This is a genomic window from Pseudomonas sp. RL_5y_Pfl2_69 (assembly GCF_963970465.1).
Taxonomy (GTDB): Bacteria; Pseudomonadota; Gammaproteobacteria; order Pseudomonadales; family Pseudomonadaceae; genus Aquipseudomonas.
This window is the reverse complement of record NZ_CAXAOU010000017.1, coordinates 1-57,671: the sequence shown is the minus strand read 5'-3', so window position 1 is coordinate 57,671 and position 57,671 is coordinate 1. Positions and strand designations below refer to the sequence as shown.

The 57,671-nt window shown below is 60.3% G+C and carries 51 protein-coding genes (1 of these 51 running past the window's edge); 29 read left to right on the top strand and 22 right to left on the bottom strand.

The window, feature by feature from the left end; all coding sequences use genetic code 11:
* From AACY07_RS23030 to AACY07_RS22990, 9 genes are all read left to right on the top strand, one after another.
* On the top strand, nucleotides 1-303 hold the 3' end of the coding sequence (locus tag AACY07_RS23030) for a flavin monoamine oxidase family protein (protein WP_133075290.1). 1,380 nt of this gene lie to the left of the window's left edge; the window shows 303 of its 1,683 coding nt (coding positions 1,381-1,683); the start codon falls outside the window, past its left edge; the stop codon is at nucleotides 301-303.
* A 211-nt stretch (nucleotides 304-514) separates the two neighbouring features.
* Nucleotides 515-1,309: a carbon-nitrogen hydrolase family protein gene (locus tag AACY07_RS23025; protein ID WP_339477961.1), complete on the top strand. Its 795-nt coding sequence runs from the start codon at nucleotides 515-517 to the stop codon at nucleotides 1,307-1,309.
* Between the two features lie 39 nt (nucleotides 1,310-1,348).
* A complete protein-coding gene (gene pqqF, locus AACY07_RS23020; RefSeq protein ID WP_339477958.1) occupies nucleotides 1,349-3,796 on the top strand; it encodes a pyrroloquinoline quinone biosynthesis protein PqqF in 2,448 nt (815 codons plus the stop codon).
* Between the two features lie 153 nt (nucleotides 3,797-3,949).
* Nucleotides 3,950-4,024: a pyrroloquinoline quinone precursor peptide PqqA gene (gene pqqA, locus AACY07_RS23015; RefSeq protein WP_003444522.1), complete on the top strand. Its 75-nt coding sequence runs from the start codon at nucleotides 3,950-3,952 to the stop codon at nucleotides 4,022-4,024.
* Nucleotides 4,025-4,120: 96 nt separating this feature from the next.
* Nucleotides 4,121-5,032 carry a pyrroloquinoline quinone biosynthesis protein PqqB gene (pqqB, locus tag AACY07_RS23010; RefSeq protein ID WP_133075287.1) on the top strand — a complete coding sequence of 304 codons (912 nt, stop codon included), beginning with the start codon at nucleotides 4,121-4,123 and terminating at the stop codon, nucleotides 5,030-5,032.
* Nucleotides 5,033-5,151: 119 nt separating this feature from the next.
* Complete coding sequence (gene pqqC, locus AACY07_RS23005) at nucleotides 5,152-5,904, top strand: pyrroloquinoline-quinone synthase PqqC (protein WP_133075286.1); 753 nt, start codon at nucleotides 5,152-5,154, stop codon at nucleotides 5,902-5,904.
* Nucleotides 5,901-6,176: a pyrroloquinoline quinone biosynthesis peptide chaperone PqqD gene (gene pqqD / locus AACY07_RS23000; RefSeq protein ID WP_133075285.1), complete on the top strand. Its 276-nt coding sequence runs from the start codon at nucleotides 5,901-5,903 to the stop codon at nucleotides 6,174-6,176. Before pqqC ends, pqqD begins: the two co-directional genes overlap by 4 nt.
* A gap of 7 nt (nucleotides 6,177-6,183) precedes the next feature.
* Nucleotides 6,184-7,320, top strand: a complete 1,137-nt coding sequence (pqqE, locus tag AACY07_RS22995; RefSeq protein WP_339478042.1) for a pyrroloquinoline quinone biosynthesis protein PqqE — start codon at nucleotides 6,184-6,186, stop codon at nucleotides 7,318-7,320.
* A complete protein-coding gene (locus tag AACY07_RS22990; RefSeq protein WP_339477954.1) occupies nucleotides 7,286-9,112 on the top strand; it encodes a S9 family peptidase in 1,827 nt (608 codons plus the stop codon). Before pqqE ends, AACY07_RS22990 begins: the two co-directional genes overlap by 35 nt.
* 106 nt (nucleotides 9,113-9,218) lie before the next feature.
* On the opposite strand, the gene AACY07_RS22985 is transcribed toward AACY07_RS22990, so the two are convergent.
* Nucleotides 9,219-9,377, bottom strand: a complete 159-nt coding sequence (locus tag AACY07_RS22985; protein ID WP_004419451.1) for a YqaE/Pmp3 family membrane protein — start codon at nucleotides 9,375-9,377, stop codon at nucleotides 9,219-9,221.
* Nucleotides 9,378-9,562: 185 nt separating this feature from the next.
* Entirely contained in the window at nucleotides 9,563-10,846 is a 1,284-nt protein-coding gene (locus AACY07_RS22980; protein WP_339477951.1) for an aspartate aminotransferase family protein, read from the bottom strand.
* Nucleotides 10,847-11,063: 217 nt separating this feature from the next.
* Here AACY07_RS22980 and AACY07_RS22975 point away from each other — a divergent pair, with 217 nt between their 5' ends.
* The gene (locus AACY07_RS22975) at nucleotides 11,064-11,963 is read left to right on the top strand and encodes a LysR family transcriptional regulator (RefSeq protein WP_133075281.1); all 900 of its coding nucleotides are present in this window, start codon (nucleotides 11,064-11,066) and stop codon (nucleotides 11,961-11,963) included.
* A gap of 269 nt (nucleotides 11,964-12,232) precedes the next feature.
* On the opposite strand, the gene AACY07_RS22970 is transcribed toward AACY07_RS22975, so the two are convergent.
* The 7 genes from AACY07_RS22970 to bioB form a co-directional block, all read right to left on the bottom strand.
* On the bottom strand, nucleotides 12,233-14,011 hold the full coding sequence (locus tag AACY07_RS22970; protein WP_339477949.1) for an acyl-CoA dehydrogenase C-terminal domain-containing protein: 1,779 nt from the start codon (nucleotides 14,009-14,011) through the stop codon (nucleotides 12,233-12,235).
* A gap of 273 nt (nucleotides 14,012-14,284) precedes the next feature.
* Nucleotides 14,285-16,090, bottom strand: a complete 1,806-nt coding sequence (locus AACY07_RS22965; RefSeq protein ID WP_339477947.1) for a phenylacyl-CoA dehydrogenase — start codon at nucleotides 16,088-16,090, stop codon at nucleotides 14,285-14,287.
* 175 nt (nucleotides 16,091-16,265) lie between these two features.
* Entirely contained in the window at nucleotides 16,266-16,946 is a 681-nt protein-coding gene (gene bioD / locus AACY07_RS22960; RefSeq protein ID WP_339477945.1) for a dethiobiotin synthase, read from the bottom strand.
* Nucleotides 16,943-17,755, bottom strand: a complete 813-nt coding sequence (bioC, locus tag AACY07_RS22955; RefSeq protein ID WP_339477944.1) for a malonyl-ACP O-methyltransferase BioC — start codon at nucleotides 17,753-17,755, stop codon at nucleotides 16,943-16,945. Before bioC ends, bioD begins: the two co-directional genes overlap by 4 nt.
* Nucleotides 17,748-18,479, bottom strand: coding sequence for an alpha/beta fold hydrolase (locus AACY07_RS22950; RefSeq protein ID WP_339477943.1), 732 nt, complete (start codon nucleotides 18,477-18,479; stop codon nucleotides 17,748-17,750). The genes bioC and AACY07_RS22950 overlap by 8 nt, the downstream gene beginning before the upstream one ends.
* On the bottom strand, nucleotides 18,472-19,644 hold the full coding sequence (gene bioF / locus AACY07_RS22945; protein WP_339477942.1) for an 8-amino-7-oxononanoate synthase: 1,173 nt from the start codon (nucleotides 19,642-19,644) through the stop codon (nucleotides 18,472-18,474). The genes AACY07_RS22950 and bioF overlap by 8 nt, the downstream gene beginning before the upstream one ends.
* Before the next feature lie 168 nt (nucleotides 19,645-19,812).
* Complete coding sequence (bioB, locus tag AACY07_RS22940; protein WP_219262859.1) at nucleotides 19,813-20,868, bottom strand: biotin synthase BioB; 1,056 nt, start codon at nucleotides 20,866-20,868, stop codon at nucleotides 19,813-19,815.
* A gap of 89 nt (nucleotides 20,869-20,957) precedes the next feature.
* On the opposite strand from bioB, the gene AACY07_RS22935 reads away from it, so the two are divergent.
* From AACY07_RS22935 to rarD, 5 genes are all read left to right on the top strand, one after another.
* Nucleotides 20,958-21,698 (top strand): ComF family protein, encoded by a 741-nt coding sequence (locus tag AACY07_RS22935; protein WP_339477941.1) that lies wholly within the window; start codon nucleotides 20,958-20,960, stop codon nucleotides 21,696-21,698.
* 57 nt (nucleotides 21,699-21,755) lie between these two features.
* Entirely contained in the window at nucleotides 21,756-22,520 is a 765-nt protein-coding gene (locus AACY07_RS22930; RefSeq protein WP_133075271.1) for a TOBE domain-containing protein, read from the top strand.
* Nucleotides 22,521-22,615: 95 nt separating this feature from the next.
* The gene (locus AACY07_RS22925) at nucleotides 22,616-24,517 is read left to right on the top strand and encodes a PhoX family protein (RefSeq protein ID WP_339477939.1); all 1,902 of its coding nucleotides are present in this window, start codon (nucleotides 22,616-22,618) and stop codon (nucleotides 24,515-24,517) included.
* 192 nt (nucleotides 24,518-24,709) lie between these two features.
* Nucleotides 24,710-25,684 (top strand): serine/threonine protein kinase, encoded by a 975-nt coding sequence (locus AACY07_RS22920; RefSeq protein ID WP_048352320.1) that lies wholly within the window; start codon nucleotides 24,710-24,712, stop codon nucleotides 25,682-25,684.
* A gap of 213 nt (nucleotides 25,685-25,897) precedes the next feature.
* Nucleotides 25,898-26,785, top strand: a complete 888-nt coding sequence (rarD, locus tag AACY07_RS22915; RefSeq protein ID WP_339477936.1) for an EamA family transporter RarD — start codon at nucleotides 25,898-25,900, stop codon at nucleotides 26,783-26,785.
* A gap of 10 nt (nucleotides 26,786-26,795) precedes the next feature.
* Here the strand turns inward: rarD and AACY07_RS22910 are convergent, their stop codons facing one another.
* A complete protein-coding gene (locus AACY07_RS22910; RefSeq protein ID WP_019823006.1) occupies nucleotides 26,796-27,314 on the bottom strand; it encodes a glycine cleavage system protein R in 519 nt (172 codons plus the stop codon).
* Nucleotides 27,315-27,665: 351 nt separating this feature from the next.
* Between AACY07_RS22910 and AACY07_RS22905 the strand changes: the two genes are divergently transcribed.
* The gene (locus AACY07_RS22905; RefSeq protein WP_339477933.1) at nucleotides 27,666-29,843 is read left to right on the top strand and encodes a malate synthase G; all 2,178 of its coding nucleotides are present in this window, start codon (nucleotides 27,666-27,668) and stop codon (nucleotides 29,841-29,843) included.
* Between the two features lie 73 nt (nucleotides 29,844-29,916).
* Here AACY07_RS22905 and AACY07_RS22900 read toward each other — a convergent pair whose 3' ends face one another.
* Entirely contained in the window at nucleotides 29,917-30,357 is a 441-nt protein-coding gene (locus tag AACY07_RS22900) for a response regulator (protein ID WP_133075267.1), read from the bottom strand.
* 294 nt (nucleotides 30,358-30,651) lie between these two features.
* On the opposite strand from AACY07_RS22900, the gene AACY07_RS22895 reads away from it, so the two are divergent.
* From AACY07_RS22895 to AACY07_RS22865, 7 genes are all read left to right on the top strand, one after another.
* Complete coding sequence (locus AACY07_RS22895; protein WP_339477930.1) at nucleotides 30,652-32,586, top strand: putative nucleotidyltransferase substrate binding domain-containing protein; 1,935 nt, start codon at nucleotides 30,652-30,654, stop codon at nucleotides 32,584-32,586.
* A complete protein-coding gene (locus tag AACY07_RS22890) occupies nucleotides 32,583-33,293 on the top strand; it encodes a 3'-5' exonuclease (RefSeq protein WP_339477927.1) in 711 nt (236 codons plus the stop codon). The genes AACY07_RS22895 and AACY07_RS22890 overlap by 4 nt, the downstream gene beginning before the upstream one ends.
* 202 nt (nucleotides 33,294-33,495) lie before the next feature.
* The gene (locus tag AACY07_RS22885; protein ID WP_326398592.1) at nucleotides 33,496-34,020 is read left to right on the top strand and encodes an RNA polymerase sigma factor; all 525 of its coding nucleotides are present in this window, start codon (nucleotides 33,496-33,498) and stop codon (nucleotides 34,018-34,020) included.
* Nucleotides 34,017-34,994, top strand: a complete 978-nt coding sequence (locus AACY07_RS22880; protein WP_339477924.1) for a FecR family protein — start codon at nucleotides 34,017-34,019, stop codon at nucleotides 34,992-34,994. Before AACY07_RS22885 ends, AACY07_RS22880 begins: the two co-directional genes overlap by 4 nt.
* Nucleotides 34,995-35,083: 89 nt before the next feature.
* Entirely contained in the window at nucleotides 35,084-37,519 is a 2,436-nt protein-coding gene (locus AACY07_RS22875; protein WP_339477921.1) for a TonB-dependent siderophore receptor, read from the top strand.
* 76 nt (nucleotides 37,520-37,595) lie between these two features.
* Complete coding sequence (locus AACY07_RS22870; RefSeq protein WP_133075260.1) at nucleotides 37,596-38,708, top strand: PepSY domain-containing protein; 1,113 nt, start codon at nucleotides 37,596-37,598, stop codon at nucleotides 38,706-38,708.
* A complete protein-coding gene (locus AACY07_RS22865; RefSeq protein WP_219262847.1) occupies nucleotides 38,705-38,881 on the top strand; it encodes a hypothetical protein in 177 nt (58 codons plus the stop codon). The genes AACY07_RS22870 and AACY07_RS22865 overlap by 4 nt, the downstream gene beginning before the upstream one ends.
* A gap of 94 nt (nucleotides 38,882-38,975) precedes the next feature.
* On the opposite strand, the gene rloA2 is transcribed toward AACY07_RS22865, so the two are convergent.
* Both rloA2 and AACY07_RS22855 read right to left on the bottom strand, forming a co-directional pair.
* Complete coding sequence (gene rloA2 / locus AACY07_RS22860) at nucleotides 38,976-39,476, bottom strand: retropepsin-like aspartic peptidase RloA2 (protein ID WP_133075259.1); 501 nt, start codon at nucleotides 39,474-39,476, stop codon at nucleotides 38,976-38,978.
* Between the two features lie 46 nt (nucleotides 39,477-39,522).
* Complete coding sequence (locus AACY07_RS22855) at nucleotides 39,523-40,080, bottom strand: DUF2780 domain-containing protein (protein WP_133075258.1); 558 nt, start codon at nucleotides 40,078-40,080, stop codon at nucleotides 39,523-39,525.
* Nucleotides 40,081-40,261: 181 nt separating this feature from the next.
* Between AACY07_RS22855 and AACY07_RS22850 the strand changes: the two genes are divergently transcribed.
* Complete coding sequence (locus AACY07_RS22850; protein WP_339477916.1) at nucleotides 40,262-40,894, top strand: sigma-70 family RNA polymerase sigma factor; 633 nt, start codon at nucleotides 40,262-40,264, stop codon at nucleotides 40,892-40,894.
* A complete protein-coding gene (locus AACY07_RS22845) occupies nucleotides 40,891-41,565 on the top strand; it encodes an anti-sigma factor (protein ID WP_339477913.1) in 675 nt (224 codons plus the stop codon). Before AACY07_RS22850 ends, AACY07_RS22845 begins: the two co-directional genes overlap by 4 nt.
* 114 nt (nucleotides 41,566-41,679) lie before the next feature.
* On the opposite strand, the gene fdhA is transcribed toward AACY07_RS22845, so the two are convergent.
* The 7 genes from fdhA to glyA form a co-directional block, all read right to left on the bottom strand.
* Nucleotides 41,680-42,879 (bottom strand): formaldehyde dehydrogenase, glutathione-independent, encoded by a 1,200-nt coding sequence (gene fdhA, locus AACY07_RS22840; protein ID WP_133075255.1) that lies wholly within the window; start codon nucleotides 42,877-42,879, stop codon nucleotides 41,680-41,682.
* 65 nt (nucleotides 42,880-42,944) lie between these two features.
* Nucleotides 42,945-43,802 carry a formyltetrahydrofolate deformylase gene (gene purU, locus AACY07_RS22835; protein ID WP_339477909.1) on the bottom strand — a complete coding sequence of 286 codons (858 nt, stop codon included), beginning with the start codon at nucleotides 43,800-43,802 and terminating at the stop codon, nucleotides 42,945-42,947.
* Nucleotides 43,803-43,949: 147 nt separating this feature from the next.
* Nucleotides 43,950-44,582 (bottom strand): sarcosine oxidase subunit gamma, encoded by a 633-nt coding sequence (locus AACY07_RS22830; RefSeq protein ID WP_133075252.1) that lies wholly within the window; start codon nucleotides 44,580-44,582, stop codon nucleotides 43,950-43,952.
* 71 nt (nucleotides 44,583-44,653) lie between these two features.
* Nucleotides 44,654-47,671, bottom strand: a complete 3,018-nt coding sequence (locus tag AACY07_RS22825) for a sarcosine oxidase subunit alpha (RefSeq protein WP_339477905.1) — start codon at nucleotides 47,669-47,671, stop codon at nucleotides 44,654-44,656.
* Nucleotides 47,668-48,000: a sarcosine oxidase subunit delta gene (locus AACY07_RS22820; RefSeq protein WP_339477902.1), complete on the bottom strand. Its 333-nt coding sequence runs from the start codon at nucleotides 47,998-48,000 to the stop codon at nucleotides 47,668-47,670. The genes AACY07_RS22825 and AACY07_RS22820 overlap by 4 nt, the downstream gene beginning before the upstream one ends.
* Before the next feature lie 14 nt (nucleotides 48,001-48,014).
* Nucleotides 48,015-49,265: a sarcosine oxidase subunit beta gene (locus tag AACY07_RS22815; RefSeq protein ID WP_133075249.1), complete on the bottom strand. Its 1,251-nt coding sequence runs from the start codon at nucleotides 49,263-49,265 to the stop codon at nucleotides 48,015-48,017.
* Nucleotides 49,266-49,287: 22 nt separating this feature from the next.
* Nucleotides 49,288-50,541 (bottom strand): serine hydroxymethyltransferase, encoded by a 1,254-nt coding sequence (gene glyA / locus AACY07_RS22810; protein WP_219262842.1) that lies wholly within the window; start codon nucleotides 50,539-50,541, stop codon nucleotides 49,288-49,290.
* A 349-nt stretch (nucleotides 50,542-50,890) separates the two neighbouring features.
* On the opposite strand from glyA, the gene AACY07_RS22805 reads away from it, so the two are divergent.
* Nucleotides 50,891-51,931, top strand: coding sequence for a threonine aldolase family protein (locus AACY07_RS22805; RefSeq protein ID WP_133075247.1), 1,041 nt, complete (start codon nucleotides 50,891-50,893; stop codon nucleotides 51,929-51,931).
* Between the two features lie 121 nt (nucleotides 51,932-52,052).
* On the opposite strand, the gene AACY07_RS22800 is transcribed toward AACY07_RS22805, so the two are convergent.
* Entirely contained in the window at nucleotides 52,053-52,355 is a 303-nt protein-coding gene (locus AACY07_RS22800; RefSeq protein ID WP_133075246.1) for a cell division protein ZapA, read from the bottom strand.
* Nucleotides 52,352-52,576: a hypothetical protein gene (locus AACY07_RS22795; protein ID WP_133075245.1), complete on the bottom strand. Its 225-nt coding sequence runs from the start codon at nucleotides 52,574-52,576 to the stop codon at nucleotides 52,352-52,354. Before AACY07_RS22795 ends, AACY07_RS22800 begins: the two co-directional genes overlap by 4 nt.
* A 553-nt stretch (nucleotides 52,577-53,129) precedes the next feature.
* Between AACY07_RS22795 and tssI the strand changes: the two genes are divergently transcribed.
* From tssI to AACY07_RS22780, 3 genes are all read left to right on the top strand, one after another.
* On the top strand, nucleotides 53,130-55,199 hold the full coding sequence (tssI, locus tag AACY07_RS22790) for a type VI secretion system Vgr family protein (RefSeq protein ID WP_339477899.1): 2,070 nt from the start codon (nucleotides 53,130-53,132) through the stop codon (nucleotides 55,197-55,199).
* Nucleotides 55,196-56,029 carry a DUF4123 domain-containing protein gene (locus tag AACY07_RS22785; protein ID WP_339477896.1) on the top strand — a complete coding sequence of 278 codons (834 nt, stop codon included), beginning with the start codon at nucleotides 55,196-55,198 and terminating at the stop codon, nucleotides 56,027-56,029. Before tssI ends, AACY07_RS22785 begins: the two co-directional genes overlap by 4 nt.
* Nucleotides 56,026-57,671, top strand: a 1,646-nt coding sequence (locus tag AACY07_RS22780) for a toxin VasX (RefSeq protein ID WP_339477894.1), incomplete at its 3' end; no start/stop codon positions are given. The genes AACY07_RS22785 and AACY07_RS22780, both read left to right, overlap by 4 nt.

Genomic DNA, 57,671 nt, shown 5'->3' with positions numbered 1-57,671 from the left:
GTGTCGTGGGAAGCCGACCCGCACTTTCTGGGCGCCTTCAAGGGCGCACTGCCGGGGCATTACCGTTACAACCAGCGCATGTACGCACACTTCATGCAGCAGGACATGCCCGGCGAACAGCGGGGGATCTTTATCGCTGGCGACGACGTGTCGTGGACCCCGGCCTGGGTGGAAGGTGCGGTACAGACTTCATTGAACGCGGTGTGGGGCATCATGACCCACTTTGGCGGCAGCACCCACGCGGCCAACCCCGGGCCGGGCGATGTGTTCCACGAAATCGGCCCGATTGCATTGCCGGATTGATCCCTGTGGGAGACCTCAAACCGCTTTCGTAGCCGTTGCCGAAGGCTACGTCCGATTGCGTAGCAATCGTAAAATCCAAGTCCCAGATCCATCTGTCACACCGCAGTACCTGGATTTACGACGACTGCGTCGCCGGACGCAGCCTTCGGCAGCTGCTACGAAATTTGTCAGCGGCAGTTTCAACGGGAAATTTGACCACCAGGAGAACCCCATGCGCGTCGCCCTTTACCAATGCACGCCTCTGCCCCTGGATGTCGCGGGCAATCTGCAGCGCTTGAATGACATTGCACGGCAAGCCGAAAACATCGACCTGCTGGTTGTGCCCGAAATGTTCCTCACGGGCTACAACATCGGCGCCCAGGCCGTGGCCAGACTCGCGCAAACCCACGACGGCGACGCAGCCAGACAGATTGGCGAACTGGCAAAAGCCACTGGCATGGCCATTGCCTACGGCTACCCCGAACGCGGTGCTGACGGGCAGATCTACAACAGCGTGCAGTTGATCGACGCCCACGGCAAAAGCCTGTGCAACTACCGTAAAACCCACCTGTTCGGCGAACTCGATCACTCGATGTTCAGCAAAGGCCCCGATTCATTCCCGGTCATCGAACTCAATGGCTGGAAGCTTGGCCTGCTGATTTGCTATGACCTTGAATTCCCGGAGAACACCCGCCGCCTGGCGCTGGCCGGTGCCGAGTTGATTGTGGTACCCACCGCCAATATGGCGCCCTACGACTTCATCGCCGATGTCACGGTGCGGTGCCGCGCCTTCGAGAACCAGTGCTATGTGGCCTACGCCAACTATTGCGGGCATGAAGGCGAGATCCATTACTGCGGCCAAAGCAGTATCGCCGCGCCCGACGGCAAGCAAATAGCGCTGGCCGGGCATGAGCAAAGCTTGCTGATTGCGACCCTGCAACGTCAGCAACTGGCGGATGCCAAAACCGGGAATTTTTACCTGGCGGACCGTCGCCCCGAACTTTATCGCGAGCTGAGCAAGCGCTAAATCCGCTAGCATGAGCGCATCTCTGTTCCGGAAGTGCCCATGCCTGCGCTGAATCACCCTCACCCCCAACGTCTGACACTTGAAAACGGTCTGACCCTCTGCGTGCGCCATGAGCCGCGCCTCAAGCGCTGTGCGGCCGTTGTACGGGTTGCCGCAGGCAGCCACGATGTGCCCGCCGCGTGGCCCGGCCTCGCGCATTTCCTGGAGCACTTGCTGTTTCTGGGCACAGTGCGCTTCCCGGCGGCAGACAACCTGATGGCTTACGTGCAGCGCCACGGCGGCCAGGTCAATGCCAAAACCTGCGAGCGACATACCGACTTCTTTTTCGAGCTACCACCGGCCGCCTTTGACGGCGGGCTTGAGCGCTTGTGCGACATGCTCGCCCATCCGCGCATGGCTCTGGATGACCAGCTTCGCGAACGTGAAGTGCTGCACGCCGAATTTATCGCCTGGGCCCGCGAAACGTCTGCGCAGCGGGAGATGAAGTTGTTTCAGCCACTGAACCCGGCTCATCCGCTGCGGGCATTCCACGCAGGCAACCGTTACAGCCTGCCCGTGCCGCGCGCAAACTTTCAGCAAGCCCTGGAAGACTTTTACCAAGGGTTCTATCAGACCGGGCAAATGACCTTGAGCCTGAGCGGTCCGCAATCAACCCAAGACTTGATCGTCCTGGCTGAACGTTGCAGCGCCGTGTTGCGCCCAGGCGATACCCTGCTGCAGGCTTGCCCACCAGCGCTGCTGACCGGCGTTGAACCCCAGTATCAACACATGGACGGCCCGTCCCTGAGCCTGATGTTCGCCTTGGAACAGTTGCCGCCAGAGTCCGCCCAGGCCCTGGATTTTCTGTGCCACTGGATCAACGCAGAAAAGCCCGGCGGCCTGCTCGCACAATTACGCGAACAGGGCTTGATCGACACCCTGAAAGCCACACCGCTCTATCACTTCAAGAGCCAGGCCCTGCTGCAGATCGAGTTCAAAGCCACCACCGATATTGCCCCGCAGGCCATGCAGATTCGCGACACGTTCCATGACTGGCTGGCGTTTTTCAGCGCGCAGCAGGACTGGCCCACGCTGCGTGAGGAGTTCCGCCTTCTGCAGCAGCGTCAGCAAGACGTCAGTGGCGCGCTGGAGCTGGCCCGCCGTGATTGCGAGCAACCTACCCCCGGCCTGTCGGATCAGGGCGTAATAACCCTCAAGGCTGTGCTCGAACAGATACAACCTGTACCCATACCGTCATCGCAACAGGCCTGGCATTTGCCTGCACCCAATCCGTATCTGCACGCGGCGAAAGAGCCGGTCAGCGCCGGCCTGATTCGTGGGCAAACCAGTGCTCACCGTGGCTTGCGCACCTTTGCCCAGGACCGCTTGCGCACTCGCCGCGACGTGTCTGCCATGAGTTTCAGCACCGCAGTGCCCAGTCACAGCGGCGAAGCGGCGATTTACCTGCGCTGGCGTCTGCCCGCAAAGCCAGCTGACGATCTGCCGGCGTCACTGGAAAACAGCCTGCGCTCGCTGATACTCGATGCCAGACAGGCTGGGGTTGAAGTGTCGCTCAATGGGTCAGGCAATGACTGGCTGCTGAAAATGTCCGGTTTCCACGAGCCAATGCCCGCCATTCTCGAGCACGCGCTGCGCGTGCTAAGCGCACCACCGGCCAAGCCGCCGGGCAACCTGTCCCCTGGCGCCACCTTGATGCCGATTCGCCAACTGATCAAACGCCTGCCCGAGCTGTGCCAGCCAGCCAGCGAGTCTGCACTCAACGATCTGCAACACGACTGGTCCAAGGCGCACTGGGACGGCTTGGCTGTCGGCCTGCCCGCCGCCACGCAGGCCTTGATCACACCTGTGCTGCACAAGGTTCCCGGCAGCCCGGATGCGCATCTGGCGCAGCATGGCGAGCAGCCAGCCCAACGCCATTGGCACACCGAAGCCTGTGATTCCAGCGAACACGCGCTCATCCTGTTTTGCCCGACCCCCGAGGCAACGCTGGCTGACGAAGCCGCCTGGCGCATGCTCGCCCATGTGATGCAAACCCCGTTTTATCAACGCCTGCGGGTCGAGTTGCAATTGGGTTATGCCGTGTTCAGCGGCCTGCGCCAAATCAATGGTCAAACCGGGCTGCTGTTCGGGGTGCAATCGCCTCACGCCTCAACGACGCAGATCTTTGAGCACATCCAGCACTTCCTCGTGGATTTGCCGAAATTGATCACGACGCTGGATGAAATATCTTTCACCCAAGCCCGAACTGCCTTGGCACAACAATTCTCGACCGAGGCCCTGGGCGTGTTCCAGGCCGGTGAATTGTTATGGCAAGCCAAACTGGCGGGCCACCCGTCGGATTACCTGACAGCCCTCTACACAGCACTTATGAGGCTGGATCAAGGCACTACACTGAAGGCGGCCGAGCACATTAACTCGCCGCAAAGCCGTTGGTTATGCTTGGCTACAAGCCCGGAGACTGAAACGTTTTATCAAGGGAGAAGCTGATCGTTACCAACCACGTAACGGGCTTTCTTCGACATTGAGCGTTCAAAAACCGTCAAATTTAGTAACATAGTCACCTAAGCGTTTGAACAACTCCCTCGGGAGCTGGACTAATCAAGAGACACCCATTCACCCACTCACTGAAGGAGTCACCTCATGGCTTGGACTAAACCTGCTTACACCGATCTGCGCATTGGCTTTGAAGTCACCATGTACTTCGCAAGCCGTTGATCTGCCCGGCCTCTTGAGTAAAAGAGCCCAGCAGAGCAGCCCAACGCCTCGGTTCGCCGGGGCGTTTTTATTTTCAGCATCGCAAGAGAACACGCCATGTTCGTCCAGATTCTAGGCTCCGCCGCTGGCGGTGGATTCCCGCAGTGGAACTGCAACTGCGTCAACTGCGCGGGTTTTCGTGATGGCACCCTGCGTGCCACCGCCCGCACTCAGTCCTCCATTGCGATTTCCGATGACGGTGTGAACTGGGTACTGTGCAACACCTCGCCCGATATTCGTGCGCAACTGCAAAGCTTCGCCCCGATGCAGCCGGGCCGCGCCCTGCGTGATACCGGGATCAGCGCGATCATCCTGATGGACAGCCAGATCGATCACACCACCGGCCTGCTCAGCCTGCGCGAAGGTTGCCCCCATGATGTGTGGTGCACCGACATGGTCCACGAGGACCTGAGCACAGGCTTCCCGCTGTTCACCATGCTCAAGCACTGGAACGGTGGCCTGAACTGGAACCGTATCGAGCTTGAAGGCTCGTTCACCATCCCGGCCTGCCCCAACCTGCGTTTCAGCCCGCTGCCGTTACGCAGTGCGGCGCCGCCGTATTCGCCACACCGTTTCGACCCGCACCCGGGCGACAACATTGGCCTGATCGTCGAAGACCTGCGCACCGGCGGTAAACTGTTCTACGCCCCGGGGCTGGGCAAGGTCGATGCACCGTTGCTGGACATCATGGCGGGCAGCGATTGCCTGCTGGTGGACGGCACGATGTGGGACGACGACGAGATGCAGCGTCGTGGCGTCGGTACCCGCACCGGCCGCGAGATGGGCCACCTGGCGCAAAATGGCCCCGGCGGCATGCTCGAAGTGCTGGAGCAACTGCCCGGCCAACGCAAAGTCCTTATCCACATCAACAACACCAATCCGATCCTCGACGAAGACTCCGCCGAGCGTGCCGAACTGGCCCGCCGGGGCGTTGAAGTCGCCTTTGATGGCATGAGTATCGAGTTGTAATAATTCACCCATCCCCTGTGGGAGCGGACTTGCTCGCGATACAAACGAAGCGGTGTGACTGACAAACCGCAGTGATGCCATCGCGAGTAAACCCGCTCCCACATGACTGGAGAACACACGTGACCCAAGCCCCACTCTCCACCGCCGAATTCGAGGCCGCGCTGCGTGCCAAAGGCGCTTATTACCACATCTACCACCCCTATCAGGTGGCGATGTACGAAGGCCGCGCGACCCGCGAGCAGATTCAGGGCTGGGTCGCCAACCGCTTCTACTATCAGGTCAATATTCCGCTCAAGGACGCCGCCATCCTGGCCAACTGCCCGGACCGCGAAGTGCGCCGCGAGTGGATTCAGCGCCTGCTCGACCACGACGGAGCCCCCGGCGAAGACGGCGGCATCGAGGCCTGGCTGCGTTTGGGCCAGGCCGTCGGCCTGGACCCGGACCAACTGCGATCCCAGGAACTGGTACTGCCCGGCGTGCGCTTCGCGGTGGACGCCTACGTCAACTTCGCCCGCCGCGCCAGTTGGGAGGAAGCCGCCAGCAGCTCGCTGACCGAGATGTTCGCGCCGCAGATCCATCAGTCGCGCCTGGACAGTTGGCCCCAGCACTATCCGTGGATCGACCCGGCCGGCTACGAGTACTTCCGCACCCGCCTGGGCCAGGCTCGGCGCGACGTGGAGCACGGGCTGGCGATTACCCTGCAGCACTACACCACCTACGAAGGCCAGCAGCGCATGCTGGAAATTCTGCAGTTCAAACTCGACATTCTTTGGAGCATGCTCGATGCCATGACCATGGCCTACGAGCTTGACCGCCCGCCGTACCACAGCGTGACCCGCGAACGTGTCTGGCATAAAGGAATCACCCTATGAGCTTTGATCGCAGCAAAGTCCCGACCTGGCGCACCGGCTACCGTTTTCAGTACGAACCGGCGCAAAAAGGCCATGTACTGCTGTACCCCGAAGGCATGATCAAACTCAATGACAGTGCCGCACTGATTGGCGGCCTGATCGACGGCCAGCGTGATGTCGCGGCCATCATTGGCGAACTGGACAAACAGTTCCCCGGCGTACCCGAGCTCGGTGCAGACATCGAGCAATTTATGGAGGTCGCTCGTGCAGAGCACTGGATCGAACTCGCCTGACAGCCCGATGGCGTTGCCACCCAAGCCCGAAGTGGGCTTGCCGCTGTGGTTGCTGGCCGAACTGACCTATCGCTGCCCGCTGCAATGCCCGTACTGCTCCAACCCGCTGGACTTTGCCCAGCAAGGCAAAGAGCTGAGCACCGAGCAGTGGATCAAGGTTTTTCGTGAGGCACGGGAGATGGGGGCTGCCCAACTGGGCTTCTCCGGGGGCGAGCCACTGGTACGTCAGGACCTGGTCGAGCTGATCGGCGAAGCCCGCAAGCTGGGTTTCTACACCAACCTGATCACCTCGGGCATTGGCTTGACCGAGCAAAAGATCAGCGACTTCAAAAAAGCCGGGCTGGACCACATCCAGATCAGTTTCCAGGCCAGTGACGAGCAAGTGAACAACCTGCTGGCCGGCTCGAAAAAAGCCTTCGCGCAAAAGCTCGAAATGGCCCGCGCCGTGAAGGCACACGGCTATCCGATGGTGCTGAACTTCGTCACCCATCGGCACAATATCGACAAAATCGACCGCATCATCGAGCTGTGCATCGCCCTTGAGGCCGACTTTGTTGAGCTTGCCACCTGTCAGTTTTACGGCTGGGCCCAGCTCAACCGCGTCGGCTTGCTGCCGACCAAAGAGCAGCTTGTACGTGCTGAGCGCATCACCAATGAGTACCGGGCCAAACTTGAAGCCCAGGGCCACCCCTGCAAGCTGATTTTCGTCACCCCGGATTATTACGAAGAACGCCCAAAAGCCTGCATGAACGGCTGGGGCAGCATCTTTTTGACCGTGACGCCTGACGGCACGGCCCTACCGTGTCATGGTGCACGGCAAATGCCGGTCGAGTTTCCCAATGTGCGCGACCACACCATGCAGCACATCTGGTACGACTCGTTTGGCTTCAACCGTTTTCGCGGTTATGACTGGATGCCCGAGCCTTGCCGCTCGTGCGACGAGAAAGAAAAGGACTTCGGCGGCTGCCGTTGCCAGGCCTTTATGCTCACCGGGGACGCCAGTAACGCCGACCCGGTCTGCAGTAAATCGCCCCAACACGACCTGATTCTCAAGGCGCGCGAAGAAGCAGAGCACGCCACCCAGACCATTGAACAATTGGCCTTCCGAAATGAACGAAACTCACGTCTCATCGCTAAAGGCTGAACCGTTCAGCGCCGCGCTCGCTGTGGCCGCCGGGGTCGATTTCGCAGAATTGCGCGTCGGCCTACAGGGCCTGTTCTGGAACGAATACCGACCACAGGATGCTGCCTGTCGCATCTGGCATTGGCGCGACGGCGAGGCCCGCTGCCTGACGCCCGACGGTTTCAGCGTACGCAGCCGGGTCTACGAGTACGGCGGCGGCGCGTTTTGCCTGAGTGATGACGCCGTGGTGTTCGTCAACGAGGCCGACCAGCAGCTGTACCGGCAACCTCTGGACGGCACTGCACCGCAGCCCCTGACCCAGGGCGCCTGCCGTTATGGCGACGTGCAGTTTGCTGCGGGCCAGGTGCTGGCTGTCGAAGAACACCTCGATCAACATCGACTGGTCAGCATCGACCTGAGCACCCTGGAGCGCCAGGTTCTGGCCGAAGGTGCCGACTTCTACGCAGCGCCCACACCGAGCCCCGACGGCCAGCGCCTGGCCTGGATCGAATGGAGTCGTCCCCATCAGCCGTGGACCTCGACCCGCTTGATGCTGGCTGAAGGCCAAACCGCTGGGCGCTGGAACCCCGCGCATTGCCTGGCGGGCGATCTCGCAGAAGAATCGCTGCAACAACCGCGCTTCGACGAACACAATCGCCTGCATTGCCTGACCGACCGCGCGGGGTTCTGGCAGCCGTGGGCCGAGTCGGGTGAGGGCCTGATGCCTGCACCCAGCGCCCACGCCGATCATGCACCTGCACCTTGGCAATTGGGCGCCTGCACCTGGCTGCCGATGGGCGAGCAGGCCTACCTCGCCAGTTGGACCGAGGCTGGTTTCGGGCATTTGGGTATCCGCGCGGCTGACGGCACCATTGACGACTTCACCGGCGAATACAGTCGCTTTCGCAGCCTGGCACTGGATGATGAGTTCATCTATTGCATTGCCGCGTCGCCTGTCTACCCATCGGCAGTGGTGCGCATCAGTCGCACCGACCACCGCGTCGACGTGCTGGCCGGTGGCGTTGCGCCGCTGCCTCCCGAGCACATCAGCCGTCCGCAGACCCTGTGCTATCCCTCAGGCGGGGGCCAGGCACACGGTTTTTTCTACCCCTCGATGCAGGGCGAAATCAAACCGCCCGTGGTGGTGTTTATCCACGGCGGCCCGACGTCTGCCTGCTACCCGATGCTCGACCCGCGTATCCAATACTGGACCCAGCGCGGCTTTGCCGTGGCCGACCTCAACTATCGCGGCAGCAGCGGCTATGGCCGTGCCTATCGGCAAGCCCTGCATCTGAAATGGGGAGAGGTGGATGTGGAAGACGCCTGCGCGGTGGTCAGCTATCTCGCCGAACAAGGACTGATTGACCCCGGCAAGGCATTTATTCGCGGTGGCAGTGCAGGTGGCTACACCACGCTGTGCGCGTTGGCGTTCAACAACGTATTTCGGGCAGGTGCCAGCCTGTATGGCGTCAGCGACCCGATTGCCCTGGCCCGTGCCACACACAAGTTTGAAGGTGATTACCTGGACTGGCTGATCGGCGATCCGGAGCGCGATGCCCAGCGCTACGCGGCTCGCACCCCACTGTTACACGCCAGCCAGATCAGGGTGCCGGTGATTTTCTTCCAGGGTGAACTGGACGCTGTCGTGGTGCCGCAACAAACCCGGGACATGCTCCTGGCCTTGCAAGCCAACGGCATCCCGGCCAAGGCCCATTACTACCCCGACGAGCGCCACGGTTTTCGCAAGGCCAGCAACCAGGCCCACGCACTGGAACAGGAATGGTTGTTTTATAGCCAATTATTGACGCACTGATCCCGTGGCAGCGGGCTTGCTCGCGATAGCATCAACTCAACCTGCCTGATGGACCGAGTTGCCTGAATCGCGAGCAAGCCCGCTCCCACGCGAATCAGTTGCCGCACTAGCGCTTGGCGATAATCCACACCGCGTGCACGATCCCCGGAATGTAACCGCACAACGTCAGCAGAATATTCAGCCAAAATGCCCCTGCAAAACCCACTTGCATAAATACGCCCAACGGCGGAAGCAGGATGGCGAAGATGATTTTGATAAGGTCCATATTCACAGCTCCCAATGATTGGCGGGCTCAATCAAGCCCTACCGACAATCGACTGCGAGCTCAGGCCAAAGGTTCAGTCAGCACTTATCCACAGACAAAAAAAACGCCCCGTGCCGAAGAAATCAGGCACAGGGCGACGCGTTATACCGCGAGACGGTTCTTTAAATTCTGTGTGGCCGATGCAGTCAGACCGCAACACCGCGACGGCACTGCAACTGAGCCGTGCGAACACGGGCAAAGGCCCGGGCCAGACGCAGCAGCATTTCATCTATGTTGCCCTTGCTGACGCACAGTGCCGGGGTAAACCGCAGGCAATCAGGTTGCGGCGCGCTGATCAGCAGCCCCTCGTACAGCGCCGCCTTGACCACCGCCTGGGCCGAGTCGTCCGATAAGGTCAGCCCCCACAGCAGACCCTGCCCACGCAATTCACCCTGTGCATAACTATTGGCCAAACGACCCAGGCCTTCGCGCAAGTGCTGCCCCGCGTCACGGACCTGCTGCAAAAAGCCCTTCTCCAGCATCGTGTCGAGCACTGCCAAGCCTGCTGCGGTCATCAAGGCATTGCCATGATGGGTGCCGCCCAGTTCGCCTGGCGCCAGGCAGCACGCCTTGCCGCGAGCCAGCAGCGCAGCCAGTGGCACTCCCCCGCCCAGGCCCTTGCCCAGGGTGATGATGTCGGCGCGAATGCCGTAATTCTGCTCCGCCAGCAACGTTCCGCAACGGCCCATGCCGGTCTGGACTTCATCCAGAATCAGCAAAATCCCCAACTCGCGGCACAAACGCTCCACACCCTTGAGGTAATGCTCGGTTGCCGGGATCACGCCGGCTTCGCTTTGCACCGGTTCCAGCATGATGGCCACGGTCTGTGCATCGACGGCCGCATGCAACGCGGGCAAGTCGTTGAACGGCACATTGATAAAGCCCGGCAGTTGCGGCTCGAAACGGTTATCCAGCGTCGCGCTGCCCGAGGCCGACATCGCACCAAAACTGCGGCCATGACAACTGCGGCTGGCCGTGATGATCCGGTGTGCGCCCCCGCGATGCAGTTGCCCCCATTTGCGCGCCAGCTTGATCGCACCCTCGTTGGCCTCAGCGCCGGTATTGAGCAAATGCACTTGATCGCTGCCAGTGCTTTCACACAAGCGATGCGCCAAATCCAGCATCCCCCGGTTTAAAAAACCCGCACCTGGGTTCATCAAGGATTGCGCTTGGTCGGCCATCGCCTTGACCAGCACCGCCGGGCTGTGGCCCAGGCTGTTGGCCGCCCCGCCCTGGGTAAAATCCAGGTACGCACGGCTGTCGCTGTCCCACATCCACGAACCTTGTCCGCGCACAAACACATGGGCTTCGCGCTCAACGCAAGGCATAAGGTACTCACGGGAAGGGTGGTTGCCAGATATCGAGGGTGCCGAATGCGCAGCCATCTCTTCAAGACTGGGGGAATGGCGACGCAGGTTAAACAGGTTCATGCACGCGGACCTTGTGACCATAAACAGATTCGATTTGCAACCTGCGGCTTTTCATATAGAAGGTAAACCTCTCGATGGGTTTATTGCCCTGCCTATGTAAAACGCCGCTGCACATCAGCCTCTCTGGCTCGATGAGCCTTGTGGAATGGGCGTAGACTAGGCGCCTCAAGGCCAATGGGCCATTTCGTTTTTTAAGCATTTTCGATAAGTATTACTTATGGATTTCAAGCAACTGCGTTATTTCGTCGCGGTCTATGAAGAAGGCCATGTGGGCCGTGCTGCCGAGCGTCTTTCTATCTCGCAGCCAGCCCTTTCGCAGCAGATCCGCCAGCTCGAACACAACCTCGATGTCAGCCTTTTTGAGCGCAGCAGCAAACGCCTGCTGCCCACGCTTGCAGCGCACACGTTGTACAACCACGCCTTGCCACTGCTCGATGGTTTGCAGCGGGCCAAGGAGGCCTTGCACCATTTCCAGGGCCAGGCCCTGCGCACGATTGCCATCGGCGTGTTGCAAACCGTGCACACCAGCCTCGTCCCGCACATGCTGGAGCGTGTGCGCCAGGCCCAACCCCATTTGGTGGTACAGATTTACGAGTTGACCGGCATCGAGATCGAAAGGCGCCTGCTCAATGGTTCACTCGATATTGGTATCAGCTACCTGCCGCCACGCCAGCCAGGCCTGCACGGCATGATGCTGTACGAAGACGAGCTTCAACTGGTCATCCCGGCTGATCATCCGCTGCGTGAGTTCAAGAAGGTTTCACTGAGCCAGGCCGCAGAGCTGCCGATGCTGTTGCTGGGGGAAGAGTTCCAGGTGCGCCAGATCTGGCAAACCCAGCTCGCCAACCTCGGCCGTCGACCGCAGGTCCAGGCCGAGTTGAATACCATGGCCGGGATCCTCGACAGCCTGCCCCACAGCAAACTGGCCACCGTATTGCCGGGGCGCTCGCGCCATCAACATGACGACCAGACATTGCTGTGGAAACCCCTGAGTGAGCCTCGCGTACCGCTGAAGGTCGGGCTGGTGTGCCGTGATGTGCAGCGTCAGCAAGCCACATTGGGGCTATTACGCACGCTGCTTGAGGATGTGATGCAGAGCAATGAACAAACGTTGTAGCCGCCTAGCAGCTGCTACGGAGGGATCTAACGTCAAAGTAAAAATTCTGACGCACAAAAAAGAAAACCCCGCCGAGGCGGGGTTTTACAGACTGTTTCCCTGACATCCTTTTCACTCCGCCATCCTGGCAGAATCCTACGTGTCCCTGTTGTTGCTTTGAGCTTCCTGCTCTACGTCCATGGAAAGTAGATTACCTCTGGATCCAATCTGGCGATATGGGAGATTGTCAGCATGCAATGTAAGCAAATGCTTACAAATTAATAAACCCTTTAAAAATGTGCCTCGTCCAGCAGATAAAGGGAATCGCTGCCCGCCTTCACCGACGCGCTCAATGAATGGATCCGCGGCAGCAAACGTGCGAAGTAGAAGCGTGCAGTGCCCAGTTTGCTGGCATAAAAGGCTTCATCGGCCTCTTTGCCCAACGCGGCCCTGGCCATCAACGCCCACATGTACGCATACGTCGTGTAACCAAAAACTTGAAGGTACTCGACCGATGCGGCTCCGATCTCGTTCGGGTTGTTTTGCGAGCGGTCCAGCACCCAGGCTGTCAACTGATCAAGTGTGTCCAAAGCCGACGCCAATGGCTGGGTGAACTCATTCAGATCGCTGTTGGCCGAGGCGATGAACTGACGAATCTCGTCAGCGAACTGGCGATAGTAAACACCCTGGTTACCCACGATCTTGCGCCCCACCAGATCCAGCGCCTGGATACCGTTGGTGCCTTCGTAGATCTGGGTAATACGCACATCACGCACCAGTTGCTCCTGGCCCCACTCACGAATGTAGCCATGACCGCCGAACACTTGCTGACCGTGCACCGTGGTTTCAAGCCCAAGATCCGTCAGGAAGGCTTTGGCCACAGGCGTCAACAAGGCAACCAGGCCATCAGCCCGCTCACGCGCCGATGGGTCTTCGCTGAACTTGGCAATGTCCAACTGATTGGCAACATACGTCGAAAAGGCTCGACCCCCTTCGTTCGAAGCTTTCATGGTCAGCAGCATGCGGCGCACGTCCGCGTGCACGATGATCGGATCCGCCACTTTGCCCGGGGCTTGAGCGCCGGTTGCAGCACGCCCTTGAAGGCGGTCGCGGGCATATTCAACCGCGTTCTGGTATGAGCGCTCGCCACAGGCAAGACCCTGAATGCCAACCCCCAGGCGTTCATAATTCATCATGGTGAACATCGCAGCCAGGCCACGGTTGGGCTCGCCCACCAGATAGCCGACGGCTTCATCGAAGTTCATCACGCAGGTGGCAGACGCCTGAATGCCCATTTTGTGTTCAATCGAGCCGCAGGTAACCGGGTTCCGATCACCCAGGCTGCCATCGGCGTTGACCATGAACTTCGGCACCAGGAACAGCGAAATGCCTTTGGGCCCGGCAGGCGCATCCGGCAATTTGGCCAGCACCAGGTGGATGATGTTTTCCGTCAGGTCGTGTTCGCCGCCAGTGATGAAGATTTTGGTGCCACTGACTTTATAAGAGCCATCCACTTGAGGTTCGGCTTTGGTGCGAATGATCCCCAGATCCGTCCCGGCATGGGGTTCGGTCAAGCACATGGAACCGGCCCACACGCCCGAATACATATTGGGCAAATAGGTGGTTTTCAGTTCATCGCTGGCGTGGGCGTTGATCGACACACAGGCGCCGGCGGTCAACATCGGATACAGGCCGAAGGACAGGCCGGAGGAGTTGATCATTTCTTCGACCTGGGCCGACACCGCCTTGGGCATCCCCATGCCGCCGAACTGTGGATCACCGCCAACGCCGACCCAGCCGCCTTCGGCGTAGGTGCGATAGGCATCGACGAAACCTGCGGGGGTGGTCACCGTACCGTTGTCCCAGTGACACCCTTCTTCATCACCGCTTCGGCTCAGCGGCGCGATGCTTTTAGCGGTGACCTTGCCCGCCTCTTCAAGAATGGCTTCTACCGTTTCAGCATCTACGGTGTCTGCCAACGCAGGCAATTGCGCCCAAAGTGTAGCGACCTCGAACACTTCATTGAGGACGAAGCGCATATCGCGCAGGGGCGCTTTGTAGTCAGCCATGGCAAACCTCGTAATCTGTAAACGGCGATTAATGTAGGACCCAGTCTAGCTTAACGACAATGGCGATACATAGGGTCATGCTGTGACCATATACACAGATCTGGTCATGTGTTTTTTTGTGGGAGCGGGCTTGCTCGCGATTCAGGCGACGCGTTGTTTCAGGAAGACGGTGGTGATGCCATCGCGAGCAAGCCCGCTCCCACATGAGGCCAACCAAAAAAAAACCGCTCCCCCCGAAGGAGAAGCGGCTTTTGCAAGATGACCCGCCAGGACTTAGTAGCCCAGGTCGAAGTCTTCTTCTTTCATGTCCATCAGGTTGGCAGCGCCCGACAGCATGGTGGCAACGTGTGCGCGTGTGCGCGGCAGGATGCGCTGGAAGTAGAAGCGCGCAGTTTGCAACTTGGCTTTGTAGAACGCTTCTTCGGACGTGCCGGCCGCCAGCTTTTCAGCCGCCAGACGGGCCATGTCAGCCCAGAAGTACGCCAGGCATGCATAACCGGAATACATCAGGTAATCGACCGAAGCCGCACCCACTTCTTCACGGTCCTTCATGGCTGCCATACCGACCTTCATGGTCAGCTCGCCCCATTCTTTGTTCAGTGCAGCCAGTGGCGTGACGAATTCATTCAGCGCTTCGTTGCCTTCGTTGTTCTGGCAGAACTTGTGGACGATTTTGGTGAAACCCTTGAGGGCTTCGCCTTGAGTCATCAACACTTTACGGCCCAGCAGGTCGAGTGCCTGGATACCGGTGGTGCCTTCGTACAGCATCGAAATGCGGCTGTCGCGAACGTTCTGCTCCATGCCCCACTCAGCGATAAAGCCGTGGCCGCCGTAGATTTGAACGCCGTGGTTGGCGGACTCAAAACCGACTTCAGTCATGAACGCTTTGGCGATCGGAGTCATGAAGGCCAGCAGTGCGTCGGCTTTCTTTTTCTCTTCTTCATCAACGCCGTATTTCACGATGTCGACTTGCTTGGCGGTGAAGTAAACCATCGCACGGTTGCCTTCGGCGAATGCCTTCATGGTCAACAGCATGCGACGTACGTCCGGGTGAACGATGATCGGGTCAGCCGCCTTTTCAGGGGCTTTTGGTCCGGTCAGCGAACGCATTTGCAGACGGTCACGGGCGTATTTCAGGCCGCCCTGGAAACCGATTTCGGCGTGGGACAAGCCCTGCAAAGCGGTGCCCAGACGTGCGGTGTTCATAAAGGTGAACATGCAGTTCAGGCCTTTGTTCGGCGGGCCGATCAGGAAACCTGTCGCGCCGTCGAAGTTCATCACGCAGGTCGCGTTACCGTGGATGCCCATTTTGTGCTCAAGCGAGCCACAGGACACGGCGTTGCGCTCACCCAGGCTGCCATCGGCGTTGGCGTTGAACTTGGGAACGATGAACAGCGAAATGCCTTTGGTGCCAGCCGGTGCATCCGGCAGGCGGGCCAGAACGATATGGACGATGTTGTCGGCCATGTCGTGCTCGCCAGCCGAGATGAAGATCTTGGTGCCCGAAATCTTGTATGAACCGTCAGCCTGAGGTTCGGCCTTGGTGCGCAACAGGCCCAGGTCAGTACCGCAATGGGATTCGGTCAGGCACATGGTGCCGGTCCACTCGCCAGTCACCAGCTTGCTCAGGTAAGTGGCTTGCTGCTCGGGAGTACCGTGCTCGGAGATGGTGTTCATCGCACCGTGGGACAGGCCCGGGTACATGCCCCACGACCAGTTGGCAGCGCCAACCATTTCACTGACTGCCAGACCCAGCGACTCCGGCAGGCCCTGGCCGCCGTGTTCGACGTCATGGGCCAGGCTCGGCCAGCCGCCTTCAACGAATTGTTTGTAGGCTTCTTTAAAACCGGTAGGGGTTTTAACGCCGGATTCACTCCAGGTGCAGCCTTCGATGTCACCCACGCGGTTCAGAGGTGCCAGCACCTGCTCACAAAACTTGGCGCCTTCTTCAAGAATGGCGTCAACCATATCTGGAGTAGCGTCCTGGCAAGCCGGCAGGCTCTGATAATGCGCTTCGTAACCGAGCAGTTCGTCACGAACGAAGCGAATATCACGCAAGGGGGCCTTGTAGTCAGGCATAGCGATAAACCTCTGCTGATGAATCCGGGGATGAACGACCGCGTGGATTTGTTATGACGGTCAAACAGGTGTTTGAAACATACGTTTACGCCTATTTATTGTCAAGCAGCGCGAAGCCGCCGTTCGTCTTAGGTCGGCTCGTAGGCAAAGGAGGATTGATTTGTGGGAACTGCTGTTAGTCCAGCAGATCCAGTTGCAGATATTCAGCCACGGACTGCGCCGATGCCGATTTCAGCTTTGGCACACGACCCAGGCAGGGTGCGGGCAAACGCTCGGCCAACGTGGCGAGGTTCTCTTCCAGGCGTGAAGTTTTGGGACCAATGATATTGGCCACCCAGCCAGCCAGTTGCAGGCCATCCCGGGCAATCGCTTCGGCGGTCAGTAACGCATGGCTGATACACCCCAAACGCACGCCCACCACCAGAATCACCGGCAGATCCAGCGCTTGAGCCAAATCCGACAAGCTGTCTTGTCCTGAAAGCGGCACGCGCCAGCCACCCGCGCCTTCGATCAGGGTGAAATCTGCCTGCCTTGCCAAAATGTGCTGCATGGGTTCCAGCAGCGAACGAACCGTCAACACCACCCCGGCTTCGCGCGCAGCGATATGCGGAGCGATAGCCGGTTCGAAGGCTACCGGATTGACCTCGTCATAATTGAGCTTGATCGAGCTTTCGGCCATCAGCGCCAGCGCGTCTGCATTGCGCAGGCCCTGTGGCGTGATTTCACACCCGGACGCCACCGGCTTGCCCGCCGCCGTGCTCAACCCTGAGATGCGGGCGGCATACAGAAGACCTGCCGCCACCGTGGTTTTACCCACATCGGTATCAGTACCGGTAATGAAGTACGCAGGGCTCATCGCGCTTTCTCCAAAATGCCGTAGACCACTTGATACGTCGCCGGCAACCCGAGCGGCTGACGAAATTGCTCATAGGCGCCAACCATCCCCTGAAGCCGCGCCCGGCCGCTCAATCCTTCAGGACGACCGGGGTTCAGATTGTGCGCACCCAGCGCTTTAAGCTCATGGGTCAACTGGCGAACCTGAGCGTAGTGCAGCACATGGGGCTGTTTGTGCAAGCCGAGCACCTGCATTCCACTGCTGGCACACAACTGCTCATAGGTCTGGAACTCACGAAAACGATTGACGTGAACCTGACCATCGACCGCTCGCCAACTGTCGCGCAACTCACTCAAGGTGCCCGCACACAAACTGGCAAACGCCAGCACCCCGCCAGGCTTGAGTACACGATGGGCCTCGTTCAGTACCGCCTTGAAGTCCGCACACCATTGCAGCGCGAGGCTGGAGAAAATCACATCGCAGCTATTGGATTGCAGCGGCAGGCTTTCGGCATCGCCAGCAATGAAGTGTTGCGCACCACCCAGTGGGCGGGCGTACGCCAGCATGCCCTGGGCAATGTCTACCGCCAGCCCCTGGCTATCGACAAAACGCTGACCCAGCACGCGACTGAAATAGCCCGTGCCACTGCCCAGGTCCAGCCAGCGTTGCGGACTAAGACCGGCCGGCAGCCGGGCGATCAATTCATGGCCAACGGCCCGTTGCAGCTCGGCAACGCTGTCGTAACTGGCAGCCGCACGGGAAAACGAGACCGCTACCTGACGCTTGTCCGGCAAACTGGCCGCAAGCATCGCAATACTTAAATCATTCATCGCCCGACTCGTGTAAAAACGCCTGGATTGCCGCCGCCAATTCGTGGGGAGCTTCCAGTAAAAAAGCATGACAGGCCTGTTCAATCAGACCCACTTCGACATCGGGTAATAACGCCAGCACATCGGTCGCTGCCTGCACCGGCACCAGCGCATCAAGCCCGGCAAACAGGTGCAGTTGCGGCCCGCTAAAACGTTGCAAGGCATCACGGGCATCCAGCTTGCCCAACAGTTCAAGACCGGCCAGCAGGGTGTCGGGTTGAGCATGGGGCGCTGCGCCCAACAGCAGCCCGGCCAGTGCCCGAGACTCAGGCGAGCCTTGGCTGCACAACAGGCAAAAGCGTTTGAGGGTGGTGTTGGGTGCATCGCGAAAACCGCTGAGGAACGGTTCGAACGTCGACACGGGCATGGCGCTCGGCCAGTCCTCGCGACTGACAAAACTCGGGTTGCTGGCCAATGTCACCAGGCCACAGCAACGGTCGCCCCGGCGTGCCGCCAACTCACTGGCGAGCATCCCGCCCAGTGACCAGCCGCCCAGCCATACGTTGTCAGGCAGGGTCGAATCGAGCTCGTCGAGCCAGTCTTCAAGATCGGCAGACAGCAGCACCGGCAGCGGTTCGATCTCGACCCGCAAGTGCTCGTCCAGAGCGCGCAATGCCTGGGCCAGAGGCTCCAGGGGTGACACCCCCAGGCCCCAGCCCGGCAATAAAACCAAACGATCACGCATGATCTGGCTCCAACGTCTGCCAACAGTCTTCGAGTGCACTTAACAATAGCTGCACCTGTGCCTCTGTGTGAGCGGCCGACAAGGTTACGCGCAAGCGTGCGCTGCCTGCAGGCACGGTTGGCGGACGAATGGCCGTCACCAGCAAACCGCGCTCGCGCAACCTCTGCGACAGGCGAATGGCCCGGCCACTGTCGCCCACCATGATCGGCTGGATCGGGGTAAAGCTGTCCATCAACTGCAAGCCGATTTGCTCGGCGCCACGACGAAACTGGCCTATCAAGGTGTTCAGGTGCTCACGTCGCCAATGCTCGGTGCGCAGCAGTTCAAGGCTTTTCAATGTTGCGCAGGCCAGGGCAGGGGGCTGGCTGGTGGTGTAGATATATGGCCGGGCGAACTGGATCAGGCTTTCGATCAGCTCTTCGCTGCCCGCGACAAATGCACCGCTGGTGCCAAATGCCTTGCCGAGCGTCCCGACCAGCACCGGCACATCGTCCGCACTCAAGCCGAAGTGCTCGACAATCCCGCCGCCATTGGCGCCCAAGGGGCCAAAGCCGTGGGCATCGTCCACCATCAACCAGGCGCCTTTGGCCCTGGCTTCACGGGCCAGCGCAGGCAAGTCGGCCAGATCGCCGTCCATGCTGAATACGCCATCCGTCACCACCAGCGTATTGCCGCAGGCTTTCTCAAGGCGCTTGGCCAGGCTGACCGCGTCGTTATGCAAATAGCGATTGAAGCGCGCGCCGCTCAGCAAACCGGCATCCAGCAACGAAGCATGGTTCAGCCGGTCTTCCAGCACCGTATCGCCCTGCCCCACCAGCGCCGTGACGGCGCCCATATTGGCCATATAGCCGTTGCTGAACAGCAGTGCCCGCTCACGGCCGGTGAACTCGGCGAGGGCTTCTTCCAGTGCGTGATGCGGGGTGCTGTGGCCGATGACCAGATGGGACGCCCCTCCCCCCACCCCCCAGCGTGAAGCACCGGCCTGCCAGGCTTCGATGACCTGCGGATGATTGGCCAGCCCCAGATAGTCGTTGTTGCAGAAGGCGAGCAAAGGCTGCCCGTCGACCACCACTTGCGGCCCTTGAGGGCTTTCAAGCAGCGGGCGTTGGCGGTACAGATTGTCGGCACGGCGAACGGCCAGGCGGGCGCTTAGATCAAATGACATGCTGGCCTCGATGAGCGGTCGTAGCAGCTGCCGAAGGGACGAGGCTGCGTCCGGCGGCGCAGCCGTCGTAAAGTCAGATTGCACATTCCTTCAGTCAAACCATGCCTTCCGGATTTACGACGGCTTCGCCGCCGAACGCAGCCTGCGGCAGCTGCTACGGGGAGTGGGTTAAACCACAGCGTTATAAAACTGCTCGCTGGATTTCTGATCCCTGAGCGCATGCTCGATCACGGCCTGATGCACCTCGTCCGCATGGTCTTCACCCGCCTCGGGCAAGATGCCCAGACGGCTGAACAGCTGCATGTCCTTGTCCGCCTGAGGGTTGGCCGTGGTCAGCAATTTGTCGCCGTAGAAAATCGAGTTGGCCCCGGCAAAGAACGCCAGTGCCTGCATTTGCTCGTTCATTGCCTCACGGCCCGCCGACAGGCGTACATGGCTGTGCGGCATCATGATCCGCGCCACCGCCAGCATGCGGATGAAGTCAAACGGGTCGATGTCTTCTGCGTTTTCCATCGGCGTGCCGGCCACTTTCACCAGCATGTTGATCGGTACCGACTCGGGGTGCTCAGGCAGATTGGCCAACTGGATCAGCAGGTTGGCGCGGTCGTCCAGCGACTCGCCCATGCCCAGAATCCCGCCGGAGCAGATTTTCATCCCGCTATCACGCACGTAACTCAAGGTTTGCAGGCGTTCGCTGTAAGTACGGGTGGTGATGATGCTGGTGTAGAACTCGGGCGAGGTGTCGAGGTTGTGGTTGTAGTAATCCAGACCTGCGTGGGCCAACGCTGCGGTTTGCTCCTGATCGAGCTTGCCCAGGGTCATGCAGGTTTCCAGCCCCATGGCCTTCACCCCTTTGACCATTTCCAGTACGTAGGGCATGTCTTTGGCCGACGGGTGCTTCCACGCGGCGCCCATGCAGAAACGGGTGGCGCCGATGGACTTGGCCCGCTGTGCTTCTTCCAGCACCTTCTGCACCTGCATCAACTTCTCTTTAGCCAGGCCAGTGTTGTAGTGGCCCGACTGCGGACAATATTTGCAATCTTCCGGGCAGGCGCCGGTCTTGATCGACAGCAGCGTCGAAACCTGTACCCGGTTGGCATTGAAGTGCTTGCGGTGAACGGTCTGCGCTTCGAAAAGCAGGTCATTGAAGGGCTGGGTGAACATCGCCCGGACTTCGGCTAAAGACCAATCATGTCGCACGTTGGCAAGGCTGCTGGCGCTCATCGGCGTTTCTCTTGTTTATGCTTTGACTAGAACCCGAGGGCAAAAACCCACGGGCACGGCACGGATCTCGGCATGTTTAAGGATGTGACATGAACTGTCAACCACAATGGATAAAGCTGGTTTACATCTGGTTATTAAATAACCAATTCTGTTTATTGTGTGATGAGCGCTGCTGCACACCCCATGCCCTGTGTGTCGCCTGCGAACTGGAATTGCCCTGGCTGGTTGATCGCTGCAAGCGCTGCGCATTGCCATTACCGATGGCCGGGCTGGTATGCGCCCACTGCATCAAGCAGCCGCCAGCCTTTGAGCAAGTGCATGCACCCTGGGTGTACGGCTTTCCGATCGACAGTCTGATCATCCGCTTCAAACATCACAGCAAGTGGCCTTATGGACGACTTTTAGCCGAACTTCTCGGCCAATCGCTGCTCGATAGCTTCAACTCAGGCAGCCCGCGACCCGACTTCCTGCTACCGGTGCCCTTGTCCAGCAAACGTCTGCGCCAGCGCGGCTATAACCAGGCCGCGCTGCTCGCCCAGTGGCTAAGTGCTGCGCTGAACATCCCTCGACACGAGCACTGGCTGCTGCGTACCCAGGACACGGACGCGCAACAAGTCCTGGACGCCAAAAACCGCAAGCGCAACGTGTTACAGGCCTTCAGGCTGGCACCGGGCGTGCAGGTCACCGGGTTGCACCTGGCGCTGGTGGATGACGTGCTGACCACCGGCGCCACGGCGCAGAGCCTGGCCCGGCTGCTGGTCAAGGCCGGGGCCAGGCGGGTCGATGTGTATTGCCTGGCCCGCACGCCAAAACCCGACGGGCCTCCTTGACGCCACCCGGTTGAGCAGGCACTTTCCGGGCACGTCCCGCCTTGTGAATTCTCCGTCATGCACCTGCCCGCCCTCCTCGCCCAACACATGGTCCGTCGCCCGCAACGCATCGCGCTGCTGCAGCACATTGTTGACCAAGGCTCGATCACGGCCGCCGCCAAAAGCGCCGGTATCAGCTACAAAGCCGCGTGGGATGCCATTGATGAACTGAACAACCTGGCGCAAACCCCTCTGGTTGAGCGCAGCATCGGCGGCAAAGGGGGCGGCGGCGCTCGACTGTCCGTGGCCGGTGAGCGCGTGTTGCGGCTTTATCAGCGTTTGCAGGCGCTGCAAACCCAGGTGCTGGACGCCGCCGAAGACATTCAGGACCTCGACCTGCTGGGACGCCTGATGCTGCGCACCAGCGCCCGCAACCAGTTGCACGGCACCGTCATTGCCATCCACCGCCACGGCCATAACGATCTGATTCAGCTGGAACTGCCCGGTGGCCTGACCCTTCACGCACAAATCACCCGCGACAGCACCCTGCGCCTGGAACTGGCAATCGGCAGCCAGGCAGTGGCGTTGATCAAGGCAGGCTGGCTGCAACTGCTCGATGCCGCATCCCCTTCCAACGCCGAGCACAATCACCTGCACGGACGCATCGAGCAGATCCTGCACACCGACAACGGCCCCAGCGAAGTCCGTATCACCCTGCCCAGCGGCCAGACCCTGTGTGCCCTGACCGAACCGCAACACCTAGAAACACTTGGGCTGACCGAGGGTAGCGAGGCCCAGGTGCACTTTGCGCCATCGCTGGTATTGCTGGGCACCGCGCTGTAAGTGCCGCCAGCTCCCGCATCCGCTCCTGACTGAAACATCTCTGTCATACCCGCTGCTTATGGTGTTTGCCAAAACCGTCAAGAGCCAAGCCAGCCATGAGCCTATTAGAAGAAAACCAATCCACCGACCTGGAGCAGATCATTGGCCTGAGTCGTCGCGGCTTTATCAGTGCCGGCGCCCTGTGCGGCGCAGCGATGTTTCTAGGCGGTGGCCTGCTCAGTCGCAGTGCCCTGGCAGCCGGTGTCAGCGCCGCCAACAGCAACCTGCTGGGCTTCGACAGCATCAATGCGGCCACCACTGACACCATCAGCCTGCCACCCGGCTATCGCTCCTCGGTGCTCATCAGTTGGGGGCAACCGCTGCAAGCCGACGGCCCGGTGTTTGATCCTTCCGGCAACGGCACTGCCAGCGCCCAGGAAGTACAGTTTGGCGACAACAACGACGGCATGAGCCTGTTCGCCTTCGCGGATGATCCGAACCGCGCCCTGATGGCGATCAACAACGAATACACCAACTACCGCTACCTCTTCCCCCATGGCGGCTCACCTGTTTCTGCAGAAGAAGTGCACAAGGCCCAGGCCACTGAAGGCGTGTCGGTGATCGAGATCCAGCGCAAGGGCGACGGCTGGCAGTTTGTCCAGGGCTCTCCCTTCAACCGACGCATCCACGCCAACACGCCCATTCGCCTGAGCGGCCCCGCTGCCGGTCATGAGTTGCTGCGCACCCAGGCCGACGCGACCGGCACCCGCGCACTGGGCACCTTCCAGAACTGCGCCAATGGCAAAACCCCGTGGGGCACCTACCTGACCTGCGAAGAAAACTTCACCGATTGCTTCGGCAGCTCCGACCCGAAGCAAGCGTTCGATGCCGCGCAAAAGCGCTATGGCGTGGTCGCGGCCAGCAAAGACATCAACTGGCACCAGCACGACCCGCGCTTCGATATGGCCCTCAACCCCAACGAACTCAATCGCCACGGCTGGGTCGTTGAAATCGATCCGTTCGACCCGCTTTCAACACCGGTCAAACGCACCGCACTGGGCCGTTTCAAACACGAAAACGCCGCCCTGGCCGAAACCGGCGACGGCCGTGCCGTGGTGTACATGGGCGACGACGAGCGCGGCGAGTTCATCTACAAATTCATCAGCCGCGACAAGATCGACCACCAGAACCCCAAGGCCAATCGCGACCTGCTGGACCACGGCACGCTGTATGTGGCGCGCTTTGACGCTGGCGACAGCAACCCTGATCGCCCCAAGGGTCACGGCCAGTGGATTGAACTGACCCACGGCAAAAACGGCGTTGATGCCGCGAACGGGTTTGCCAGCCAGGCCGACGTGTTGATCCATGCACGCATGGCCGCCAGCGCCGTCGGCGCCACCCGCATGGACCGCCCGGAATGGATCGTGGTCAGCCCCAAGGACGGCCAGGTCTATTGCACCCTGACCAACAACGTCAAGCGCGGCGAAGACGGGCAACCGGTCGGCGGCCCCAATCCCCGGGAGAAAAACGTCTACGGGCAGATCCTGCGCTGGAAAGCGCGCAATGCCGATCACGGCGCAGATACCTTCGACTGGGACCTGTTCGTCGTGGCGGGCAACCCGGCCGTTCACGGCAAACAACCCAAGGGCGGCTCCGCCAATATCAACCCGCAGAACATGTTCAACAGCCCCGACGGCCTGGGATTCGATGACGCAGGGCGCCTGTGGATCCTGACCGACGGTGATGCCAGCAACAGCGGCGACTTTGCAGGCATGGGCAATAACCAGATGCTGTGCGCCGACCCGGTCAGCGGTGAAATCCGCCGTTTCATGGTTGGCCCGGTGGGCTGCGAAGTCACCGGCATCAGCTTCTCGCCCGACCACAAAACCTTGTTCGTGGGCATTCAGCACCCTGGCGAGAACGGCGGCTCCACCTTCCCCGAGCACCTGCCCAACGGCAAACCGCGCTCTTCGGTCATGGCCATCAGCCGGGAAGACGGCGGTATCGTCGGCGCGTAAAAGCTTGAACCCGCTTTTGTGGGAGCGGGCTTGCCCGCGACAGTGTCGACGCGGTTTGCCTGATACACCGCAGGGACTGCATCGCGAGCAAGCCCGCTCCCACAGGCCGGTGCATTAACCTGCCCTTCCATACCCCGGTCTGCGCTAACATGCATGGCCGGACGCGGCAGCCTGCTGCGCGCAGGAGTCAGCATGTCTCATCCGTTTGCAACACTTACCCCTGATCTGGTGCTCGACGCCGTCGAGAGCATCGGTTTCCTGAGCGACGCCCGCGTGCTCGCGCTCAACAGCTACGAAAATCGCGTGTACCAGGTAGGTATCGAAGACTCGGAACCGCTGATCGCCAAATTCTATCGCCCCCAGCGCTGGACCAACGAAGCCATCCTCGAAGAACATCGCTTCACCTTCGAACTGGCCGAGCTTGATGTCCCGGTGGTTGCACCGATGATTCACAACGGTGAAAGCCTGTTCGAACACGCAGGTTTCCGCTTCACCCTGTTTCCACGCCGAGGTGGACGCGCGCCAGAACCGGGCAATCTCGACCAGCTGTATCGCCTCGGGCAACTGCTCGGTCGCCTGCATGCCGTAGGCGCGACCAAGCCGTTCGAGCACCGCGAAGCACTGGGGGTGAAAAACTTCGGTCACGACTCGCTGACCACCCTGCTTGAAGGCAACTTCATTCCACGCAGCCTGCTCCCGGCCTACGAGTCTGTCGCCCGTGACCTGCTCAAGCGGGTCGAAGACGTCTACGCCGCCACCCCACACACCAACATCCGCATGCACGGCGATTGCCACCCCGGCAACATGATGTGCCGCGACGAAGTGTTCCATATCGTCGACCTCGACGATTGCCGCATGGGCCCTGCTGTGCAGGACCTGTGGATGATGCTGGCCGGGGATCGCCAGGAATGCCTGGGCCAGCTGTCAGAGCTGATGGACGGCTACAGCGAGTTCCATGACTTCAACCCCCGCGAACTGGCGCTGATCGAGCCGCTGCGCGCCTTGCGCCTGATGCACTACAGCGCCTGGCTGGCTCGGCGCTGGGACGACCCGGCCTTCCCCCACAGCTTCCCGTGGTTTGGCAGCGAGCGTTATTGGGGCGACCAGATCCTGGCATTGCGCGAGCAATTGTCGGCCCTCAATGAGGAACCGCTGAAACTGTTCTGACCACACCCCATGCCTGCTCTCGTGGGAGCGGGCTCGCTCGCGATGCAGGCGTCATGGTCTGTCAGGCAAACAGAAGTGATGCCATCGCGAGCAAGCCCGCTCCCACACAAAAAACGTCACGATCTGACAGGTCTCACGCAGGACACATCTGCAAAACCTGCTTACACTCTGGGTCTCTGCTGTACCCGTTAGTTGCCTAAGCAAGGATTCTGCATGCAAGCCGCAAACCCGCGTCGCGGGTATATTTTAGGCCTCACGGCCTATGTCATCTGGGGCCTTTTCCCGCTCTACTTCAAACTGCTGGCCAGCGTTCCGGCTGCCGAAATCATCGTGAACCGGGTGCTCTGGTCCGCGTTGTTCGGTTCACTGTTGCTACTGGTGTGGAAACACCCCGGCTGGTGGCAGGAACTGCGCGACAACCCCAAGCGCATTGGCGTTTTGACCTTCAGCGGCCTGCTGATTGCCGCCAACTGGCTGACGTATGTGTGGGCCGTGAACAACGACCGCATGCTCGAAGCCAGCCTGGGGTACTACATCAACCCACTGGTTAACGTATTGCTCGGCATGTTGTTGCTGGGGGAACGCCTGCGCCGCCTGCAGTGGATTGCAGTGGGCCTGGCCGTTGTCGGTGTGGCACAACAGGTATGGCAAGTGGGCAGCCTGCCCTGGGTGTCCCTGGCGCTGGCACTGAGCTTTGGTTTTTACGGGCTGATCCGCAAACAGGCCCCGGTCAAGGCATTGCCGGGGCTCGTGGTCGAAACATGGATTCTGGTCCCGGTGGCCATCGTCTGGTTGCTGCTGCACCCCGAGGCCAACAGCGCCCATGCCGACTTCTGGAGCACCTCAGAGGCCTGGTTGCTGGTCGCCGCAGGCCCGTCCACGCTGATACCCCTGGTGTGTTTCAACGCCGCCGCACGGCATCTGCCCTACACAACCCTGGGCTTTATGCAGTACATCGCGCCGACGCTGGTCTTGATTCTGGCGGTATCGGTTTACGGCGAACACTTGTCCGAAAGCACCTTGATCGCCTTTGCATTTATCTGGGCCGGCCTGGTGGTGTACAGCCTCGATGCCTGGTTCAGCCTGCGCAAGCGCAGCTGAACCGACGACGTTACTCCTCGGTGCTGAACTTCAAATCCACCAGCAGCTCATCTGCCAGGGTTTCCAGACGTTTTTGCAGCACATCCAGGGACAAGGTCAGGGGCACCGCCAAAATGGCCTCGGCATGAAACAGCGGCTCGTTGCTCATCGGCGCGGGCCGCACGTCTGTCACCAGCCGCTCCAGGCTCACGCCCTGCTCCGTCAGCACCCGGGTGATGTCGCGCACAATGCCGGGACGGTCGTTGCCCACCAGTTCCATGGCGATGGGCTTCCAGGTGCAGGACTGCTCGATGCCGCTTTCGGCAATCAACACCCGAATCCCTTCCTTGCCCAGATGCTGCAACGCATCGACCAGCTCATCGTGAGCTTCGGCGGGCACACCCACGCGCAGGATTCCGGCAAATTGCCCGGCCATGCGCGACATTCGACTCTCCAGCCAGTTACCGCCATGCTCGGCGATGCATTGAGCAATGCGCTCGACCTGCCCGGCCTTGTCCTGGGCAAACACCGTAATCACAAGATGGTTCATGGCGGGGGTCTCTCTTATTAGGGGGTCGAGTGAGTATAGGCACTCCCGCAAAAGGGATTCAAAATCACAAATTGTGTACTGTTTTTAGAATTATCTGGAACAACCTGCATGTTTCTTGAGAACATCCTGTTCTTCTGTGTGACCGATAGCGTAAAAACGGTCGCAGAACGACGTGATTGGTCTGATTTTCACATCTGCAATTGATCATGTAGTATGCCTCGGCGACCACTACATAACTTGCAACATGGTCCGCCAAGGTGTCTGCTGTACCCCGTCCAACCCCGCCAGCATGAGCCACGCGGTGTTTTAAGAAGCGCTCCAGGCTTTAAATAAAAATGAGTGAGGCAAGCAATGACTGAACACGTTCACGTCGGTGGCCTGCAGGTCGCCAAAGTCCTGTTCGACTTCGTAAACAACGAAGCTATCCCCGGTACCGGCCTCACCGCCGATCAGTTCTGGGCCGGTGCCGACAAGGTCATCAATGACCTGGCACCCAAGAACAAAGCACTGCTCGCCAAACGCGATGATTTGCAGGCGCGGATCGACGCCTGGCACCAGGCTCAGGCCGGCAAGGCCCATGACGCCGTGGCTTATAAAGCCTTCCTCCAGGATATTGGGTATCTGCAGCCAGAAGCCGCAGATTTCCAGGCAACAACGCAAAACGTCGATGACGAAATCGCCCGTATGGCAGGCCCGCAATTAGTCGTGCCGGTCATGAATGCGCGCTTTGCCCTCAATGCTTCGAACGCCCGCTGGGGCTCGCTGTACGACGCGCTGTACGGCACCGATGCCATCAGCGAAGCCGATGGCGCCACCAAGGGTCGCGGCTACAACAAGGTTCGCGGCGACAAGGTCATCGCCTTCGCCCGCGCCTTTCTCGACGAAGCCGCGCCTCTGGCCAGCGGCACTCACGTTGACTCCACCGGCTACGCCATCGTTGACGGCGCCTTGCAGGTCACCCTCAAGGGCGGCGCCAGCACCGGCCTGCGCGACACCGCGCAACTGATCGGCTACCACGGCTCAGCTGCGGCACCGACCGCCGTGCTGCTCAAGCACAACGGCCTGCACTTCGAAATCCAGATCGATGCCGCAAGCCCTGTCGGCCAGACTGATGCCGCAGGCGTCAAAGACGTGCTGATGGAAGCGGCCCTGACCACCATCATGGACTGCGAAGACTCGGTTGCCGCCGTGGATGCCGATGACAAGGTGGTGATCTACCGCAACTGGCTGGGCCTGATGAAAGGCGACCTCAGCGAACAGGTGTCCAAGGGCGGCGAAACCTTCACCCGCACCATGAACCCGGACCGCGAGTACACCGCGCCAAATGGCGGTACCGTCAGCCTGCACGGCCGCTCACTGTTGTTCGTACGCAACGTGGGTCACCTGATGACCATCGATGCGATCCTCGACAAGGACGGCAACGAAGTACCCGAAGGCATCCTCGACGGCCTGCTGACCAGCCTGGCCGCGATCCACAGCCTCAACGGCAAGGCCACGCGCAGCAACAGCCGCACCGGTTCGGTCTACATCGTCAAACCGAAGATGCACGGCGCTGAAGAAGCCGCGTTCACCAACGAGCTGTTCGGCCGTATCGAAGACGTACTCAAGTTGCCACGCAACACGCTCAAAGTCGGGATCATGGACGAAGAGCGGCGCACCACGATCAACCTCAAGGCGTGCATCAAGGCTGCCAGCGAGCGCGTGGTGTTCATCAATACCGGTTTCCTGGACCGCACTGGCGATGAGATTCATACCTCGATGGAAGCCGGGCCGATGGTGCGCAAGGCCGACATGAAAGCCGAGAAGTGGATTTCGGCCTACGAAAACAACAACGTCGATGTCGGCTTGAGCACTGGCCTGCAAGGCCGTGCGCAAATTGGCAAAGGCATGTGGGCCATGCCCGACCTGATGGCCGCGATGCTGGAGCAGAAAATCGCTCACCCGCTGGCCGGTGCCAACACCGCCTGGGTGCCATCGCCGACCGCCGCCGCCTTGCACGCGCTGCACTACCACAAGGTTGACGTGTTCGCCCGTCAGGCCGAACTGGCCAAGCGCGCCCCTGCGTCGGTGGACGATATCCTGACCATCCCGCTGGCAGTGAACCCCCAGTGGACGCCGGAACAGATCCAGAACGAACTGGACAACAACTCCCAGGGCATCCTGGGCTACGTGGTGCGCTGGATCGACCAGGGCGTAGGGTGTTCGAAGGTGCCGGATATCAACGACATCGGCCTGATGGAAGACCGTGCCACGCTGCGTATTTCCAGCCAGCACATCGCCAACTGGCTGCGTCATGGCATCGTCAGCGAAACCCAGGTCCTGGAAAGCCTCAAGCGCATGGCGCCTGTGGTCGATCGTCAAAACGCCAACGACGCGCTGTACCGTCCGCTGGCGCCAAACTTCGACAGCAACATCGCCTTCCAGGCGGCCATCGAACTGGTGATCGAAGGCACCAAGCAGCCGAACGGCTACACCGAGCCGGTACTGCACCGTCGTCGTCGCGAGTTCAAGGCCAAAAACGGCCTGTAACCCGTCACGATAAAAAAGCCCCGAACATTCGGGGCTTTTTTTATGGCCTTGACCCACCTTCCCGCAGCAAGCCCTAGATCCCCAGCTCCTGGCGGATCAGCTTGAGCAACTTGGCGGTATCAATCGGCTTGAGCAGGAAGTCCACCACATGCAGATGCATGGCATCGATGGCATCGCGCACACTCGCATCCCCCGACATGATGATAATCGGCAAGGTGGCCTGATCCGACTCGCGCACTTTACGAATCAAGTGCAAGCCATCGTGGGGCAGCATGCGTAAATCGGTGATCATCAGATTAATCGGCTTGTCCGATGCCAACAGCGCCAGCGCCTGCTCTTCATTGCTGGCCGTGAGGCTTTCGATTGCATTGAGTTCCAGAAGCTCCGCCAACAACTCCCGCGCCACTGGATCGTCCTCAACAATCAACACACATGACGAAGCCGAAGCAGGGGTCAGCATGACCTCTTTCAAGGCCTCACGTTCGGCGTCAGTCAAAATGTCGTGCTCAGTCATACGCTTCTCTAAAGCAAACTTACAGGCGAAATATCCTAACAGCGTAGTCGGTTATCCCTGACCATTTGCCAATGTGCACTTAGCCATTCGCATTTCCAAGCCTTGCAGTACAAATAACGTACAAAAACCTGTTCGTCTTTTTGAAAGCCGTCTCAGAACCCTGGCCCCATAGACTTACGTCCAATGGGCACCCGCGTGCAGACCGCCGAGCATGAGGGATAGAAGTACGCCATGGGGCGAAGCCCTGTCCGGTCATAACAACAACGGTTAACCACCAACAACGCGGTATCAGTAATGAGTAAATCGGATGCGTTTCTCCAGGCAGGGAAAACCGCGGTGCTACAGAACATTCACGGCACCATGCAGTTTTTGCAGCGATTCCCGCCCTTTAACCAAATGGAAAACACTCACCTGGCGTATCTGGTCGAGCAGTGCCAACTGCGCTTCTATGCCCCCGGCGAAAGCATCATCCGACCAACCGACGGCCCGGTGGAACACTTCTATATCGTCAAGCAGGGCCGTGTGGTGGGCGAACGCACCCACGTGGGCCGCGAAGAAGCCCAGACCACCTTCGAGATCACCGCTGGCGAGTGCTTCCCGCTTGCCGCCTTGCTGGGCGAGCGCGCCACCCGCACCGAACACCGCGCCGCCGAAGACACGTTTTGCCTGCAACTGAACAAACTCGCATTTATCAAACTGTTTGGCCTGTCCGACGAGTTCCGCGACTTTGCCCTGCGTGGCGTCAGCAGCCTGCTCGACAAGGTCAATCAGCAGGTTCAGCAAAAAGCGGCTGAAACCCTGGGCACCCAATACTCGCTCAATACCCGCCTGGGCGAACTGGCCATGCGCCACCCTGTGACCTGTGCGCCCACCGTCGCGCTGCGCGAAGCCGTGCGGCTGATGCACGAACAGCAAGTGGGCAGCATTGTGATCGTCGACGAACACAAATCGCCCCTGGGGATTTTCACCCTGCGCGACCTGCGTCAGGTGGTGGCCAATGGCATTGAGGATTTTGCGCAAGCCATCGAATTGCACATGACACCCGACCCGTTCTACCTGAGCCCGGATAACAGCGCCTTCGACGCCGCCATCGCCATGACCGAACGGCACATTGCCCACGTGTGCCTGGTCAAGGACCAGCGCCTGTGTGGCGTGGTGTCCGAACGCGATCTGTTCTCTCTGCAACGGGTCGATCTGGTCCATCTGGCGCGCACCATCCGCCACGCACCACGACTGGATACCCTGATCAACCTGCGCGGTGAAATCGGCCAACTGGTGGAGCGCATGCTGGCCCACGGTGCGTCCTCCACGCAGATCACCCACATCATCACCCAGCTCAACGACCACACCGTATGCCGGGTAATCGAACTGGTGCTGGCTGACAAGGGCGACCCCGGCGTACCGTTTACCTGGCTGTGTTTTGGCAGTGAAGGCCGACGCGAGCAAACCCTGCACACCGACCAGGACAACGGCATTCTGTTCGAGGCCAGGGATGACGCCCAGGCCGCCGAGATTCGCCAGCGCCTGCTACCCATCGCCCAGCAGATCAACCAGCACCTGGCCGCCTGCGGCTTCACCCTGTGCAAAGGCAACATCATGGCCGGCAACCCCGACCTGTGCCTGTCACGCGCCGAGTGGGCCCGCCGATTTGCCGCCTTTATCCGCGAAGCCACCCCTGAAAACCTGCTGGCCTCCACCATTTATTTCGACCTGCGGGTGGTCTGGGGCGATGAGCAGGGCTGTGAGCAACTGCGCCGCGGCATGCTTGGACAGGTCGCCGACAACCGTCTGTTCCAGCGCATGATGGCCGACAACGCACTGCGTCATCGCCCGCCCGTGGGGCGCTTTCGTGAGTTTGTGCTGGAACGCAAAGGCGGCGACAAGGCCACCCTCGACCTCAAGATTCAGGGCCTCACGCCTTTCGTTGACGGCGCGCGCTTGCTGGCGCTGGCCAACGGGGTCGAAGCCAACAACACCCTGGAACGTCTGCGCCAGCTGGTCGCCCTGCACGTGATCGAGCCACTGGACGGGGCCGCCTATGAAGAGGCCTATCACTTCATCCAGCAAACCCGCATGCAGCAGCACCAGCTGCAAACCCGGGAAAACCGTGCGTACTCCAACCGCGTCGACCCTGACAGCCTCAACCAGCTGGACCGACGCATCCTGCGTGAAGCCCTGCGCCAGGCCCAGCGCCTGCAAAGCAGCCTGGCCCTGCGGTATCAGCTATGAGCCTGCTGTCATGGTTGTTGCCACGCAAAAAACCGGTGCTCAGCCTTGAGCAGCATCAGCGCCTGCTGCGACTGCCGCCCGCCTGCGGGTTGAGCGAGACACCCATGCGCACGCAACGCTGGGTGGTGGTCGATCTGGAAACCACCGGCCTGAACCTCAATCGCGACCAAGTGCTGTCGATCGGTGCGGTGGTCATTGAGGACGGCGCCATCGACTTCAGCCAGGGCTTTGAACGCACCCTGCTGCGCCCCGACAACCCCTTGAGCCCCAGCATGTTGCTCCATGAGCTGGGGCCTGCCGCCATTGCCGCAGGCAGCGACCCGGTCGATGCCCTGCTCGACTTCATGGACTTTGTGGGCGACAGCCCGGTGCTGGCGTTCCATGCGCCGTTTGACCAGCACATGCTCGCCCGTGCCCTCAAGGACAGCCTGGGCTACCGCTTGCAGCATCCGTTTCTGGATGTGGCGGCACTGGCGCCCATGCTTTGTCCCCAGGTGAATCTGCGCGAAGCCGGACTTGATCAATGGATCAACCACTTCAACCTGCAGGTCGAAGACCGCCACAACGCCAGCGCAGATGCCCTGGCCACCGCCGAACTGGCGTTGATCCTGTTCAGCCGTGCCCGCACCCAAGGCATCGACACCCCCCAGGCCCTGCAACAGCGGCTGAACCAGTGGCAACGGCGCAAGCAGATGCACGGTTTTTAATCTGTGGGAGCGGGCTTGCTCGCGATTCAAACAACCCGGTCCATCAGACACACCGCAGCGCTTTCATCGCGAGCAAGCCCGCTCCCACAAAAAATGGTTTTTAACCCTCCCGGTCTGCCATCCGATGAGCGTCAATTGCGTAGGACCATTCCCTCTGACACAATCGCGAATAATTATCGTTAGTTAAAACTTGCCGTCGGTGATGTCTTTGTCGTCAGTCCAAAACCCACACAGTGAGCTGGTTGGAGCGCTTTATCGCGACCATCGCGGCTGGCTGCTGGCGTGGTTGCGGCGTAACGTGGCCTGCCCGCAGCGGGCCGAAGACCTGAGTCAGGACACGTTTGTGCGCCTGCTCGGCCGCCCCGGACTGCAAGCCCCCCGCGAACCACGGGCATTGCTGGCGGCCATCGCCAAGGGCCTGCTGTTCGACTATTTTCGCCGCGCGGCACTGGAGCAGGCCTGGCTCAACGAGCTGATGCTGATCCCCGAGGCCGAACACCCCTCACCCGAAGCCCAGCACCTGATCCTTGAAGACCTCAGGGCCATCGATCGCCTGCTGGGCAAGCTGTCGAGCAAGTCCCGTGCAGCCTTCCTCCACAGCCGTCTGGATGGCCTGACCCACGCTGAAATCGCCGAACGCCTTGGCGTGTCTGTGCCCCGCGTACGCCAGTATCTGGCCCAGGGCATCCGCCAGTGCTATATCGCCTTGTATGGCGAACCGACATGAGCCAGGCCAACACCAAACCGGTCTCCTCCCAGGTACTGGACGCCGCCATCGCCTGGCAGTTGTGCCTGGATTGCGGCAGCGGCAGTGCCGTTGAGCAGGCCGAATTTGCCAAGTGGTACAGCGCCAGCGAAGAACACGCCCGCGCGTGGCTGCAACTGGGCATGCTCGATCAGCGCTTCAGCACCACCAGCATCCCGGCGCGCAACGCCTTGCTCAATGCCCGCAACGGCGTACAGGGGCAGGTGCGCAAAATCGGCAGTGGCCTGGCCAGTATCGCGCTGGTATGTGGACTGGCCTTGTTCGCCGGTAAAAACTACCTGCCTATTGATTACTGGATGGCCGACCAGCGCACCGCCACCGGCGAACAACGCCAGTTGCGCCTGGCCGATGGCACGCTGCTCAACCTCAACACCCACAGCGCAGTCGATGTGCAGTTTGATGAAACGACCCGACGCATCATCCTGCAGGAAGGCGAGATCATGGTTGAGACCGGCCATGGCGACCCTCGACCGTTTATCGTGCAAACCCGCGACGGCAGCCTGCGCGCACTGGGCACACGGTTCATGGTCAAGCGCGAAGACGACGGCACGCGCCTGAGCGTGCTGCAATCGCGAGTCGAAGCGCACCCAGAGAACAGCGCAGAACACATCATCTATAGCGAAGGCCAGCAGGTCCTGATGCGCCACGACCGCCTGGGCCAGATGCTTACCCTCAGCCCGGGGGCAGACGCCTGGACGCGGGGCATGCTGGTGCTGGACAACGTGCGCCTGGCCGACATGGTCAACGAACTCAGTCGCTACCACGTCGGCCATCTGGGCGTAGGCCCCGAAGTCGCCGACCTGCGCATCACCGGCAGCTTTCCACTGAACAACATCGAACGGTCGCTCAATGCCTTGCTGCCGACCTTGCCAGTGCGTATCGAGCAACGTACCCCGTGGTGGATCACCGTCAGCGCCAAGCCGTCGGCGAACTGAATCTAAATTATTTTCAATCAGCCCTATCACTTTTCAACTCTCATCCGGCAGATAGGCATCAGAAACATTTCCATTCAGGAACCCGCCGAATGTCCCGCTCCCTCGACACGTTGTTGCGCCCCAGCCTGTTAGCCATCGCCATCGCCCTCTGCGCCCCGTTGACCAGTACCGTTCTGGTTGCTGGCGAGCAGGCATCGTCTGCGCGCAGCTACAACCTGCCCGCCGGACCCTTGGCGGCCACCCTGAACCAGATCGCCAGCCAGGCCGGCATCACCCTGGCCATCGACTCGTCCTTGCTGGCGGGCAAAACTTCAGCGCCGGTCAAAGGTACGTTCGAGGCCACGACTGCCTTGCGTGAGGCGTTGCAGGGGAGCGGGTTGCAGCTGGTGCCGGGCACTGCTGGCAGCTTCACACTGATCGAAATCCCCCAGGGTGCGTTGGCCCTGGAGGCAACGACTATCTCTGGCCAGGGCAATTACGAAAGCGCCTGGGGCCCGGTTGATGGCTACCTGGCCCAGCGCACAGCGTCGGGCACCAAAACCGATACCTCTTTGGCAGAAGCTCCGCGCTCCATCTCCGTTGCCACACGCAGCCAGATGCAGGACAGGGCAGTGCAGAACCTGGATGACGCGGTGCGCTATATGCCCGGCGTTACGGCCAGCAGTTACGGCAGCGACAGCCGCTCGGAGTGGTTGAAGGTACGTGGTTTTGAACCGACCCAGTTTCTGGACGGCCTGCCGCTGCCCAAGGGTTCCTACACCATGCCCAAGCTGGAAACCTGGGACCTGGAGCGCGTAGCCCTGCTCCGTGGCCCGGCATCATCGGTTTACGGCCAGACACCTGCTGGCGGCTTGCTGGACATGGTCAGCCGTCGCCCGCAAGACACCCCAAGCCATGAAGTGCAGGTACAAGTCGGCAGCTACCAGCGCAAGCAGATCAGCTTCGACAGCACCGGCCCGATTGATGATGAAGGGCAATTCTTGTATCGAGTCAGCGGCGTGGTACGCGACAGCAACACCGCGATCGATCATAACGAAGACAAACGCTACAACATCGCGCCCAGCCTGACCTGGAACATCAACGAAGACACCAAGCTGACTTTCCTCAGCCAGTTCAATCGTGACGACACCGGCATCACCAGCCAGTTTTTGCCGATCCAGGGCACCAAAGTGGACTCACCAGCGGGCAAGGTGAAGTTCCACGAGAACCTGGGTGATCCAAAGTGGGAGTTCTACGACAAAACCTACTACGCACTCGGCTACGCCTTTGAACACCGTTTTGATGATGTGTGGCAGTTCCGCCAGAACCTGCGCTACACCAAAAGTGATCTGTCCTTCCAGGGCATCACGGCAGGCGGTTATTACGGTTCGGTTGCCGACGACGGCACTGTGCAGCGCGGCGCCAACATCGTGAACGAAGACATCAGTCAATTCGCCGTGGATAACAACTTCCAGGCGGACTTCAACACCGGCACCCTCAAGCACACGGTACTGATCGGGCTCGACCACCAGCGCGTCAACACCAACTACAAATGGCAATACGGCGCTGCCCCGGCCAGCAACATAATCAACCCGGTCTACGGGCAAGACTTCAGCAACGTCCAATACACCGCCTATAACGACTACAACCAGAAAACCCGTGATACCGGTCTCTACCTGCAAGACCAGATGGCGCTGGATAACTGGCGTTTGACCCTGGGCGGACGCCAGGACTGGCTGCACACCGACACCACGTTCTACAACGAAAACAACGCTCGCGACAAACGTGACGACAGCGCCTTCACCGGCAATGCCGCGCTGAGCTATGTGTTCGATTCAGGCTTCACACCTTACGTTTCCTATGCCGAATCGTTCCAGGCCGAGCCGGGGGGCTTTGGCGGCAAGGCCTTCAAGCCCGGCACAGGCAAGCAATACGAAGTGGGTCTCAAGTACCAGCCACCCGGCACCGAGATGCTGTTCACAGCAGCCGTGTATGACCTGACCCGCAAAAACATTGTGCTCAGCGATACCCTGGGTGTCAGCCGACCACTGGGTGAAGCCAACGTACGCGGTGTAGAACTGGAGGCCGTGGGAAACGTCAACGACAACCTGAAGCTGACAGCCGCCTACACCTACGCCAACACCAAAATGACCAAGGTGTCGGACCCGCTGGACAAGAACCGTCCACTGCCACTGACGCCTGAACATCAGGCGTCCATCTGGGCTGATTACACCTGGCACAAAGGCGTGCTGGATGGCTTCGGCGTGGGCTTTGGCGCTCGCTACATTGGTGAAACCGACAACATTGCGATCGGCAGCATGGCCTATGTGCCGGATGCTTCCTACGGGCACACCGATGCTTACACCGTCTACGACGCAGCCGTGCATTACGACCTCTCCAAGGTCAGTAAAACGCTCAAGGGTGCCACGGTCTCGGTTAATGCCAACAACGTATTCGACAAGGAATACCTGTCGACCTGCGACGGTTTCTACTGCTACTACGGCGATCGCCGCAACGTAATGGCCAGCGTCAACTACAAGTGGTAACCCGCCAAGGGACACCTGACTCCTGTGGGAACGGGCTTGCCCGCTCCCACAGAGGGTTTACGCATTCAGGATTTTCATGAAAAGCAAAACCATCCGCCGCTGGTCTTTTGTCCACACCTGGACCAGCCTGATTTGCACCGCGTTTTTGCTGATGCTGGCTCTGACCGGTTTGCCGTTGATTTTTCACCATGAAATCGACCACCTGCTGGGCGATGCGCCGCAGGTCAAGGAACTGCCCGCCGACACCCCGACGCTCGACCTGCAACAACTGGTACGCGCCGCCGAAGCTCATCGGCCTGGCGAGGTCATGCAGTACTTCGGCTGGGAAGAAGACGAACCCAATGCCGTCCTCACGATCATGGCGGCCACCGCGGGCACCGAGCCCAACTCGTCGCACACCTTTATGCTCGATGCGCGCACCGGCGAGGCCATAGAGGTTCCGTCAGCCAATGGCGGGATCATGATGGTCATGCTGCGCCTTCACGTAGACATGTTCGCCGGGCTGCCCGGCAAGCTGCTGCTGGCCTTCATGGGGCTGCTGTTTGTGCTGGCGATCATCTCCGGCACGGTGCTGTATCTGCCCTTCATGCGCCGCCACGAATTCGCGACGGTGCGCACCGACAAGTCCACCCGCTTGCGCTGGCTCGACCTGCACAACCTGCTTGGCGCCGTGACCCTGACCTGGGCCCTGGTGGTGGGCGTGACCGGCGTGATCAGCGCCTGCGCCGACCTGATCATCGCCGCCTGGCGCAATGACAGCCTCAGCGCCATGATCGAACCCTACCGCGAGGCCCCGCCCCTGACCCGTCTCGCCCCGGCCAGCCAACTGCTGGAGATCGCCGCAAAAGCCGCGCCCGACATGCGCCCGGACTTTATCGCCTTCCCCGGCACACGCTTCTCCAGCGAACACCATTACGCCGTGTTCATGAAAGGCAGCACGCACCTGACCTCGCACCTGCTGACACCGGTATTGATCGATGCCAGCACCCTGGCCGTCACTGCGGTGGCCGGACGGCCGTGGTACATGGATGCGATGGGCATGTCCCAGCCGCTGCACTTTGGCGACTACGGCGGCATGCCGATGAAAGTCCTCTGGGCAGCCCTCGACCTGCTGACCATCGTGGTGCTCGCCAGCGGCTTATACCTGTGGTGGGTGCGTCGACGTGCAGCCAGGGAGAACGCTCGATGAGGCCGCGTCAGTCGAACTTCTGGAAGGTGTTTTCCATCCCGCTGGCCATTGGGCTTGTGAGCGTGACCGGATTGTTCAGCGCGCTACTGGGTGACGGCGCGTGGGACATCTTGAGCTGGATCGGGCTGGGGATCCCGGTGTGGATCAGTGTGCGCGGTTTGCTCAAGCGCTGAGCAGGTGGGAGCTGGCTTGCCTGCGATGCAATCGACTCGGTCTTGCAGTTAAAGCGCGTCGATACCATCGCGAGCAAGCCCGCTCCTACCTAAATCAGCAATCGGGCTTGTCTGCCGTGTAACGACGGGCCGGGTTCACCGCGGCACCAAACTCGCGCAGCGCCTTGGCGCCGATCAGCAACGGATAGTTGAAGCTGCTGCGATCGGTGAGATTGACCTCCACGGTGCGCTTGACGTTACCCAGGCACATCTCCAGGTCGACCACCGGGCGCTTGGCACTTTCGGGGACTTCTTTCTCATCATCTTCATCGGCGCGGCTCTTGATTTTGCTGATGCGCGCCACTTTATGCTCGTACACCTTGCTGCTCGCGCCTTCGGTCGCCAGCTGGAAGCGGACCCACTCGTCACCATCACGGGTAAAGGTCTGAATGTTCTTGGCCGACAGCGACGCCGTCAGGGCACCGGTGTCCATCTTGGCTTTAAGGGTTTCACCAATTTCCGGCAACTTGATGTATTCGTAACGCCCGTACAGGGTCGGCTCGGCCGCCATCACCGGCAACGCCAATACAGACAGCAACACGAAAACAGACCTCATACGGGCACTTCCTTTTAAAGAGAATATGGTGTGAAAGTTGCCAGCCTTAAACGCCCCAGGCGCTGCCCAGCTTGCTCAGCAGCGAAGTGCTGACGTTCTGGCCCTTGAAGTACTCCAGCAATACCGGGGCAAACTTGGCAACCATACCGTCCTGCATGCCCAGGGCTGTGAATGCACTGTTCAGCTGGTCGGTGTTGGCCACGTTGCTGACGGCGCTGGTCGCGGTCTCGGACACGCCACTGGATTTGCCCAGCAAACCGCCCAACTGGCTCAACTGGCCCAGTGCACCGGCACCAGCCAGTTTGTTGACGCCCGGCACTTGCTGGGTCAGTTCGGAATAGTCGCTGGAGGTCAGCTGGTTTTTCGCCAGGCTCAACATCGCGCCGATACCGCCCGCCGCCTGCTCAGGCTTTACACCCAGCTCGTTGACTTTGGTCAGCATTTGCACCGCTTGCGCCGACTTGTCGGTGGTCGCGCCATTGCCGTTGGCACCCTGCACTTGCGCCGCCACGTTGGCCACGTCGCTCAGGCTGAAACCTGCAAACACCGGGCTCGCTGCCACGGTCATCAATGTTGCCAGTGCCACGCCGCTCAACTTATTCATCGCTTCAACCTCTAGAACCAAAAAACCGCCTGCAATAGAGACGGTAAAACTATGTCTATGACCCAAAACCCCAGCAGATGTTCCCAGGTGCCACTATCGGATCAAACGGGCCGCAATCTTAATTGAAAACCGCTGCATCCGCTGTGCCCTTGCCTGCGTATACAGGACACAGAGGTGCCACATGATTGGAACAACCACACAGCCTGAACTAACCTCAACCGACGACTGGTCTGATGCCCTGACTGTGTTTGACGGGAGAGTGGCTATTTTAATTACCGATGCCGATGACCTTGCAACGCTCTTGGCCCAATGTTCACTGGGCAATCGCCGCGCCTTCGAAACCCTCTACCGCACCGTGGCGCCGCGCCTGCACAGCGTGGCACTGCGCTGCATGGGCCGCAGCGACCTGGCGCAAGACGTGGTACAGGAAAGCTTTGTGCGCATCTGGCACAACGCCTCCCGTTATGAAGCCCACTTGTCGGCCCCCCTGACCTGGATGATCACCATCACTCGCAACCTGGCCATCGACCAGCTGCGCAAACATCGCGAACTGCCCTTGAGTGACCTGCAACAAGACGCCTTGGCCGATGAGAGCCCCAGCGCCCATGAGCAACTGGACAGCGCCCGGGCAGCCAGCGCTCTTGGCCATTGCCTTGAACGACTGGAAGGCATGCAGCGCCAGAGCATCACCATCGCTTATTTTCAGGGGCTGAGTGCCAGCGAACTGGCGCACACCCTTGATGCACCGCTGGGGTCGGTCAAATCCTGGATCCGCCGGGGCATGGAGCGGCTGCGCAGGTGCCTTGAATCATGAACTATCAAACCCCTGAACGGCGCCGTGCGCTGGCCGCCGATTACGCCATCGGCCTGATGCCGCCCACCGCCCGCAGACGTTTCGAAAACCTGCTGCTGGACGATGCCAACCTGCGTAGCGAGCTGGCCCACTGGCAGAACCACCTCACCCAACTGACCGAGCCCCTGATCGAGCAACCTGTGCCCGAGCACGTGTGGCACGCCATCGTGGCGCGCATTGAACCGCAAACACTCCATGTACCGCCAAAGCGTGCGTTCTGGAACTGGCTGCGGTTGGGTGCGGTTGCCTGTTCGTTGCTGGTCGCCTTGGCCGTGGGCCTGCTCTACAACCACGACAGCGTCCAGTACAAGGCAACCCTGCTCAGCGGCACCGCTCAGCCCGGCCTGAGGATCGAGGCCCACGCCGATTACCTGAAGGTTCGACCGCTTGAGCTGAGCGCGGTAGAGGCAGGACGCAGTCTGGAATTGTGGGCGATTCCGGTTGAGGGCAAACCGGTATCCCTGGGGCTGATTCCCGCGGATGGCGATGGTCGGATAGCCCTGAGCCAGAGCCAGCGGCAATTGATCAGGGTCCCGGTGGTACTGGCGGTGAGTCTTGAGCCGCAGGGCGGCTCACCAACCGGGCAGCCAACCGGCCCCGTGCTGTATCAGGGGCCGCTGGCGACACTGTAAACCAACCTGTAGTCGCTGCCGCAGGCTGCGATAAGGGCCGCAGGCCCTTCAAGGCAGGATCGCTGCGCAATCCATCGCAGCCTGCGGCAGCGACTACACAGTCAGTTGTGGCTTTTAAGCCTTGCTGAACATCCGGTGCGGATCGATCACAAACTTCTTCGGCACACCGGCATCGAACTCGCCATAGCCCCGTGGTGCCTCGTCCAGGCTGATCACCTCAACGCCCACGATATCCGCGATCTTGATCCGGTCCCACATGATGGCCTGCATCAGTTGGCGGTTGTATTTCATGACCGGCGTTTGCCCGGTATGGAAGCTGTGGGATTTGGCCCAGCCCAGACCAAAGCGGATGCTCAGGCTGCCCATTTTCGCGGCGGCATCGACGGCACCCGGATCTTCGGTGACGTACAGCCCCGGAATACCGATTTTGCCCGCCACCCGCACCACGCCCATCAGTGAGTTGAGCACCGTGGCCGGCGCCTCGTGTTTCACCCCGTCATGCCCGTGACCCCGGGCTTCAAAGCCCACGGCATCGACGGCGCAATCCACTTCCGGCTCGCCCAGCAGCTCGGCAATCTGTTCGTGCAATGGCGTGTCTTTGGACAGGTCGGCAATTTCAAACCCCTGTGCCTTGGCGTGGGCCAGGCGAATCGGGTTCACGTCACCCACGATCACTACCGCAGCACCCAGCAAACGCGCCGAAGCCGCCGCGGCCAGGCCTACGGGGCCGGCGCCGGCGATATACACCGTACTGCCAGGGCCAACACCTGCGGTGACAGCACCGTGATAGCCGGTGGGCAGGATGTCGGAGAGGCACGTCAGGTCACGAATCTTTTCCATCGACGCGTCACGATAAGGCAGCTTGAGCAGGTTGAAATCGGCATAAGGCACCAATACATATTCAGCCTGACCGCCGACCCAATCGCCCATGTCCACATACCCATAGGCACCGCCGGGACGGGCCGGGTTGACGGTCAGACAGACGCCGGTGTTTTGCTCCTTGCAACTGCGGCAACGCCCGCACGCCACGTTGAACGGCACCGATACCAGGTCGCCGACTTTCAGATGCTCCACATCGCGCCCGGCCTCGATCACCTCGCCGGTGATCTCATGGCCCAGCACCAGCCCGGTTTGCGCCGTGGTACGGCCACGCACCATATGCTGATCGGAGCCACAGATGTTGGTCGATACCACACGCAGAATCACGCCGTGGTGGATGGGCTTGCCTTGAGGGTTTTGCATCTTCGGGAAAGGAATGCTTTGCACTTCAACCTGGCCATTGCCCAGGTACACCACACCGCGATTGTCAGCCATCGTATTCACCCTTGTTGTTATTGGAGAGATTACTTGCTGCAGCCAGCTTAGAACGTGCCGCGCCCCTACAGCACCACCGTACGACCTCCATTTAGGAAAACGCGCCGCTCTATGTGATAGCCCACACCGCGAGCCAGCGTCTGGGCCTCGATGTCACGGCCCTTGGCGATCAGGTCTTCGGGGTAGTGGCTGTGGTCGACCACTTCCACGCCCTGGGCAATGATCGGGCCTTCGTCCAGGTCGTTATTGATGTAGTGCGCCGTAGCGCCCACCAGCTTGACGCCCTTTTCGTAGGCCTGGTGGTAGGGCTTGGCGCCCTTGAAACCGGGCAGCAGGGAGTGGTGAATATTGATCGCCTTGCCGTCGAGCTTGCGACACAACTCAGGAGACAGCACTTGCATGTAACGGGCGAGGATCACCAGTTCGGCGCCAGTGTCTTCGATCACCTGCCACACCTTTGCTTCTTGCGCCGGTTTGTTGAGCGGGTCCAGAGCGAAGTGGTGGTAAGGGATGCCGTGCCAGCTTGCCAGCGGCTCCAGGTCGGGGTGATTGGACACCACGGCCACCACGTCCATCGACAACTGTCCGATGCGCTGGCGGTAGAGCAGGTCATTGAGGCAGTGATCGGCCTTGGACACCATGATCAGCACTTTGGGCCGGTGATGGGGTGGCGTCAGTTCGAACGTCATGCCGAACGCCTGGCCACGCTCGGCCAGGCCTGCGCGAAAGTCGTGCTCGTCAAACCCGTCGGGCTGACGAAACTCCACGCGAATAAAGAATCGCGCCGAGCGCTGATCGTCGAAGGAATGGTGCTCGGTGACGTAGCAACTGTGCTCGAACAGATAACGCGTAACCGCATCCACCGTGCCCAGCAGGCTCGGGCAGTCCGCGGTGAGAATCCAGGTATCGGGCGCGCGGCTCATGGGGTGCTCCTTGATGGGTATTGGAACGCACACGACCTGTGTGGGAGCGGGCTTGCTCGCGATGCAAACAACACGGTACATCCGGTTGACCGTGGTGCTGCAATCGCAAGCAAGCCCGCTCCCACAGAGGCGCAGGCAGGATCATATTTACGCTTCGACGTTCAGCCCGTACTCCGCTGCTGCATCCTGCAACCATAACCACCAGTAGTCCGAAAAGCTGCGGCGGATCAGCAGCTCCCATGTGTCTTCAGCCGTGTGGCGAATCACCAGCTGCGACTTGGCGAACACGGTGCCCACCGCCTTGCCCACCGGGAAGTTGTCCGGATGGACGTCATAGCTGGTGGACTTCATCAGCACTTCGCGCACCTTTGGCCCGCTCAGCTCCAGCAGTTGTTGCCCGCCGCTGACGTTGACCACCGAGATATGCAGCCCGGCCAGTGCTGCGCGCAACGCTTGCTCCACGGCGAACTCCTGGCCACCGGGTACGATCAGCAACCACTCATCCGGCCCCATCCATTGCAACGATGTCTCGTCTTTGGCCACCAGGCTCAGGGCCACCGGCAATTCCAGGCCCAGGGCCTTGTGCACGCCTTCGGCAAAGGCCGGGTCTTTGGCGTCGCCGCGAAGGGTCAAATGGCCCAGCAGTTTTTTCTCGCGCACGGTCACGCCAGGGTTTTTGCGGCCCTTGCCGATCAGGCCCGCGAGATTGGCCTGGTGTAACGATGACTCGGCTTTGGCGCCCGAGTCCGGGCGCTGTTGGTATACGTTGGCTGTGGTCATGGGTCACCCGCTCAATTCTGTGTAGTTTGGTCTGCCGTCATCGCGGGCAAGCCCGCTGCCACAGGTGTCACTCAAATATTCTGGCGCTCGCCTTTCGGGTCGAAGAACACCGAAGACACGATTTCAGCCTCGATCACGCTGCCGTCGGCCTGGGGCGAAAACACACGTTCGCCTATGCGCTTCAAGCCGCCCTTGACCACACCCATTGCAAACGAATAACCCAGTGAGTTGTGGGCATAGCTGGAGGTCACGTGCCCCACCATCGTCATCGGGATTGCCTGCTTGGGATCGAACACCAGCTGCGCGCCCTCAGGCAGCCACTTGGTCGGATCTACCGGCTTGAGGCCCACCAGCTGTTTGCGTTGTTCACGCACGCAGTCTTCGCGGTTCATGCCACGCCAGCCGAGCCACGAGAACGGCTTGGTACGACCCACACACCACCCCATGTTCAAGTCGTCCGGGGTCATGGAGCCGTCGGTGTCCTGGCCGACAATGATGAAACCCTTCTCGGCCCGCAGCACGTGCATGGTCTCGGTGCCATAGGGGGTGAGGTTGTATTGCTTGCCCGCCTCGACGATTTTTTCCAGCACGCCCATCGCGTAGTCCGCCTGGATATTGACCTCGTACGACAGCTCGCCCGTAAACGAGATGCGGAACACCCGCGCCGGAACACCGCCTACCAGCCCTTCTTTCCAGGTCATGAACGGGAACGCTTCACGGTCCAGATCGATATCCGTGACTTCGCTCAGCAGCTTGCGGCTGTTGGGCCCGGACAGGGTCAGCGTCGCGTAGTGGTCGGTCACGGAAGTGAAGTACACCTTCAGTTCAGGCCATTCGGTCTGCTGGTAGATTTCCAGCCATTGCAGTACCCGTGCTGCGCCACCGGTGGTGGTGGTCATGACAAAGTGATTGTCGGCCAGACAGGCGGTTACGCCGTCGTCGAACACCATGCCGTCTTCTTTGCACATCAGGCCGTAGCGAGCCTTGCCCACATCGAGCTTGGTCCAGGCGTTGGTGTAGATGCGGTTGAGGAACTCCCGCGCATCCGGGCCCTGGATGTCGATTTTGCCCAGGGTGGAGGCATCGAGAATACCGACGCTGTCACGCACCGCCTGGCACTCGCGCTTGACCGCTGCGTGCAGGTCTTCGCCATGACGCGGGAAGTACCACGGACGCTTCCATTGGCCCACGTCTTCAAACTCGGCACCCTGCTTGACGTGCCAGGCTTGCAGCGCGGTGTAACGCACCGGTTCGAAAATATGCCCGCAATGGCGACCCGCCACGGCGCCGAACGTCACCGGCGTGTAGTTGGGGCGGAACATGGTGGTGCCCATCTGCGGGATGGTTACATTCAGCGAGCGTGCGGCGATGGCCAGCCCGTTGACGTTGCCCAGCTTGCCCTGATCGGTACCGAAGCCCAGCGCGGTGTAGCGTTTTACGTGTTCGACCGACTCGAAACCTTCACGGGTTGCCAGTTCGATGGCCGCGGCGGTGACGTCGTTCTGCAGGTCGACAAATTGCTTGGGCGCCCGTGCAGTGCCCTTTTCATGGGGTACGTGAAACAGTGCCAGTGTTGGCTCCTGGTGCTGGTTCAGGGCTTTGGGCAACACGCCCTCTACCGCTTTGAAGCCGGCTTCGCTGGCAGCATGCACGCCCCCTTCGAACCCATCGGCCAAGCTGTCGCCCAGCCCGTAGACACCGTTGATGCCGCCTACGCACACACGTTTTTGCGGTGCTTCGCCGGGTACGAAACCCAGAATATCTTCGCGCCAGGTGGGTTTGCCGCCCAGGTGCGAGGCCAGATGCACCACCGGGCTGTAACCGCCCGAAGTGGCAACCAGATCGCATTCCAGCCATTCGCCGGGGCTGGCGACACTGTTGGTTTTAAGGTCAATCGCGGCCACACGGGCGCCGGTCACGTGCTTGCTGCCACGGGTTTCGATCACCGCGCTGGCGGTCAGAATGCGGATGCCCTTGGCCCGCGCCGCTTCTACCAATGCGCCGCGAGGGTTGCTGCGCGCATCGGCGACAGCCACCACCTGCTGGCCTGCATCGATCCAGTCCAGAGCAACGCGGTAGGCGTGGTCATTGTTGGTACTGAGCACCAGTTTTTTACCCGGTGCCACGCCGTAACGGCGCACGTAAGTCGACACTGCGCCCGCCAGCATATTGCCCGGCACGTCGTTGTTGCCGTACACCAATGGCCGCTCGCAGGCTCCGGTCGCCAGGACTACACGCTTGGCCCTAACCCGGTGAATGCGCTGACGAACCTGGCCAATCGGTGCGCGATCGCCCAGATGGTCGGTGAGGCGCTCGTGGATGGTCAGGAAGTTGTGGTCGTGATAGCCGTTGACGGTCGCCCGAGGCAACAGCGTCACGCCCGGCAATGCCTTGAGTTCAGCGATGACTTTAGCAACCCATTCCATCGCCGGTTTGCCGTCCAGGCTTTCGCGGCTGTCGAGCAGGCTGCCGCCAAACTCTTCCTGCTCATCGGCCACGATCACCCGCGCGCCGCTGCGTGCTGCAGCCAGTGCCGCCGCCAGGCCTGAAGGCCCTGCGCCGACGATCAGTACGTCGCAGTGATGGTTCATGTAGTCGTAGGTGTCGGGGTCGTTCTGGGTCGGCGAACGGCCCAGGCCTGCCGCCTTGCGGATGTACTTCTCGTACGTCATCCAGAACGATTGCGGGTACATGAACGTTTTGTAGTAGAAGCCCGGCGGCATCAGCTTGCCGCCAACCTTGCCCAGGATCCCCATCACATCATTGTTGACGTTGGGCCAGCCGTTGGTGCTGGTGGCAACCAGGCCCTGGTACAACGCCTGCTGCGTAGCGCGCACGTTAGGAATCTGGGTCGCTTCGGTGGCGCCGATCTGCAGCACCGCGTTGGGCTCTTCGGCACCGGCGGCATAAATGCCCCGAGGCCGGGAATATTTAAAGCTGCGACCAATGACGTCGACACCATTGGCCAGCAGCGCTGCGGCCAGGCTGTCGCCCTCGTAGCCTTTGTATTGTTGACCGTTGAAGGTAAAGGTCAGAACTTTGCTGCGGTCTACGCGGCCGCCATTAGGCAAGCGATGGGTCTGGCTCATACCTTTTCTCCCTGCTCGCGGGTGGCCGTGGTGATCAGTGGTGCCGCCTGTTCAGTGAACTGCGGCTGGGTGCCAATCAGGTAGGTTTCAAGAATTTCGTAGGTCACGGTGTTGCGCGTGGCGTTGAAGAACTGGCGGCAACCGGCGACGTGGTTCCACAGTTCGTGGTGCAGGCCGCGAGGGTTGTCACGAAAGAACATGTAGTCGCCCCACTCGGCGTCGGTGCAGGCCGCGGGGTCCAGCGGGCGCGGGATGTGCGCCTGGCCGCTGGCATGGAATTCCTCTTCGGAGCGCAGTTCGCCGCAATGGGGACAGAAGATATGAAGCATGAGTGTTTCTCCTGTTAGTGGGCGACAGCGGCAGCGCCGTGTTCGTCGATCAGGGCGCCGGTGTGGAACCGGTCAATGGAAAACGGTGCAGCCAATGGGTGCATCTCGCCCTTGGCCAGACTGGCGGCAAACACGTTGCCCGAGCCCGGCGTGGCCTTGAAGCCACCCGTACCCCAGCCGCAGTTGAAAAACAGATTCGGCACCGGGGTCTTGGAGATGATCGGGCAAGCATCGGGAGTGGTGTCGACGATGCCGCCCCACTGGCGGTTCATGCGCACGCGGGACAACACCGGGAACATTTCCACAATGGCCTGAATCGTGTGCTCGATCACCGGGTACGAGCCGCGCTGACCGTAGCCGTTGTAGCCGTCGATCCCGGCACCGATCACCAGGTCGCCCTTGTCGGACTGGCTGATGTAGCCGTGAACCGCGTTGGACATGATCACGCTGTCGATGATTGGCTTGATCGGCTCCGACACCAGCGCTTGCAGCGGGTGGGATTCAATCGGCAGGCGAAAACCGGCCTGACGGGCCATGTGCCCGGAGTTACCGGCCGTCACCACGCCTACGCGCTTGGCACCGATAAAACCCTTGCTGGTTTCAACGCCGATGCACACGCCGTTTTCCTTGCGAAAACCGAGCACTTCGGTTTGCTGGATCAGGTCTACACCCAGCGCATCCGCAGCCCGGGCAAAACCCCAGGCCACGGCATCGTGACGGGCCACACCGCCACGGCGCTGTACGGTGGCGCCGATAATCGGGTAGCGGGTATTTTTTGAGCAATCGAGGTACGGGATCTCGTCCGCCACTTGCTTGGCGTCAAGCAGTTCACCATCCACGCCGTTGAGGCGGTTGGCGCTGACCCGGCGCTCCGAGTCACGTATGTCTTGCAAGGTATGGCACAGGTTGTAGACGCCGCGCTGGGAGAACATGACGTTGTAGTTCAAGTCCTGGGACAAGCCTTCCCAAAGCTTCATCGCGTGTTCGTACAGGTGCGCCGACTCGTCCCACAAATAGTTGGAACGCACGATGGTGGTGTTGCGCGCCGTGTTGCCGCCGCCCAGCCAGCCCTTCTCGACCACGGCCACGTTAGTGATGCCGTGCTCCTTGGCCAGATAGTAGGCAGTGGCCAGCCCGTGGCCGCCACCGCCGACGATGACCACGTCGTAGACCTTTTTAGGGGTCGGCGTGCGCCACATCTTCTGCCAGTTTTCATGGTGGCTGAGGGAGTGTTTGAAGAGGCCGAAGCCTGAATACCGTTGCATAGGGTTTACTCCAAAAACGCGCTCAGCGATAAACCGGGAAGTCTTTGCACAGCGAGGTCACCTGGCGTGCCACGTCGGCCTCGATATCGGCATCGCCGAGGTGATCGAGGATGTCGCAGATCCAGCCCGCCAGTTCCGTGCACTGCGCCACTTTGAAACCGCGCGTGGTCACTGCCGGGGTACCGATGCGCAGGCCCGACGTCACGAACGGTGATTGCGGGTCATTGGGCACCGCATTTTTATTGACCGTGATATGAGCACGGCCCAGGGCTGCGTCGGCGTCTTTGCCGGTCAGGCCCTGACGGATCAGGCTGAGCAGGAACAGATGGTTGTCGGTGCCGCCCGAGACCACGTCGAAGCCACGCTTGATAAACACTTCGGCCATCGCCTGAGCGTTGTCGATGACCTGCTTTTGATAGGTCTTGAAGCCCGGCTCCAGGGCTTCTTTAAAGCACACCGCCTTGGCCGCGATCACATGCATCAGCGGACCGCCCTGGCCACCGGGGAACACGGCCGAGTTGAGTTTCTTTTCCAGGGCTTCGTTGGACTTGGCCAGGATCAACCCGCCGCGGGGGCCGCGCAGGGTTTTGTGGGTGGTGGTGGTGACCACGTCGGCGTAAGGCAGCGGGTTGGGGTACAGCCCCGCCGCGACCAGGCCGGCCACGTGGGCCATGTCGACAAACAAGTAGGCACCCACCTTGTCGGCAATCTGGCGAAAGCGTGGAAAGTCGAGGAATTTGGAGTAAGCCGAGAAGCCGGCAATGATCATCTTTGGCTGATGCTCAACGGCCAGACGTTCTACTTCGTCGTAGTCGATCAGCCCGGTAGTGGTGTCGATGCCGTACTGCACGGCGTTGTACAACTTGCCGGAGAAGCTGACGCTGGCGCCGTGGGTCAAGTGCCCGCCGTGGGCCAGGCTCATGCCCAGCACGGTGTCACCGGCATTGAGCAACGCCAGGTACACCGCCGCGTTGGCCTGGCTGCCGGAGTGAGGTTGCACGTTGGCATAATCGGCGCCGAACAGTTGTTTGGCGCGGTCGATGGCCAACTGCTCGACTTTATCCACATGTTCGCAGCCGCCGTAGTAGCGCTTGCCCGGATAGCCTTCGGCGTACTTGTTGGTCAGGCCGCTGCCTTGGGCCTCCATCACACGCTGGCTGGTGTAGTTCTCGGAGGCAATCAGCTCGATGTGATCTTCCTGGCGCTGATCTTCGGCATTCATGGCCGCTAACAAGGCATCGTCGTAACCCTGGATCTGATCCTGCTTGCTGAACATTGCGTGTCTCCCAGCGCCAGCGCGCCTTTGGTCTCGGTGGGGCGTATGCCCTTTGAGCCAGATGGTAGAGCTGGCGCAGGCAGATCAAATGCCTATGGACGCCACGCAATGGTGCGTTTACGACATGGTTTCGCATAACCCTGTGGGAGCGGGCTTGCTCGCGATACTGGCGGCGAGGTTTGTCTGGCTAACCCGGGCGATGCCATCGCGAGCGAGCCCGCTCCCACACTTTTATTGCGGGACTTTGAGCTATTCTTTTGTAAGGGTTTTCCGCACTTTGAGTCGTGCCTGTGCACCCGACAAAATCTTGGATAAAGTGCACGACACAATTCGACCAAGGAACCGGGAAATGACTGACAAGAGCCAACAATTCGCCAGCGACAACTACTCCGGTATCTGCCCTGAAGTCTGGACCGCCATGGAACTGGCCAACCACGGTCATCAACGTTCTTATGGCGATGACGAGTGGACCCTGCGCGCTGCCAACGACTTTCGCAAACTGTTCGAAACCGACTGCGAAGTCTATTTCGCCTTTAACGGTACTGCGGCCAACTCCCTGGCCCTGTCATCGTTGTGCCAGAGTTTCCACAGCGTGATCTGCTCCGAGACCGCCCACGTCGAGACCGACGAATGCGGCGCGCCTGAATTCTTTTCCAACGGCTCCAAGCTGCTGATCGCCCGCACTGAAAACGGCAAGATCACCCCCGAATCGATCCGCGAAATCGCCCTCAAGCGCAAAGACATCCACTATCCAAAACCGCGAGTGGTGACCATCACTCAGGCTACGGAAGTCGGCAGCGTGTACCGCCCTGAAGAAATTCGCGCCATCAGCGACACCTGCAAGGAACTGGGCCTGTTGCTGCACATGGACGGTGCCCGCTTCTCCAACGCATGCGCCTTCCTCGGCTGCACGCCCGCAGAGCTGAGCTGGAAAGCCGGTGTGGATGTACTGTGCTTTGGCGGGACCAAAAATGGCATGGCGGTGGGTGAAGCGATTCTGTTCTTCGACCACACCCTGTCGGTGGACTTCGACTACCGCTGCAAACAGGCCGGGCAACTGGCGTCGAAAATGCGCTTTTTGTCGGCACCCTGGGTGGGCTTGCTGGAAAACGACGCATGGCTCAAACACTCACGCCACGCCAACCACTGCGCGCAGTTGCTGAGCCAGTTGGTGAGTGACATCCCGGGGGTTGAGCTGATGTTCCCCGTGGAAGCCAATGGCGTGTTCCTGCAACTGTCGGAACCGGCCGTGGCTGCGCTGACCGCCAAGGGCTGGCGCTTCTATACCTTTATCGGCAAAGGCGGCGCACGTTTCATGTGTTCCTGGGACACCGAAGAGGCACGGGTACGGGAACTGGCGGCGGATATTCGCGAAGTGATGGCGGGGTAAACATTCAATAATGTGGGAGCGGGCTTGCTCGCGATTCAGTCAACGCGGCTGGTCTGAACCACCGCGCTGAGACTCTCGCGAGCAAGCCCGCTCCCACAGGGCGTGATCGTATTGCGAAGCGTCAGGATTGCCCTAACGTTCGCTCAATCACATCGACCGTGGCGCTGACTTGCTCTTGATAACGGTCGAGTTCCTGTTTGTGGCTCAGTTGCAGCTCAATCTGCTTGGAACACAGATTCAGCGCTGCCAGCACCAACAGCTTGTCCCCGATCAGGCTCGGGTACTTTCTTTTCGTTTCGGCCAGGGCGGCTTTCAACATGACCGTGGCCGCCATCAGGGTCTTTTGCTCCCCCTCCGGCGCTTTGATCGTGTAGTCGTTACCCAAAATCGAGACGACATTTACTCCGTCTCTGTCCACGCTCATGCGCTGACAGGGCTCGCGCGCTCAACCAGTGCCTGAATGCGGGCTGCGGTTGCGCCTTGTTTCTCTTCCTGTTCCATCAGGGTCAGTTGCAGGCTTTCGTTTTCGTCTTTGGCCAGAGCCAGTTCAGCGCTCAGTTGTTCGTTGGCGTCCAGCAGTTCTTGCTTTTGCTGAACCAGGTCGCTGACCAGTTGTTCCAGTTTGCTAAGGGATGACTCAATCATGGTGGTGTTCTCAAGCAGTTTCGGAGGGCGCGTACGATAAAGAAAAGTCACCGCCTAAGCTAGCGGCGACCTTGCTTTACCCGCCTTAAAGACTGCCTATTTGCTACTCAGTTCCCCGCCCGGTGACCCAGCGGCACGTTTCAAGCGGTAAAAACCACCCACGACCTGCTTTCACTGGCAGTGAAATGTGCCCTTGAACCCGCTGCTACACGACACGCTATAGCCATCGAAAACAAATCCCGGCTATCCAAGTGCGCAACTTGTTGCACACTTGGACAAAGACCCTTTTCTTATTTACCGCTACTAATCAAGCCACTTTTAACCTGTAGAAAGTGCGCAACTTCTTGCGCACTTCATAAAATAATTCAAATAATTTTAATAAACTTCAGCCCTTTGAATTTATACAAGCTATTGATAACTATGAATTTTTATATAAGTCAAACAAATCTTTATATATAGCCAGGCACTTCAACAACAAATAACCATCGGTCATACTCTTTGACCCACAGGCTTTCAATGCCCTTATTTAAACGCCCACCCCGAAGGTCATTGCATGTTCGTACCGGCCAACACGGCACACTTCGCGCTGCACATTCCCGATATCCGCAACGACTTCAAAGTGCTCGGCTTTGAAGGATTTGAAGCCATCAGCCAACTCTACGAAATCAACATTGAACTGGTCAGTGAAAACCCAGACATCAATCTTGAAACATTGCTCAGCCTGCCTGCCTTTTTGCAATTTGGCCTCAACGGCGAAGGCATACACGGGCGCATCGAAAATGTTTGCGTGGGCGAATCCGGCAAGCGCCTGACCCACTATCACTTGACCCTGGTCCCCGCACTCCACTATTTGCAGTTCAGCTACGACCAGCGAATTTTCCAACACCACAGCGTGCCGCAGATCATCGCAAAAGTCCTGCAAGGCCACGGTATTCAGGCTGACGTATTTACCTTTAATGTCCGCACCAGTCCTGTGCGCGAGTACTGCACTCAATACGGCGAAAGCGATTATTCCTTCCTGCAACGCCTGTGTGCCGAAGACGGTATTGCCTGGCATCACCAGCATACGAAAGACGGCCACCTGCTGGTATTCACTGACAGCCAGGCCTATTTTCCTGCGCTGGGCGAAACGCCCTACCAGCAAGGCACCGGAAACGTCGCCGATTACCCGGTGGTTGAGCAGTTTTCCCAACGTTTCAGTACCCGCACCAGCACGGTTACCCGTCGTGATTTCGACCTTAACCGACCAAGCCTGCTGATCGAAAATGCCTTCACCGCCAAGTTCACCCCCGCGCTGGAGGATTACCACTACCCGGTACTGATCAGTACCGAAAAGCGCGGCCAACAGTTGGCCCAGCAAGCCCTCGAACGCCATCGAACCGACTACCAACTGGCCGAAGGCAAAAGCGATCAGCCCACGTTGCGCAGTGGCCACTTGTTCACCCTGAGCGAACACCCGCGCAAAGCCTGCAACGACCTGTGGCTATTGCTCAGCGTGAACCACGAAGGCAAGCAGCCCCAGGCGCTGGAAGAATCGATCACCAGCGATGCAACACCCGCTGACGGCTTCACCCAAGGCTACCGCAACACGTTCAGTGCGATACCGTGGGACGTGTTCTTCCGCCCCCCCCTGCCACCCGCCCGCGTACCACTGGTCGCGCAAACCGCCCGCGTGACCGGCCCCCAAGGTCAAGAGATTTATTGCGACGAGCTAGGACGGGTAAAGATTGAACTGCCCTGGGACCGAGCTGAACTCAACAGCGAAAAAAGCAGCTGCTGGGTCAGGGTGTCATCCAGCTGGGCCGGGGACAACTTCGGCGCCGTGACGATCCCGCGCATCGGCATGGAAGTGGTCATCAGCTACGTCGAAGGCGACCCCGACAAACCGCTGATCACCGGTTGCGTCCCCAATAAGACCAACCCGATGCCTTACCCGTTACCGGCGCACAAAACCAAAACCGTGCTGCGCAGCCAAAGCTCGCCACACACCGGTGGCTATAACGAACTGTTGATCGAAGACCGTGCAGGCCAGGAAAAAATCTACCTGCGGGCCCAACGTGACCTTGAGCAGGTAATCCTCAACAACAGCGACACCACCATTGGCAACGACCGCCGCGAGCACATCACCCGGGACAGCCACAGCCTGATCGAACACGACCGCTTCGAGCAGGTCGACCGCAACAGCTCCAGCCTGATTGAAGGCGACGAACTGCACACCACCCAGGGCCTGCGCAACACCGTGATCGGCGGCAACGAGCTGTTGTCCATCCGCGGTAACAGCAGCACCACGGCCGATGGCTCACTGGTGATACAGGCAACCGGCCAGGCACACCTCAGCGCCGCCAACGTAGTGATCGATGCAGGCATGAGCCTCACGCTGGCAGCGGGCGGCCAACACATCGTCATCAGTGCCGGCGGTATTTTCAGTAGCCAACCCATCGTCGTGGGCGGCGCACCGGCGGTGGGAATAGGGGCCATGCCTGCGGCTTCGGTGGTTCCGGTAGCCGCGGGTGCGTGGGGGGTGCCCTCATTGCCTGCGCAAAAAACGGCCGTGAGGAAGGCCTCGCAACAGGCCACCTCTATTTGTGCGGTGTGTCAGAAGCTTGAGGAGTCGAAGGCATGAGTCAGGCGTACCTGTTACTTGATCGCACCCAAATAGACAATCTGGCGCACCGGTTGTTCGAGGTCGCGCCCGGCGTGCAATTGCATTCCCTGTATCAACGGACCGCCTACAACGCACTGGATGAAGTCAGCCCGGTGCTGGTCCCGGTGACGCCCAACAGCCCTCTGGCTCAGACCTTTACCGAGCAGTGGAGCGCCACGGCGGGGATCTGGCTGGAATCACTGGCTGATGAAAAAACCGTAGTCGAGCATCTGCGCAGCCTCGTCCATGCCCGCGTCGAGGGCGAGGTCACGGTGTTATTCCGTTTCTACGACCCCCGGATTACCGCCTTGTGGCTAGCCGACTTGCCTGCCCATGAGCGCGCCCCCTTGATGGGGCCAATACAACTGATACGGCTGGCGCACTCAGTGATTCATCAGGCTCAACCTGATCAGCCCGCAGCACGGTATGCAGACACGCCCTGGCTGCGTCTGCCCGCAGAACAACTGGATCACTTGAACAGTGCCAAGCAACAGGGCTTTACCCGGCGCTTGATCGAACATTGCGAAACTTACTTCCCCGACTATCTGCAAGGTCAGGACATGAGCGCAGAACAATGGGTCGCCCACTGCATAAACACTGCCGAGCGATACGGCTACAGCGCCGCCGATGAGATTTTTTTGTGGGCCCGCTTTCAAGCGGTGCTGGGGACAGACTTTCCTCAAGGCCCGGCCCATGGTGCTTATCGTCTGATACTGGCTGAGCCCGGCGTAACCCCCGAACAACGTCTGGATAACCTGAACACCGAGCTGACGTACCAGTTGCTCACCAACAAGGAACCCCGTGCATGAGCGCTCAAAAACTGGCCATGATCGATAACGCCGCGCAGGCCGAACGCGCCGCCAGGGTCCAGCCTCACGTCGATGTCAAAAGCCCCCTGACGCCATGCCCGGCTCACCAGCCCGAAGTGTTCGTGGTGCCCGTGCGCTACGCCCTGGCGCAGGAACAGGCCACTCACCCCTGCTGTTCCCCCGGCGTGACCACCCAAAGCCACCCCATGGCTGCCCGGCGTCTGCGGGCCGGTTTTTTGTATATCTGGCAGGAAAAAGGCCCGCTCCAGCGCTATGCCGTGTCGACCGACGGCAGGCTTCAGGCGCAGGCGCTTGAGGACGACTCCACCCTCTTGCTTAAAGGCACGCTCACAGGGCTGATGCTGAACAAAATCCATGACGCCTGGATGCTCTACAGCGAGTTCCCACTTAACCCGCAACACTGCGCCTTGCTCAGCGAGAACCCCGCCAAGCGCAGTGCGCACATGCGTCATGTGGCCTTGCGCACCGTGGCCAACGAGCTGCAAGCCGAACACTGTCCGCCCCTGGAAAACGCCACCGAGGTGATGGCTGAACTCATCCCCGACACCTACGCCCAATCGATGAAGGCCGATCAAAAAGCCGGCGGCGATGACACCCAGGCGTTGGGCGCAACCGTGATGAAAGACCCCACCAAGGCCAACATCAAGGCTTACACCGATGCCATGTACCGCGCCCGGGAGCGCGAAAAAATCATCGCCCAACACCCCGACACCCCTGACCAGGCACCCGACGAGTGGAGTGCCCAACCGTGGGACGGCCAGGGCACCCAGACCTGGCTGGAGGCCGCCACGGCTGAGGCCAGGGCGCTGTACCCGGTATTCGTGTGCCTGGACGACGACCTGGGGGTGCTGCGCGACATCAACCATGAGCAGGAACGGGTTGAATCGAGCCACGAACAGTGGGTGGGCGACAATAACCTGCGCTTGAACATCGGTGGCTTTATTCGCAGCCTGATCACCGAAGAGGGTGCTGAGGTGGCCGCGATTTTGAACCACCACTACAAGGGCCGAGGCATCAACCTCACACCCGAGCAGGGCAACATCATGCTCGATGTCCAGCGCCAGCTGGACCAAGAGTCCGAGGCTAAACTCCACAACGGCCTCTATGGCGGCCGTCCGAGCCTTGGAGAAGCCAGGGCCCGTGATGCTCGAGTCCAGCAAATCGTTGCCCCTGTACGAGCCTTTATTTCGCCCGACCTATACACCGAAGTGGACGATTTCGTGCGTGCCTACCACGCCGAAAAAAAGTCCAACCTCGACAACGACCATTTCAGCGCCAAGGTCAGCGAGTACATTGACGTGCCGGCCATGAACACCTGGCTCGACACCACCGCCCCGGCCCATTACCAACACGTCGAACAGCGCCACAACGCCTTGTTTGCCGACCGAGGCCAATACCTCACACGCTCCCACAGCGGCACCTGGTTCGTCGATTACTACGACGTTGAAAGCCGCCAGTGGCTCACCGAACTGGCCACCGGCTGCCTGAGCGCCCAATGCACCCGGGCCAAGGGTGCAGAGCAATATGCCGACTACGTGCGCGCCCCCGACGAAGGCGCACTCAAACACCTGTTCCACGCCTGGACGCCCTCGATCGATGCGGGCATTGTCGGCACCGGTCG

Bases quoted from the DNA above. Each gene is read 5' to 3' on its own strand.
- AACY07_RS22815 (WP_133075249.1), bottom strand. From the start codon at position 49,265: ATGCAACGGTATTCAGGCTTCGGCCTCTTCAAACACTCCCTCAGCCAC.
- AACY07_RS22985 (WP_004419451.1), bottom strand. From the start codon at position 9,377: ATGGACCTTATCAAAATCATCTTCGCCATCCTGCTTCCGCCGTTGGGC.
- AACY07_RS22905 (WP_339477933.1), top strand. From the start codon at position 27,666: ATGACTGAACACGTTCACGTCGGTGGCCTGCAGGTCGCCAAAGTCCTG.
- AACY07_RS22935 (WP_339477941.1), top strand. From the start codon at position 20,958: ATGAACTGTCAACCACAATGGATAAAGCTGGTTTACATCTGGTTATTA.
- AACY07_RS22980 (WP_339477951.1), bottom strand. From the start codon at position 10,846: ATGAACCTGTTTAACCTGCGTCGCCATTCCCCCAGTCTTGAAGAGATG.
- AACY07_RS22895 (WP_339477930.1), top strand. From the start codon at position 30,652: ATGAGTAAATCGGATGCGTTTCTCCAGGCAGGGAAAACCGCGGTGCTA.
- AACY07_RS22865 (WP_219262847.1), top strand. From the start codon at position 38,705: ATGAGGCCGCGTCAGTCGAACTTCTGGAAGGTGTTTTCCATCCCGCTG.
- AACY07_RS22825 (WP_339477905.1), bottom strand. From the start codon at position 47,671: ATGAGCCAGACCCATCGCTTGCCTAATGGCGGCCGCGTAGACCGCAGC.
- AACY07_RS22950 (WP_339477943.1), bottom strand. From the start codon at position 18,479: ATGCGTGATCGTTTGGTTTTATTGCCGGGCTGGGGCCTGGGGGTGTCA.
- tssI (WP_339477899.1), top strand. From the start codon at position 53,130: ATGTTCGTACCGGCCAACACGGCACACTTCGCGCTGCACATTCCCGAT.
- AACY07_RS22795 (WP_133075245.1), bottom strand. From the start codon at position 52,576: ATGATTGAGTCATCCCTTAGCAAACTGGAACAACTGGTCAGCGACCTG.
- rloA2 (WP_133075259.1), bottom strand. From the start codon at position 39,476: ATGAGGTCTGTTTTCGTGTTGCTGTCTGTATTGGCGTTGCCGGTGATG.
- AACY07_RS22925 (WP_339477939.1), top strand. From the start codon at position 22,616: ATGAGCCTATTAGAAGAAAACCAATCCACCGACCTGGAGCAGATCATT.
- AACY07_RS22820 (WP_339477902.1), bottom strand. From the start codon at position 48,000: ATGCTTCATATCTTCTGTCCCCATTGCGGCGAACTGCGCTCCGAAGAG.
- AACY07_RS22965 (WP_339477947.1), bottom strand. From the start codon at position 16,090: ATGCCTGACTACAAGGCCCCCTTGCGTGATATTCGCTTCGTTCGTGAC.
- AACY07_RS22900 (WP_133075267.1), bottom strand. From the start codon at position 30,357: ATGACTGAGCACGACATTTTGACTGACGCCGAACGTGAGGCCTTGAAA.
- AACY07_RS22880 (WP_339477924.1), top strand. From the start codon at position 34,017: ATGAGCCAGGCCAACACCAAACCGGTCTCCTCCCAGGTACTGGACGCC.
- AACY07_RS22785 (WP_339477896.1), top strand. From the start codon at position 55,196: ATGAGTCAGGCGTACCTGTTACTTGATCGCACCCAAATAGACAATCTG.
- fdhA (WP_133075255.1), bottom strand. From the start codon at position 42,879: ATGGCTGACAATCGCGGTGTGGTGTACCTGGGCAATGGCCAGGTTGAA.
- AACY07_RS22885 (WP_326398592.1), top strand. From the start codon at position 33,496: ATGTCTTTGTCGTCAGTCCAAAACCCACACAGTGAGCTGGTTGGAGCG.
- AACY07_RS22930 (WP_133075271.1), top strand. From the start codon at position 21,756: ATGCACCTGCCCGCCCTCCTCGCCCAACACATGGTCCGTCGCCCGCAA.
- AACY07_RS22920 (WP_048352320.1), top strand. From the start codon at position 24,710: ATGTCTCATCCGTTTGCAACACTTACCCCTGATCTGGTGCTCGACGCC.
- AACY07_RS22870 (WP_133075260.1), top strand. From the start codon at position 37,596: ATGAAAAGCAAAACCATCCGCCGCTGGTCTTTTGTCCACACCTGGACC.
- AACY07_RS22855 (WP_133075258.1), bottom strand. From the start codon at position 40,080: ATGAATAAGTTGAGCGGCGTGGCACTGGCAACATTGATGACCGTGGCA.
- rarD (WP_339477936.1), top strand. From the start codon at position 25,898: ATGCAAGCCGCAAACCCGCGTCGCGGGTATATTTTAGGCCTCACGGCC.
- AACY07_RS22890 (WP_339477927.1), top strand. From the start codon at position 32,583: ATGAGCCTGCTGTCATGGTTGTTGCCACGCAAAAAACCGGTGCTCAGC.
- AACY07_RS22830 (WP_133075252.1), bottom strand. From the start codon at position 44,582: ATGACCACAGCCAACGTATACCAACAGCGCCCGGACTCGGGCGCCAAA.
- AACY07_RS22970 (WP_339477949.1), bottom strand. From the start codon at position 14,011: ATGGCTGACTACAAAGCGCCCCTGCGCGATATGCGCTTCGTCCTCAAT.
- AACY07_RS22975 (WP_133075281.1), top strand. From the start codon at position 11,064: ATGGATTTCAAGCAACTGCGTTATTTCGTCGCGGTCTATGAAGAAGGC.
- AACY07_RS22845 (WP_339477913.1), top strand. From the start codon at position 40,891: ATGAACTATCAAACCCCTGAACGGCGCCGTGCGCTGGCCGCCGATTAC.
- AACY07_RS22800 (WP_133075246.1), bottom strand. From the start codon at position 52,355: ATGAGCGTGGACAGAGACGGAGTAAATGTCGTCTCGATTTTGGGTAAC.
- purU (WP_339477909.1), bottom strand. From the start codon at position 43,802: ATGAGCCGCGCGCCCGATACCTGGATTCTCACCGCGGACTGCCCGAGC.
- pqqE (WP_339478042.1), top strand. From the start codon at position 6,184: ATGGCGTTGCCACCCAAGCCCGAAGTGGGCTTGCCGCTGTGGTTGCTG.
- bioB (WP_219262859.1), bottom strand. From the start codon at position 20,868: ATGAGCGCCAGCAGCCTTGCCAACGTGCGACATGATTGGTCTTTAGCC.
- glyA (WP_219262842.1), bottom strand. From the start codon at position 50,541: ATGTTCAGCAAGCAGGATCAGATCCAGGGTTACGACGATGCCTTGTTA.
- AACY07_RS22990 (WP_339477954.1), top strand. From the start codon at position 7,286: ATGAACGAAACTCACGTCTCATCGCTAAAGGCTGAACCGTTCAGCGCC.
- AACY07_RS22805 (WP_133075247.1), top strand. From the start codon at position 50,891: ATGACTGACAAGAGCCAACAATTCGCCAGCGACAACTACTCCGGTATC.
- pqqB (WP_133075287.1), top strand. From the start codon at position 4,121: ATGTTCGTCCAGATTCTAGGCTCCGCCGCTGGCGGTGGATTCCCGCAG.
- bioF (WP_339477942.1), bottom strand. From the start codon at position 19,644: ATGTCATTTGATCTAAGCGCCCGCCTGGCCGTTCGCCGTGCCGACAAT.
- AACY07_RS23025 (WP_339477961.1), top strand. From the start codon at position 515: ATGCGCGTCGCCCTTTACCAATGCACGCCTCTGCCCCTGGATGTCGCG.
- AACY07_RS22910 (WP_019823006.1), bottom strand. From the start codon at position 27,314: ATGAACCATCTTGTGATTACGGTGTTTGCCCAGGACAAGGCCGGGCAG.
- AACY07_RS22850 (WP_339477916.1), top strand. From the start codon at position 40,262: ATGATTGGAACAACCACACAGCCTGAACTAACCTCAACCGACGACTGG.
- bioC (WP_339477944.1), bottom strand. From the start codon at position 17,755: ATGAATGATTTAAGTATTGCGATGCTTGCGGCCAGTTTGCCGGACAAG.
- pqqF (WP_339477958.1), top strand. From the start codon at position 1,349: ATGCCTGCGCTGAATCACCCTCACCCCCAACGTCTGACACTTGAAAAC.
- AACY07_RS22875 (WP_339477921.1), top strand. From the start codon at position 35,084: ATGTCCCGCTCCCTCGACACGTTGTTGCGCCCCAGCCTGTTAGCCATC.
- bioD (WP_339477945.1), bottom strand. From the start codon at position 16,946: ATGAGCCCTGCGTACTTCATTACCGGTACTGATACCGATGTGGGTAAA.
- pqqD (WP_133075285.1), top strand. From the start codon at position 5,901: ATGAGCTTTGATCGCAGCAAAGTCCCGACCTGGCGCACCGGCTACCGT.